Source organism: Ruegeria sp. YTSC106, from assembly GCF_059609765.1.
On sequence record NZ_JBXWMI010000010.1, the window covers coordinates 114,169 to 170,696 of the forward strand.

Here is a 56,528-nt window from a genome sequence, read left to right on the forward strand (position 1 = left end):
TCAAAATGTTCCTCGAAAAGCACGGCGATATCGCTCGGACTATGGCGGGCGACCGGGAGACCACTGCAAGTCTCCGGCCCATCAAGTGCAAACGTAGCAATGATCACATGGCCGCCAATTCTTACCCCTCTCTTCACGCTTTCCAGATAGGCCGCGCGTTGCGATGTATCCACGAGAAAGTGAAAAACCGCCCTATCATGCCAGACGTCATATCTGCGATCGGGGACCCAAGAAGTTATATCTGCGGAAATCCACGTGACTGTTTCAGCGGCGCGCCCCAACCGTTCCCGGGCCGTGTCCAACGCGACCTGCGATAGATCGAGAACTGTCACGTCATGGAGCCCCTTCGCAAGCAACGCTCCAGCAAGACGAGATGTACCTCCGCCAATGTCGATGACGGATGAAGGCTTAGACACTCTGATCAACTCGATGAGTTCAAGCGATATCTCTGGATCGTCCTCGTGCCAACTCAATTGGGTGTCAAACTTCTCGCCATAGACATCGTCCCAGTGCTCTCTTGTGTTAGCCGTCATGTCGTATCGTTTTCCCAAGTTGTCGCCCTGGAGATATCCTCATTTTGACCGCTCCGCGCTGCGTTTTCGACTGGAGCAAAAACCAACAAGGCAACGCCCCAGACAATTCGATGCTGGTCCGTTGAATGGCCGCATGAAGTCATCTCGGCGACAATGTAGTACACACATTCCAATTGTGAAATGTTTTAGGTGAAATTTGATTGTCGGTCAGATTTCCACTGGGCCGCGCAAGCAGCTCCAGAATTTAGCGCAAGTATAACTGCAGTGGCGCGGGCCGGAGATACCGAAGCGTTGGCAGTTTGTGTACTGCTTGCCTGGATTGCTCTGTTCTTTCAGAATAGCCGGAAGATTTTCTGAGCTTTGGGGCTTCAATCAGTCAACGAATTGCTTAAAGCGCCTTTAACCGACAATGGACTGATAACTTATGAGCAGAGCCACAGATCGTTGAAATATGATTTGGTTCTTGAGTGGCTCCTACTCCATTTCTCTTAGTTCATAGAATTTCCTACAGTCCTTGAAACGGTGAACAATCACATCATTGGTGAATAGCTGCCGCATCAACAGACTCAGTTTTTCATGATCGCGCCGATCGCATACATACCACCATCGCTTTTGACCAACATCAGTGTGACTTCGTCACCGGCGCTAATCTCACCCATCATCTGGGCATTCTCAAGAAGCTGCAAATCCATCGTCATCGCGGGCCACCCGATCTCGGGGATCGGATCATGGCTGACGTTAGCGGTTTCGTCGCCAATTGAGTTCACCATAGCTTTTGCGTGAATCGCCCCTTCCATCTGTTCGGAGGACACGGACATGTTGGAATGGTCCATGCCGTGGTTCGTTTGCGCGATGCTGGTTGTCGTCGACACGGCCAATAGGGCCACAATAGCAGTCAAAGTTCTCATCAGATGCTCCTGTTTCAAGGTTGTGGGTATTATTCTGCCGGAAGCGCAGGGGGCACTTCCTGGATCGTGTGGGAAATCTCTCGGTTCACGCGATTGAGCGCGAGCCGTTTCCAAATCACGAATATTGCGGGAATGACGAAAAGCGTAAGAAGCGTCGCTGTCACCATGCCCCCAATCATCGGCGCCGCGATACGCTGCATGATTTCAGAGCCTGTACCGGTGCCGTACATGATGGGTATCAGTGCTGCAAAGATCGTGGCTACAGTCATTACCTTCGGCCGAACCCGAAGAACGGCTCCTTCGAACACCGCGTCTTCGATATCGTTACGTGTAAGCTTTCGCTGTTCCGATTGCGCCAGCCCACGACGTTTCTCCCAAGCAAGATTGAGGTACAGCAACATGACAATCGCTGTTTCCACGGCAACTCCCGCCAGCGCGATGAAACCCACGAGCACAGCTATCGAAATATCGAAGTTAAGATACCACAGGAACCAAACCCCACCTGCCAATGCGACCGGAAGCGCCGCAAGAATTATCCCGACCTCAATCACCCGATTGAACGCCAGGAAAAGCATGAGCGTGATAATTAGCAGGGTTGCAGGAGCAACGATCGTCAGCCTGTCCTGCATTCTCTCTATGTACTCATACTGCCCTGACCAAGTCAGCGAATAACCTGGAGGCAGGTCGACCTTTTCTGCAACCACCTCTTGTGCTTCGGCCACATAGCCGCCCAGGTCGCGCCCCGCGATGTCGATGAACACAAACCCAGTTCGTCGCGCGTTCTCTGATCGTATCATTCCCGGCCCGTCAACTATTCGAATATCGGCGAGAGCGGACAGTGGCACATGAGCACCCGATGGTGTGACAACAGGCAGATTTTCGAGCCGTTCCGGGCTGTCTCGCAATGCTTGAGGGTACCGTAGGTTTATAGGAAACCTCTCCAGCCCCTCCACAGATTCCGACACTTGCATACCGCCAATTGCGGTCTGCACTACGTCCTGAACTTCTCGAACACTCATCATGTATCGGGAGGCGGCATCTCGTTTGACGTCGATTTCGATGAAACGCCCGCCAACAGGCCGCTCTGCGTATGCGGAAGCCGTTCCTTTAATATCGGCGACCGCACGTTCTACTTCGATCCCGATATCTGTAATGACCTCCAAGTCCGTGCCAGATATTTTGACACCGACAGGTGTACGGATACCCGTTGCAAGCATGTCGATGCGGTTCTTGATAGGTTGGATCCAAACATTTGTGACGCCCGGAATCTGAACGATACGATCAAGCTCATTCCGGATTTTCTCCATTGTCATGCCCGGTCGCCATTCTTTTTCCGGCTTGAGTTGGATAGTGGTCTCCACCATTGTCAGTGGTGCTGGATCGGTTGCAGTCTCCGCACGCCCAACTTTACCGTGAACAGTTTCGACTTCAGGCACGGTCGCGATCAGGCGGTTGGTCTGCTGCAGCACCTCACGGGCTTTTCCCGTCGAGATCCCGGGGTAGAAGCTCGGCATGTAGAGAAAATCGCCCTCGTTCAACTCGGGCATGAATTCAGAGCCAATTCTCTGGTAAGGGTACCACATGGACGCCACCAGAACGCCGGCCAACAGCGTTGTCGCCCAAGGCCAGGCAATTGCCGCGTCCAGAAATGGGCGATACACGAACACGACCAAACGATTTAGCGGATTTTTTCGCTCAGGTAGAATACGCCCCCTTACAAAGTAACCCATCAAAACCGGGACCAGCGTTATCGAAAGGATGGCCGCAGCTGCCATGGCGTAGGTCTTGGTATAAGCGAGTGGCGAGAAGAGCCTACCTTCCTGATTTTCCAACACGAAGACAGGCAAAAAACTAACCGTGATGATCGCCAGAGAATAAAAAAGGGCTGGTCCCACCTCAGAAGCGCACTCTTGCACAATCCGCCATCGGTTCTCTGCTGTGAGCTTTTCTTTTTCCAACCGCCTGTGCATCGCCTCGATCATCACAATCGATGCGTCGACCATCGCACCAATAGCGATGGCTATGCCGCCGAGCGACATGATGTTTGCGTTTACTCCTTGCGCCTTCATCAGAATAAATGCGGCAAAGATTCCCAGCGGGAGCGACAGAAGAATCACCAGGGATGACCGCAGATGAAGTAGAAAAGCCGCGCACACAAGAACAACGACGATGAATTCCTGCGTCAATTTCTTCTGGAGGTTATCGATAGCGCGCTCGATCACACCAGATCGGTCGTAGGTCGTTATGATTTCGACCCCTTCCGGCAGGTTTGAACGCAACTCTTCGATGCGCGCTTCCACCGCTTTGATGGTCGCCAACGCGTTCCCGCCCCATCGCAGGATGACCACTCCGCCAACCGCGTCTCCTTGCCCGTCGAGTTCTCCGACACCACGGCGCATTTCAGGCCCCAGGCGGATTTCAGCGACGTCTCCCAGCGTCAGAGCGGCGCCACGCTCGTTGACCATCAACGGCGCGCTTGCAAGGTCTGACAATTCGTCAATGTAGCCCGAGGACCTGACCATGAATTCGGCTTCACCCATCTCAATGACGCTGCCGCCCGTCTCGCGGTTGGCCGCCTGAATAGCCGTCCTCAGTTGCGCAAGTGTTATGTCATAGGCACGTAGTTTGTTTGGGTCGACGACGACCTGGTACTGTTTGACCATTCCGCCGATGGTTGCAACTTCTGAGACGCCTTCCACGGCTTGCAATTCATATTTCAGAAACCAATCCTGCAGAGTCCTGAGCTGCGCCAGATCATGATTTCCTGTTTCGTCAACCAGCGCATACTGATAAATCCACCCCACCCCAGTCGCATCAGGGCCAAGTTGTGGAGACACGCCTTCGGGCAAGCTGCCGGTAATCTGGCCCAAATATTCGAGCACACGCGACCGAGCCCAATAGAGGTCCGTTCCGTCTTCAAAGACGACATATACAAAGCTATCTCCAAAGAACGAGAACCCGCGAACGTCTTTTGCACTGGGTACGGCCAATAAGGCTGTCGCAAGTGGATATGTTATTTGGTTTTCGACAACTTGAGGTGCTTGCCCGGGATATGGCGTGCGAACAATTACCTGGACATCCGACAGATCCGGGATTGCATCAACCGGTGTCTCGCGAATGGCCCAAATACCCGCAACTCCCATCATGAATGCGAGGGCTAAGATGACGAACCTGTTGGCGAGAGAAGAACGAATGATGGCCGTGATCACTGCGTAACACTCCCATCAAGTGTGACCTCTAACAGAGTCATCGAAAAGTCAGGATTGCGGCGAAGGATCAAAGAAACACCAATCCCCACAGGCAAGTTCGAAACGTCGACCCCTTCCGCAACCGGGAAATCCATTGTCATACCCGGCATACCGATCTCGGTCATTGGACCGTGTGTTACATTCGCGGTACGCGCGTTTGGGTTGATACTGTTAATCCGACCAGAAACCTGAAGCGGCGGCGCGATAGGGGTTGCCCCAGCCAACACCATTGTAATCCCATCTTCGCGCGCGAAAGTCAGAGTCATTTCAGGACCAACTTCGAGCATGCTTGTGTCCAGTGTTGGGTCTAATGGGAAATCCATGGTCATTCCCGGCATGCCAATCTCAGTCATCGGCCCGTGTGTGATAGTCGCAGTTCCCGCCTCAACATTAACGAGGTTGATCGTGCCGGTGGCTACAATCGGTGGAGCAGAAGGCGTGTCGGTTTCTTCGGGTTCAACGGAATCGGTCGGCGTAGAGCCCTCTTCGCGAACTGCTACAATCGAGAACATTCCTCCTTCCCCCTCAGCCAGATCAAACTCAATTGGCATGTCGATCGGCACGGTTGTTAGACTTACTCCCACTACAGGCAAATCCATTGTCATGGCCGGCCAACCGAGCTCGGGGATCGGTCCGTGCTCAAGCGTCAATTTGCCGTCGGAAGTGACGGCGCGCGCGACACCGGCACCAGTTCCGGCTATACCATCGTCCGGCGCAAGCTCCATCAGGCTCAGAAGCCCATCCGCACCCCGCGCGATCACGAAAGCAACTGCGTCGCCTGCACTCAAACGGTCGAGTGAAACACCAGACTTCACCGGAAACTCCGAAGTCATTGCGGGCCAATCGAGGCTTTCGAGAACGTCGTGACGAACAGTTGCCATACGATTTTCAGCATCGAGTGAAATCAGGGTACCTGCCCCGCGTGCCGGTTCGGTATCCGTTGGCGCCATACGCGTGAAGCCGGCGCTCAAAGCACTTTCACTGTCGATTAGAAACTGTGCGGATGCGACAACTTCCTCGCCGGGTTCAAGCCCTTGTAGAACTTCTGTTCGTCCCCCCTCGCCGAAACTATCTCGAAGACCTGTGGTCACCAATCTCGGGCGAAAAGTACCCTCGCCTGTTTTCAAGATGACACGTTCCGCCGAACCGGTACGAATTAACGCCTCTGATGGAACGGTGAGAACATTCCGGCTTTCATCTGGTATAAGGCTGACACTGCCAAACATTCCTGGCCGCAGCACGCCATCGGAGTTATCGAAACTCAGCCTTACGGGAAGAGTTCGGGTTTGCGGATCAAGCTCAGGGTAAACATAGTCGATGTCGCCTTCGAAGATGCGACCGGGTAGGTGCTCGAATCTTGCTATCGCGCGCATATTCTCCGACAAACGCGCAATATCTCGTTCGAATACATCGACGATCAGCCATACTTCGGAAAGATCGGTGACCGAAAACGCAAGTGTACCAGGCTGCAGGTACATTCCATCGGCGGCATTCAGCGCTATGACAACACCGTTTTGAGGCGCTTCAATTTGCACATTTCGAACCAACTCACCGCCTGCCTCGATCTCTGCAACCTGACGTGCGGACATACCGTGGCTGATCAACTTATTGCGCGCCGCGTTCAAAATACGCGGGTCACCAGCTTCGACTGCGCGTACAAGATCGCCGGTCGCAGCTGCAATCAGCGGCGAAAAGAGTTCGAATAGAACTTGCCCCTTCTCAACGCGATCACCGACCGCGCGAACTTTCAGTTCCTCAATCCAACCTTCAACGCGCGTATGAACGTGGCTGGTTAAGTGTTCGTCAAAGCCGACGAAACCTACCGTCTCAATACGAGGCTCGATATCCGTCATGCGTGCAACCGCAGTTCGCACGCCAATTGCGTTGATTTCGGCGGAACTCAGGGTGACTTCTTCTGGGTCGCCAGAAGGTTCCTGCCCAGAATATACTGGGATCAAGTCCATACCCATCGGCGATTTTCCAGGTTCTGGCTGCCGAAAATTCGGGTCCATCGGTGCTACCCAATAGAGAACTTCTGGTTCGTTCGACTGCCCCTGATCGATTGGATTCAAGTATAGTCTTTCAAGAATGACACCTCCACCCAGGCCAAACGCCAAGGCAAGAACTGATAGTGCCGCATATCTTCCACGCATAGTAATCTCCTGACGGTCGCAGTGATTGCTCGAACCGAATCAACATGAAAACCCGCGCTTGCGGGCCTTTGGATGTTAGGAGATTTGGGGAGGACGATCGGGAGTCAGAGGCTCTTGGGAGATATGGGTGTCCGTAGCCATGTTATGGTTTTGCTGCCCAAAAGCTGCGGCCAATAACGAAAGACCAACATGGGCCGGATATTCACCAACGCAACAGATGCCCGAATTGCATTCTCCGTTATGATTCACGTGGTCATCCGCGTGGAATTGGCCGGTCGTAGGATGCAAACCGCTATGGTCGTGTTTGAAATCTGATAACTTAGCAAAGAGTGACAAACCGTAACGGTCATGGGTGTTACTGCTTTTCACGTCACTGCTCGCAACAGCAACGGTCCCGACGAACGTCATCGCCAAGCAGACGCATGTTAATAACGTCATTCGCAACACTGAGACAAACTCACAATCCATTCTGGGCACGTAGTGCGTTCGTGGCGTGTGTGCAAGCCAGGCGGTAAAAAAAAGCAGGTGATTTGAAGCGCTGCATTTTAAAAGGCAGATTTCCGCGAGTGCAAATCACAAACTGCCAAAACTGAAGGCAGTTTATAGACGAGCGCAGCTAAGACTGGCCGAGTTTTTTTAAGATCGGGCAGTCAGGGCGATGGTCACCGGCGCATTCATCAATAAGATGAGTCAGTGTTGCATGCATGGCCTTCAAGTCTGTAATCTTGGCATCTATCTCATTTAGGTTTTGTTTGGCGATTTCTTTCACGTCTGCGCTTGCGCGTTCTTTATCCTCGTATAGCGCCAGTAGCGAGCGACAATCCTCAATGGTGAAGCCCAAAGAACGGGCTCGCCCAATGAAGGCCAGCTTGTGCAGCTCCTTTTCGTCAAAATGGCGATATCCATTCAGGCTGCGCCTGGGTTTGATGAATCCGATATCCTCGTAATAGCGGATGGTTTTGGCAGGCAGACCCGAACGTTCTGCTACATCTCCGATATTCACAGTGGTTCTCCCATTCTATTCGGCAGGCGCTGATCGCAGCGTCTGCTCGGTGCTCTGCGAGATCTGATCTCGCCCAACTTTGATCGGCTTTACCCAGCGCAACCGCAGCGCGTTGGTCAGAACAAATACACTGGACAGAGCCATGGCACCTGCAGCCAGAACCGGCGACAGCAACGGGCCGCCAAACGGATAGAGCACCCCCGCGGCGACAGGTATGAGCAGCGTGTTGTAGCTGAAAGCCCAGAACAGGTTTTGGCGGATGTTACGCATCGTGCGCTGACTAATGTCGAAGGCGTTGACCACGCCTGTCAGGTCGCCTGACATAAGAACGACATCAGCCGCCTCGATGGCGATGTCAGTGCCTGTCCCGATCGCAATTCCTACGTCAGCCGCCGCCAGAGCGGGGGCATCATTGATGCCATCACCCACAAAGGCCAGTTTTCCACCATTTGAGCGCAGATCTTGCAACGCGGATACTTTACCCTCGGGCAGAACCTCGGCCACGACATGATCGATGCCAAGCTGCGCCGCGATGGATTTGGCAGTAGCGGTATTGTCGCCGGTAATCATCGCTACTTTCAGCCCCAGTCCGTGCAAAGCTTCAATTGCGTCTGGCGTGGTGGTCTTGATTGGGTCCGCCACGGCGATGACGGCTGCAATAAATCCGTCTACGGAGGCATAAAGTGGAGTCTTTCCGTTGATTGCGAGTTCAGCGCCCCGATCAGTCAACGCGCCCATTTCAACCCCTTCGCGACTCATCAGGCGGTCGGCCCCGATCAGGATTGTATGACCTTCGACTGAGGCGCTTACCCCGTAACCGGTGATCGACGTGAAGTCTTCTGGCTTCGGAAGCTCCAGACCACGGGTTTCAGCCGCGCGCACGATGGCCGTGGCGATCGGATGTTCGGATGTGACCTCAACGGCAGCAACAAGGCGCAGAACCTCCTCCTCGGTCATTCCTTCGGCCACAATCAGGTCGGTTAGCTCCGGACGCCCTTCGGTCAAAGTCCCCGTCTTGTCCACCGCAACAACGGTGGTTTCCTGCAGCATTTGCAAGGCGTCGCCCTTTCGGAACAGGACGCCCATCTCGGCCGCGCGGCCGGTGCCGACCATGATTGAGGTGGGTGTGGCCAACCCCATGGCGCAGGGGCAAGCAATGATCAGTACCGCAACCCCGGCTACCAACGCCAAGCTGAGCGCGGGATCGGGTCCGAACAACATCCAAACCAGCACAGTCACAACGGCCACAGCGATCACTACCGGCACGAACCACAGCGTGATGCGGTCGACCAGGCCTTGAATCGGAAGCTTGGCACCTTGTGCTTGTTCGACCATCTGAATGATCTGGGCCAACATAGTGTCTGCGCCGATCTTTTCGGCCCGGTACGTTAATGCGCCCGCGCCATTGACTGTTCCGCCGACCACAGTTGCACCTTCCGTCTTTTCGACGGGAACCGGCTCGCCGGTGATCATGCTTTCATCGACATATGACGCGCCGGTCATTACGGCACCATCCACCGCGATCTTCTCGCCAGGTCGAACGTGCACAATATCCCCAACAACGATCTGCTCGATCGGAAGCTCAATAGCCGATCCGTCGCGCTCAACACGCGCTGTTTTTGCCTGCAGACCGACCAGTTTTCGGATCGCTTCACCAGTTCGGCCCTTGGCGCGCGCCTCTAGGAACCGCCCAAGCAATATGAGAACCACGATCACCGCTGCGGCCTCGTAGTAGACGTTTGCGGTTCCGGCCGGAAGAATACCCGGCGCAAAGGTCGAGATCAGTGAGAACCCATATGCCGCCGAAGTACCCAGGGCCACCAGAGAGTTCATGTCCGGCGCGCCTTTGACCAAGGAAGGGAATCCCTTGGTATAGAACTGCAATCCTGGGCCAAAAAGAACGATCGTGGTCAGAAGGAATTGCAGGTAATAGCTGTTCTGGATACCGATCGTGCTCGCTATCAGGTGGTGCGTGCCCGGAATAACATGCGAGCCCATTTCAAGAATGAATACCGGCAAAGCGAGCAAAGCGGCAAAACTTGTTCGCCGGGCCAATTGGCGAATCTCTTCGGCTTTGCGGTCTTGTGGTTCGGTCTGCGTCGCGGATCGCAGGCTCGCCGGATAGCCAGCAGATGCCGCAAGCGCCGCGATGGCTTCGGGTGTTGTGACTCCCTCAACATAACGCACAGTTGCACTTTCGGTGGCCAGATTGACCGACGCGGACAAGACGCCATCATTTGCTTGCAATGCCCGTTCAACGCGCCCCACGCACGATGCGCAGGACATGTTCTGAATATCCAGCGTTACCTCTTCCGTCCGTGCCGGATATCCGGCGCTGTTTAACGCATCAGCAATGGCCGCTTTATCGGCTGGATCGCGGAAATCGACCTGAACGCTTTCGCTGGCGAGATTAACCGAAGCGGCATCTACCCCTGGCACATCTTTCAACGCGCGCTCGACGCGCCCTACGCAAGAAGCACAGCTCATACCCTGAACTTGAAACCGTACATGTGAAATTTCAGTCATATTGTCACCACTAATATTCTGCTGACGGGCAACATAAGGGTTCCAGCAAGTGGAAGGTCAAGGGATGCGGTTGACTATTTTCCTGCTAATCTTGGGGATCCAATAATCACGACTTGACCTTCCTGTGCTGGAATACTCTAGCCGGGACAACGGAATGCAGGAGCAAACACTCATGACGACCCTAAATACCCCAGAAATGAGCTGCGGGCATTGCAAGTCAGCTATTGAAAAAGCCGTTGCCACGGTGGATTCTTCTGCACAGTTGGACTTTGACATGGAAAACCGGACGGTACGTGTCTTAAGCACCAATCCACTTGATCGTATCCTTTCAGCTCTGAAATCCGAGGGATACGAAGCCACGGTCGCATGAAAATTGGGGGAGCACATGCTGTCGCCCCCGTTGGCTCTACCTTGCGTCCCTGACAGCCTCGATTAGTCGGGTCATTTCATCTTCCGCGATCAACCCCGGGGCAAGCGCATCACCAATCACAAATGAAGGGGTGCCACTGAATCCAAGCTGCCGGGCCAATTCCATGGACACCTGAATATGCGCGTCGACTTCCGGCGCCTCCATATCTGCGCGCAATTGATCCTCGTCTAGGCCAAGTTCCCGAACTACTTTCAGGACACTGGCCTCGTTGGCACGGCCGTTCAGAGCCATAAGCGCCCAATGAAACTCTTCATATTTTCCCTGGTTTCGTGCGGCAAGCGCAGCGCGTGCTGCGAAGACGGAACCTTCTCCGAGTACGGGCCATTCTCTATAGACAACTCGCACATCGGAATCACCTGCTATCACGCTTTTCACGACAGGTGCAGCGCGTTTGCAATATGGACAGTTATAGTCAAAGAACTCGACAACTGTTACATTACCTTCAGGATTTCCGATGACGGGTGCATTCGGATCCTGTTCAAGCAATTCACGCTGGTTTTCCAAGACGTTTCCAATTGCTTCGGCTTTTGCCTTATCTTCGCGCTGTTGAAGCAGTTCCACCGCCTGCATGATGACCTCCGGGTTTTCCAGAATGGCTTCGAGAGCCAGCCGCTTCACATCGGCTTCAGTCAACTCGTCAGCGCTCGCCATAGGAGCACCAATCGACATGGCGACGGCGATTAAGCCTGCAAATATTCGTTTCACATCAGTTTCCTTCCGTTTGTTCTGCCTCGGTGCGCTGCTCTTGCAGCTTGCGTTCCCGATTCGGCCAACTTTCCTTGATGAAGGCAAGGATGTCCCAGATTTCCTGATCCGACAGAGTGTCCCCGAAACCTGGCATACCGCTTTTGACGTCAGTGACACCCATCTGTTTTAGTGTTTGGTCCCCGCCAAGCTTTGTATAATCGAACAACAGCTTGTCGCTGTGATGCCAAGTGTGCCCTGTTCGGTCATGCGGGGGTGCCAGTAGTACGCCATCTGCACCGGGTGTTTGCCAATCCGGCTGACCCTCCAAATTTGCCCCGTGGCATGACGCGCAGTTTTCGGCGTACAAAACTGCACCACGTGCCGAATCCGCCGATGCACTGTTCTGCGCACGCCCACTAAGGCCCCAGCCAGCGACCGCGACAATGATCACTACAGCAGCCAGTGACACCCATTTCGCCGCGCTCTTGTTCATCACGCCACGCTCAGCCAGGTCTTCATACCAGCGGCCTGATGCGACAGCATGTGGCAATGAAACAGCCAGTCCCCCGGGTTATCCGCAACGAACGCAATCTCCCGCGTTTCTATCCGGTCAACCAGGATTGTGTCCCGCTGCGGCCCCAGGCTGCCGTTCGGCAGAACTTCCTGGAAGTGCGTCCCGTGCAAGTGCATCGCGTGCGGAAAGACGGTGTCGTTCTGCATCTGAATCCGGACTATGTCGCCACGCGAAACGGCAGCAAGCGGGTTTTCAGGTAACCCGGCGACACCGTTGAATGTCCAGATCTGCCCTTCCTGAACCAATTCATTGGTGCTCATGACTTGGCCGTTAAAAGTGCCTTGACGCAGCCCGCCCATCGCCCCGCCTTCCATCACCAATGGAACTGTCAAAGCGTCAGAAACATCTTCGAGAAAAGAAGCAGGGTTGGGTGGCAGGGCTGCGATCACACCGCGGTTAGCAGATGTGCCGCTTCCCGAAACCGGGATCTCAGCGATGACAAACGATTCATCGCGTTCGTGAAGAGTTATTTGAACGGCTTCGTTCGATTCCGCTGTGACATCAACAATTAAGTCTGCTCGCTGTGCAGGCCCGAAAATAAGGGTTTTAAAATCCTCTGGCTGCCTTACAGGCATGCCATCATAAGCGACCAGTTTCCCGTTTGCGCCACCTACTGAGACATACATGATCCGATCAGTTGCCACGTTGACCATTCGAAGTCGCAAACGTTGGTTCGTCAAAACTTCTGTCATGGGCGATATGTGCGCGTGAACGTAATTTCCCATTCGGCCTGCATGCGTCCAGTCATGCATCGCGCCAAAATCATCGACGATTTGGGCATCCTGACCCAACCTCCAGTCATCCAGCAGGATCGTAATGTCACGATCCGTGTCCGGCGGGTCCGTTTCGTCGACGATGAACGCGCCGTAAAGGCCCCTGGCCACTTGTTCCGTTGACTGGTTATGAGAGTGGTACCAGAAGGTTCCCGCATCCTTCAAAGGCAAATCATACTGAAACTCGCCGCTTGTTGGTACAGCCTCCTGTGTAAGACCCGGCACCCCATCCATGTTGTTTGGAACCCGCAGCCCATGCCAATGGATTGCTGTAGGCTGAGGCAATGAGTTCAGGAGTGTCCGGCGAACCGTTTCGCCCTGCCGGGCACGAATTTCGGGGCCCGGAACACCGCCATCATATCCCCATATCTCGGTTTCAGGATAGCTGTCGGGGGCAACACGTGCCAATCCTGAACGCGCCTCGATTATTCGGGGGGCGGTGGCCGCCCTCCCGAGAGCCGGCACCGCGAGCAGTGCCGACGTGCCTGCAACGAATTGCCTGCGATTGAGCTTCATGAAGGTTTCCTTCCAAAGAATACTTGATCTCTCACTAGATTATCCCCCGTCGTGCACATCCAGCAGATAGGTTGCCATCGCCTTCCGGTCATCGTCTGTCAGAAAACTGGTCCCATAGTTTACGACCTCACCCATGGCGCCACCGAACACATCGCCGTCAGGCATGATGCCGGTACGCAGGGCATAGGCCAAGCTGTCGACTGTCCAACCCCGCATTTGCAGGGTTTCAAAATCGATGGCCGGCGCCTTGTCACCGCCCGGCAGAGAGTCGCTTCCCTTGAAGTGTTCGGTGTCCGAATTTCTTGCGCCAGCCAGGTTCCTCCCTGTGTGGCAGGCCGCACAATGCGTGGCACCTTCGACCAGTAAACGGCCCCGGTTCCATACATCATCATTACCTGGCACAGGATCGGTCCGGGGCGGTTTAAGAAAAGCCGCTCGCCACAGCTTCAAGCCCCACCGCTGATTGAAGGGGAACGCCATTTCCTGCTCTTTTGACGGTTCCGCTACCGGTGGAACCGTTAGCCATGCAGCCCAGAGATCGGCGATGTCCTGATCCGTGAAGTTGGCGTAGAACGGATAAGGAAAGGCCGGGTAATAGGGTTGTCCATCGGGCGACACACCCTGACGTACGGCGCGGGCGAACTCCTCGATGGTCCAATCACCGATCCCGTGATTGGGGTCTGTGGTCAGATTCGGTGAATAGAGCGTGCCGAACGGCGTATCCAACTCCAACCCGCCGGCCAAGGGCGCGCGCCCTTTGGCAAAATCTGTGTGGCAAGCGATACAGCCACTTGCCCTTGCCAGATAAGCCCCACGGTTAACGTCACCCTGAATGTCGAGCGATTGCAACGGCTGGCCAATCGGCCAAGCCATCACGGCAACAAGTCCCGCTGACGCCGTTGCGGCGGCAGCAAGGCCCAATCGGAATATCGGTCTCATGACGCATTCCTATTCCGACCGAAATTGCGTGTGACAAGCTGAGCATGTCTGGCTCAGCATCATGAACACACCATCTGCCGGCATTTCAGAAAGTTGTGCCTGATCTGGACTGCCGTCCATCATCCCGGCACCCATCATAGAACCACCACCCATCATGGATTCGCCGCCCATCATGCTGGCACCCTGCCCTGTTCCTGCCACCATCAGCCCGTTCTCGGCCGCCAATTCCAATCCTTGGGAATAGGTGTGCAACTGTTCGGCAAGTTCTGAGAATTCATCCCAATCTGACCAAATCTCCGGTTTGGCCTCTGAGGGTTTGCCGCCAGAGCCGTCCGGGAATAGCCGGGTCATGCTATCGCCTGCATGGCGACCGATCTGTTCCGCCTCGCGCCGGACCACATCGGCGTCATAGGGGGTTTTGCCCTGCATCATTGGCGTAAGGGTTTTCATACTATTCTTCAGTGCGGACATGCCGTCCATGCGTTCCTTCACGATGCCCGTGGCACCGCCGTGCGCCAGCGCTGTCACAGCGATAATCGACGCCAATGCGGCGCCTGTTGTCAGTTTCAAAAAGGTCATTGTCTTATCCTGTATGTCTGATTCAATGCGCCCAATTGGGGCAAGGTTTGGTCAATCAGGACAGGATGCGCGGCGGAGGTGGGTCAAAGAAATAGACGGCCAACGCCCGGAAGTGGCCCGCTGCAAGGGTTTGACGATCCATCCTCGAGGCCAACTCGGGTGCTGCTGGCGGCACTACGGCCATCGCAACACCATTGCAAAATGAACCGCCGTGGCAATGGCCAGGATGACCATTTTCAACGTGCTCAGGATCCGGTGTTTCAATTACAAGCGGTGCGTGCATCGTGCCGTCGTTGCCGTGGGCGAATGCAGGTTCCGATACGACCAGAAATCCGGCGATAAAGATGCTTACCGCCAGAATCCAGTACCCGATTGCCCTGCCTGCCTTGCGTTTCACGGTTCAGTTTATCCCGTTCTCGCGCTGTAATTCCCTAACATACGAAACGATGCCTTTTACGTCCGCGCGGGTCAAGCCTTCGACCGGCGGCATGTTGCCGAACTGCCAATGGTGTGCCTGAACGCCGTTCTGCGCCGCACGATAGAAGGCTTCATCCGAATGGTGGCTGGGCTCGTATATTTTGTGCACCAGCGGAGGAGCCAACCCTTCCAGGCCAGTTGCATTCGCACCATGGCACGCAGCGCACTTCGCGTCGAACGCTACCTTGCCGACCGTTGCCAATTGGCCGAATTGCTCTGGCAATTTGACGTCTTCAATTGGATCGCCGGGGGATAGCGCTGATGTATCAGGAGGCGTCATAGAGTGACCTGATGGTTGTTGATTAAGATTGTAGACGAAGCCGGCAGCGCCTGCGATCACTACTCCGCCTATCAAGAGTGTAAGTTTATCCATCTCAGTTTTTCACATGATTTTCAGTTATCGGACTTTAGCTTCCGACTCAGAAAGTCGCCTTGACCAAGGTCAGATCAGTTTTACTTGCGTGCCCACGGTGGCCAGTTCGAACAGATCCGCGATCTGCTCGTTGTACAAGCCAATGCAGCCGTTTGAGGATCTTCTACCGATTTTGCGCGTGTCATTGGTGCCATGGATGCGGTAATATTGCCAGCTCAGGTAGAGCGCATGTGTCCCCAGAGGATTCTCAGGACCCGGGCCTACATAGTCGGGCCATGCGGGATTGCGCTCTTTCATTGCCGGCGTCGGTCGCCAAGATGGCCCTTCGACCTTGCGAATAACCGTGGTGTGGCCCAACCTTGTAAGGTCTTCCGTGAGCGGCACGCTTGTCGGATACATCCGATAGACACTTTCGTCTTCTGACCAATATTGTAACACTTTCGACTGTGTATCGGAGAGGATCACACCGTTCTTAAGCGTATCGAAGTGATCTTGCCATTTAGCAACACGGAAAGACGACACATTGCGGCGTGTACCTTCGGTTTCCGCGGACTGGGCCAAAACGGCCGGTGCGGGTAAAAACGTCGTCGCAGCAAACGCGGCCATTACTCTGCGTCGCGAAATTGCCCCTCTATCCTTGCTCTGTTTCATACCTGCCATCCCAACCGGTTGTTCTTGTATCTCGACTCAAATATTTCCTATGCCCGGTTCCTGCGCTGGAAGGTCAACACGCAAAAGGCTTTGTATCAGGGATATTTCGTCTGGCATGTCGTAACCGTTGGCGCAGGGATTTTGCCCCAAAGGCGGGCTCATATCATCAAATCATTGTGGCAAAACAATTTTCTTGGGCACGTTACTAAGCCGCTTCAAGCCGAACTTGGCTTTTATTGAATTAGCGGAGCACAAAAAAGCAACGCTAACAATCGCTTAGTTCTTGGTGAATTGATGTGATCACCTGCCGATGCGAAGGTATCAGCTACTGCAAATGACAATCACCGTGGGCTAAACACCATGTCCTCCAAGAAAGCTCTGCACGCACTGGCCGCACTTTTGTTTGTCAGCGCCTGTACAGAAACAACATCGCTTTCTGCAGAAAGCGAGCCCGGAACGATCTCCCGAGTTCCGGACACCGTTGCCCAAATCGCGGCCCCGGGTCAGGACCTGACCGCTGTGAAAATCATGCCCGATGACGGGTGCTATTGGTATCGCTACGTTGGGCCGGTCGAAACAACCTTCCTGCCACTCAGGACAATTGACGGGCGCCCGATCTGTACGCGCGCCTGACAAACGCCTGTCAACTGGTCGCGGTCAAAATCCGCTCGGGAGGATAGAGATGAGCCGTGGACCCTGCCCTGACACGATCATAGAGCCCGATGATATGCGGCATAGCCATCCTTACGCAGCCGGAACTTGCGCGACCTCCGATGGATCTTGGGTAAGGTGTTCCGTGAATTCGCAAGTATGTATCGCGACCACCTTCGTACAAATACAACGCCCTTGATCCCAATGGGTTTGTCGGTCCACCGGGCACACCATCCGCAGATTGAGCATATTCCTCAGGGTCGCGCTCAATCATTTCGGCGGTGGGAGTCCAGCGCGGCCATTTGGCCTTTCGCTTGATCGTGTAGACACCGGGCTCGTAGAGATTACCTCGGGCAATGGCTACGCCGTAACGCATTGCCGTGCCGCCGTCTTCGATGAAATACAGATATCGTGCCACAGCATCGACATGGATGTCACCCGGAACAAGTGCTCGATTGGTTTGCACGCGCTGAGGCAGGAAACGCGGGTGCAGCCCCCAAGGATTGGATGTTGCGGGATCAAAATTGATCGGCGTCACTTGCGCATCCCACTCTGACCATTGCGAGGCTGCCGCCGATGCCACTCCGAAAACTGGCTGAGAGAAAATGGCGAGCGATGTTGCAACAAAATGTCGTCTGGTCAGCATTGATAGCGCTCCTGTTGCTTGGTTTGGTTTCCGGACCCGTCAAATGAGTGAAAACAATCAGCTGCACAATCCGATATGTCCATTCAATTATTCGTTCAAATCAATTGGCGGCCTAAATATTAGCATTCAAGACACAGGCTGCATCGGTTCTTTGACTCATCATGCACCAAGCCCTGCGGCGATAAACCTTGCAAAAAGGGATACATTTCCTGAAGCACTCGCGGCTTCGAGCGCGCTCATATATTCGGCGCGGTCCTGCATTTGGATCACCATCCAAGGATACCCTCCCGAAGCCAGCAAAACGGTTGTTGAGCCCCTTGTGCGACCAATGATCTAGACCCGGAGCAATCTCCCGATTGGCAGCACCATATGAGCGGAGCTTGTCCGTGATGATCCGTTTTGGAATGAAGTCAGGACGCTTTATCAGGCGGCGCAACAATCGTTTTGCGGCCAGTTTATCCCGATTAGGTTGGAGTATTTCGTCCAGCACCATGCCATGCTGATCGACCGCGCGCCAAAGCCAAAACTTGCGACCTGAGATCTTCACAACAACTTCATCGAGGTGCCAGACATCGCTTGGATGGCCCTGCCGCCGTCGCATGCATCGAGCGACCACCGGCCCAAATTTGATGACCCAACGCCGGACAGTCTCATGAGACACATCGATCCCGCGCACCAACAGCACTTCTTCAACTTCGCGCAGGCTCAAATTAAAGCGACGATAAAGCCACACCGCATGGGCCATGATCTGAGGAGAAAATCGGTGACGGTTATAGTTCATGGATGATGAACTCATCGATGCGACCCACGTCCAAATCCAAACAAGAGCAACCGAACTACAGTTAGCGTGACAACACCCAAATAGGAGACTGTTCGACATAGATTGCTTTAACGGTGGTAGACACAAACCAAATTTCTGGATTTCCAATTTTCAAAAAAACAACATGTTAGCGTTGCTCGTGTATTCCAAAAAAATCGGGTTTGGGCAAATAGCGCTCCTGCGCATTAAAACAGCTTGACCTTCCATCGCGGGAGGGCGCTACCAGAGGTCTCCAATCTCAATTTTGGAGCTGAACGTGAAAGACAATCAGACCGACGACGCGCCGCAAGCGGCAACACCGGGTACCGGTGGCAATATCATGAAATGGGGCATGATGGCCTGTTGCATTGTCATGGTCCTGCCGATCGTTTTCTACTTCATGGCTGGCGGGACGGTTGGCGGACTCTCTGACTCTTTGGGCCTGTTCGCACCGCTGATCCTGTGCGTCGGGGCACATTTCTTATTGCACAAGGCGATGGGAAAATCCTGCCATTCGACCAAATCGGAAGCTGAACGGCCGAAGGCAACCGACGCCTCTGTAGGACTAAACGCTGTATCCCGACAATAATCTACCATCATGAAGTCTCGGTGCTCAAGGTTGGCCGCCGTGTCGTTGACCGCTCTTTCGCTAGTGGCCTGTGCACCACGTCCCAAGCTGTGCCCTCTACAACCGCCGCTCGAATATTCTCTGCCCCAAGGCTGCCAGGTTCAATGGGTGGGCCCGGATGGCGGGGCTTATTTCATCTGCGATGACGGCCGTGAGGGGTTTGTGAGCTGACTGCAGGGATGTGACATTCCGGCCCGTTGACCCTCCAGCGCTGGAATCTGGCAGGGACGGGTGCAAAACAACCGATGGCGACGCGTTATGTCGAGAATACTCCTGAATTTCCGGCTTTTGATCTGTGGTTTGGTCTTTGGACTCATTTCCGCCGGGCCAAGCTTTTCAGCCATATCCCAAGCGTATGAATCAGAACCCTTGGTTGCCCATTTAATTACCACACAGGACGGGATCGCGCCAGGCGTCGAGACGATCACTGCGGGGTTGCACCTGAAGTTGGGTGAAGACTGGAAAACCTACTGGAGATCACCGGGCGAAGTGGGAATTCCGCCCAAGATCACCTGGGATGGGTCGCGAAACGTCAGCGACGTGCAGTTCCACTGGCCTGCACCTATCCGGTTTCGCGCCTTCGGGATTGAGAACTTCGGATACAAGGACGAAGTGGTCTTTCCGCTGACCGTTACACTCGAGAACCCCGGAGCGCCAGTTGACCTGAAGGCCGCCGTGACAACGCTGGTCTGTTCCAACATCTGTGTGCCGGTCGAGTTTGCGCTGAACTTGTCGCTAACCCAGGGGGCGAGTCGAGATCAGAACTCGACACGGATTCTCAATGCCTTCATGTCGCGGGTGCCAACCGCTGGGAACACCAGCGGAATGGCGTCCGACGCCGCAACACTGGACGCCGAGTCCAAGACGCTGACGCTGAGTTTCACCAGCGACCTGCCTTTTGATGAACCCGACATCTTTCCCGACATGGGGCGCGACACCGCGTTTGGTGCTCCCGACATCCGGCTCGCTGGCGACCGGCGTCGGCTGTGGGTACAGTTCCCGGTCCTCGCTCTGGCGGAGGAACCCCCTGCCTTGTCCGTCACGGTGACTGACACTAACCGCGTGGCAGAGTTTTCGCCCCTTACCGACGCCCCCCCTGCCCCGCCGCCATATGAAATCGCCGCCGCCGAAATCTCGAGCAGCACGCTGGTCTGGATCATTCTGCTGGCGGTGGGCGGTGGACTGATCCTGAATGTCATGCCCTGCGTGCTGCCAGTGCTGTCGATCAAGCTGTCCTCGGCTGTAAAGGCGCATGACCGCTCCTCCGCGCAGATACGCGCCGGGTTCCTGGCTTCGGCAGCGGGAATCCTTGCTTTCATGTGGCTGCTTGCAGCGGTCACTATCGCGGCACGGTCGCTGGGTTATTCCGTCGGCTGGGGCATCCAGTTCCAAAACCCTCTGTTTCTTGCGGTGATGATTGTGGTGCTGGCGGTTTTCGCGACCAGCCTCGCGGGCCTGTTCGAGATTACGCTGCCGCAGTCACTGAACACCCGGTTGGCCCGTATCGACGAGGGCCGCGTGCCGCTGATCGGCGATTTCCTGACCGGAGCCTTCTCTGCGATTCTGGCGACGCCCTGCTCGGCCCCCTTCCTGGGCACAGCGGTGGCCTTTGCCTTGACCGGACAGCCGATGGACATCGTGGCAATTTTCACCGCGCTGGGGGTCGGGCTGGCCATTCCCTACCTGCTGGTTGCGGTGCACCCGAAACTCACTGCAGCACTGCCCAAACCGGGGCGCTGGATGGTAGGGTTGAAATGGGTCCTGTCGGCGACGCTGCTATCTACGATCGGCTGGCTGGTCTGGGTGATGGCCGGCGTCGCCGGAGACACCGCTGCTACCGCTACGGCACTGGCTACAACTGTTCTGGTCCTGGTGATCTGGACAGGCGCTACGCTGCCGCCGATTTTGCGCTGGACAGCCCTGTTGCTGCCTCTTGCCGCAGCACTGGCGATCCCAGTTGCGACTGCCAGCAAAGACCAGGCCGACCTACTTGAGCCGACCGGAGAGATCCCGTGGATTACCTTCAGCCGCCCCGAAATCGCCCGCCTTGTGTCACGCGGCGAAGTGGTTTTCATCGATGTCACAGCCGATTGGTGTCTGACCTGCAAGGCCAACAAAGCGCTGGTGCTGGAACGCGGCGAGGTTCTGGCAACACTGCAATCGGACAAAGCAATTCCGATGCAGGCCGACTGGACCCGCCCCGACGATGTGATCGCCCGGTTCCTTGAGGACAATGGCCGCTTTGGCATCCCTTTCAACATTGTTTACGGACCGTCAGCCCCTGAGGGCATCGCCCTGCCCGAGATACTTTCAACCGCTGCGGTGCTGGACGCGCTGGACAAGGCCGCGCCGATCAGACGGGCGGCCAACCAATAAGCTGCAAGCGATCAGGCCCCCAACTCTGCAAGCGACCGGGCGATCTCCGCCTTGCGTGGGTCGGTCTGCGACAGGTTTTCGGCAAGCTTCTGCGCCTTGCCATACGCATTACGTGCGTTCTCATTCTCGCCCAGGACAGCATAGGCGTTGCCCAGCCGCATCCAGCCGTCCAGATCGCTTGGGTTTTCCTTCATCCGATTCGCCAACCTTTCGACCATCGAGCGGATGAAGACCTGCCGATCTTCGTCGGACATCTCCTCGGCCGTCGCCACCTGATCGGCAGTTGGGCCGGGCATGGAAGGGGCAAAAGCCGCCAGATCCACCGGCGCCCGTCCGATCGACGGGGCGATGCGTTTAAGCTGGGCCACAAAACTCTCCATCCATGGCCGGAACTCCTCTTCGGCGTCGATCCGCGTCTTCAGTAGATCATAGGCCTTATCAGGCGATCCAGCCTGCTCCAGACCAACGGCTTTGTAGAATGTCGCTGCTGGGTTCGATGGGTCCAGTTCCAAGGCTCGTTCAAACGCCCGATCGGCCTTGGGCGTAACGACACCGTCATCGGCATAGACCAACGCCTCGCCATATTGCGACACCAGTGCTGAATTCGCATTGGGTCGGTCCAGCAACCCCTCGAACGCGTCTGCGGCATCTCCAAAGCGTCCCATACGCATATAGGTCTGAGCCAACAACACCCATCCCTCGGTTGGCCCGCCGGTTTCATCCGCCTCGAGCCGCGACTTCAGGCGCACGGCAAGGTCGGCGATTTCACGGGCTTCGGCCTGCTCCCCCTCGCGTTGGGCAAATGGCTGGCTGGGGATGTCGGGACTACCCAATTGCCAATAAAGTCCCGCTCCGAGCGCTGGAACAGCGAGCGCGGCAAGTAGAATCATTGAGCGCCCGGAATGGCCCATCATCGCTTTGTCGTCCGATTGCCGGTCAATCGCCTTCAGGCGACGTTCTATCTCGGTTCTGGCAGCCTTGGCCTCTTCGGTCGAGATAATCCCTCGTTCCAGGTCCTTCTCCACTTCACCGATCTGGTCGGAAAAGATGGCAGAGGCGCTTTCGCGTCTTGACAAGTCCGAGGTCTTGCGCCCCATACCGGAGAGGGCGAGCGTCAGAAACACCGCCACGGCCATGAATGAAAAGATAATCCAGATCATGCGTGCGGCTCCGTGAGTGAATGGTCTTCGGGATTCCGTTCTTCGCTCGCGCCGTGTTCCGCTTTTTGTATTCGCGAATTTCTGTATCGGCGGGCATTCTGGGTCAAAACCGCTGTAGTCGCGATGCCGCCCAGCCCCAGGATGACGATAGGCGCAACCCACAGAATGTAAGTTGATGGCTTCCATGGCGGGTTGAACAGAACATAGTCTCCATAACGCGCAACCAGAAAATCCATAACCTGCTGGTCCGTGTCTCCTGCCACCAGCCGTTCGCGCACAAGCAGGCGAAGGTCACGCGCAACACCAGCGTTGGAACTGTCGATGTCTTGGTTCTGGCACACCACACAGCGCACTTGTTTCGAAATCACTCGTGCTCGCTGCTCCAGAACCGGGTCTGCAAGTAACTCGTCAGGCTCAACCGCGAATGCTGGCTGCGATACCAGCGCCGCCAGAATGACTAAAGTGATCACAAAGCGACCTATCATGACGCCTGTCCTCCGCTCGCTCGCGCCTGATCCAGCGCGGTGCGCATCCTTGAAATTGCCTCGTCGCCCAGCACCGGGCCAACAAAACGGAATACGACCTTACCCGCACCATCAATCACAAAGGTCTCAGGCACGCCGGAAATCCCCCATTCAATCCCGGCACGACCGTCTAGGTCGGAACCGATGCGCTCATAAGGGTTGCCCAGATCGTCAAGCCATTTCCGTGCGTCCTTCGGCTTGTCCTTGTAGTTGATACCCATCAGGCGAATGCCCTCATCGCGCACCATGCGCGTCAGCACTGCATGTTCGGCCCGGCAGGGCACGCACCAGGACGCAAACACGTTGACCACGATCGGAGCCGATCCGTCATTTTTCACCAGATCGGTGCTGGACAGCCCATCGGTATCCAGCCCATCAACCGGCGGCAGGTCGAACCCAGGCACTGGCTGCGAGATCAAAACTGACGGGATTTCGTTCGGGTCGCGATCGGGGTTCAGTCCCCATAGCAGGAAGGCGCCCAGGATGCCGGCAATCGTAATTGGAAACAGTGCAAATAGACGTTTCATTGCCCTACTCCGCCGCTACCGGAATGGAGCCCGGCCCGGTCCGTTTCCGTGGTGCACCGACGCGTAGACGCCGATCAGTGAGAGACAAGACCCCACCCAATGCCAACAAACCTGAACCGATCCAGATCCAGACCACCAATGGCTCATACAAGATACGTAGGGTCCATTTGCTCTGTTCCGATTCCGCCGCCGGTTCCGATATTGAGGCGTAAAGGTCCCCTGCCAACGTGGTGCGAATTGCCGACTCCGTCGTGCTGGTGCCCGCGACGAGATAGGCCCTGCGCTCGGGCTTAAGCGTGGTGACATAAGCGCCATTGCGAAACACCGTCAGGGTGGCCATGCGAGACACGTAGTTTGGTCCGCGAAGCTGCTCTACACCGTCAAAACGCACGTCGAACCCGGCAATCTCGAAATGTGTTCCGGGTTCGGCAAAGGTCACAACCTCAGACTTCCACGCGCTGGACCCGATGAATCCGATCATGCAGACCGCCAGCCCCGCATGGGCTACGACCATGCCGTAATGCGAACGCGGTAAGTTGCGAGCACGACGCAGGGACTCGGCCAGCGGTGCCTCACCCAGCTTAATTCGGCTGGCCCATTCTGTCAGCACAGCACCCAGCAGCCAAACCGCAAGGCCGATGGACAGAACCGCAAGGGCAGGTCCGCCGGTATCCAAATACCACACAACCAACGCCGCAAGCAGGCTAAGTCCAGCTACCCACTTCAGACGGTGCAGCACACCGCGCAAATCCGCCCGCTTCCACGACAATAGCGGCCCAATCCCCATCACAACGACCAAAACCAGCATGATCGGAACGAAACTGGCATTGAAATAGGGTGGTCCAACCGAAATCTTTTCGCCTGTAACGGCTTCAAGCAACAACGGGTAAAGCGTGCCGAATAAAACAGTCGCCGTTGCGGTTGCCAGCAGCAGATTGTTAATAAGCAAACCTGCCTCGCGGCTGATCGGGGCGAAAAGACCGCCGCCCTCCATTTCAGGCGCGCGAATGGCGAAAAGTGTCAGAGAACCACCGATCGCGACGGCCAGCAGCCCCAAGATGTAAATGCCGCGTTCGGGATCGACCGAAAACGCGTGGACCGATGTAAGCAAGCCTGAACGGACAATAAATGTCCCCAATAAGGACAACGAGAAGGTCAGCACGGCCAGCAGGATCGTCCAGCTTTTGAAACTGCCGCGCTTTTCGGTCACGACGGCCGAATGGAACAGTGCTGTGCCAGCCAGCCAAGGCATAAACGAGACATTTTCGACCGGATCCCAAAACCACCAGCCGCCCCAACCCAGCTCGTAATAGGCCCACCAGCTGCCCAGCACGATACCCAGTGTCAGGAACACCCAGGCCGCCAGTGTCCAAGGCCGCACCCACCGCGCCCATGCAGGATCGACCCGCCCCTCAATCAGGGCTGCCACGGCGAAGGAAAAGACGATCGAGAAGCCGACGTAACCCAGGTATAAAAACGGCGGATGCATAGCCAGACCCACATCCTGCAACAGTGGATTCAGATCCTGACCGTCCAGCGGCGCTGGAAACACCCGGTCGAACGGGTTTGACGTGAACAGCATAAAGGACAAAAAACCCGCGCTGATCCACGCTTGCACCGCCAAGGTGCGCGCTTTGAGTTTCAGTGGGATGTTCCGAGCCAACAGAGATACGCCCAGCCCGAAAACCACCAGTATCAGAATCCACAACAGCAGCGAACCTTCGTGGCTGCCCCAGGTTGCCGCCACCTTGAAAAGCATCGGTTTCAGCGAATGAGAATTGCTGGCCACATTTAGCACGGTGAAATCGCTGACCACGAACGACCACATCAAGGCGCCGAAGGCGATGGCGACCAGCGCGGTAAGCATGATTGAGGTCGCAGTTGCCGATCGCATCCATATGACATTATTCCGTGCTGCTCCAATCAAGGGCAATACGCTTTGCACCAAAGACACGGCCAATGCGAGTGCCAGGGCAAACTGCCCAATTTCCGGTATCATTCCAAAGCCTCCGGGTTTCCGGTTTTGCGGCCTTGTCCGACAATCCAGCGCTGGAGGGTCAAGCGCAGTATTGCCGCACCCACCCGGACGATCGCGATTTTGTTCGGCGGTCTTGACCTTCCAGCGCTGGAGACCCCCAGCATCCGACCACACAGATGGACGTACCGAACAAGCTGCTTTCAATGTGCGGGATTAGAAAACGAACGAAAATGAGGGCATCATGACACGGAACAACCCCGAGATTTTGTGCGGGTGGCAGCACATCCAGGCCGTAATACTGGCCGGGGGGCTGAGCCTGGCCTCCACCGCCATGGCCCACACGGATACGCCACCGGCTGACAACGTGGCAATGAACCCGCAAGCCTCCGGCAACATGTCCGCAATGATGCGCCCCGATGCGATGCCGCCCACGGGTGTCGTCGGCGGCATGCACCCGCCCGAGGGTGTTTTGATGCCGGTGTTCTCGTACATGAACATGGAGATGGACGGTAACCGCACCGGAACGCGGTCGCTGCCTACTTCGGGCGTGCTGGCGCAGTATCCGATCGCGCCGCTCAGCATGAGCATGAACATGGCGATGGTCGGTCTGATGTACGGTGTTACCGACGACATCTCGGTGATGGCGATGCTGCCCTATGCCCACAAGACGATGAAGCACCAGACCCGCTTGGGCCAGACATTCAAGACCAGGGCACAGGGGTTCGGTGATCTTAAGATCATCGGTGGATATGACATCTACAAATCCGACGGGCAGGTGCTGGAACTGTCTCTTGGCCTAAGTCTTCCGACGGGCTCGATAGATGAGACCGACACCACGCCGGCCGGGCCGGACCAGCTGCTGCCCTATCCCATGCAACTGGGGTCTGGCACCTACGACCTGCTGCCGGGCGTCACCTACACGAGCCAGAACGCGGATTGGTCGTGGGGCGGTCAGTTGGGTGCCATGATCCGGATGGGTGAGAACGATGCGGGTTATACCTTGGGCAATGTCTATTCGGCAACGGTCTGGGCTGCACGGCGCTGGAATGACCGGTTCAGCTCCTCGTTGCGATTGGTCGGCGACATCGTCGAAAATATTGACGGCGTTGACGGGCGCCTGAATCCAGACATGGTGCCCACCGCCGACCCGACTCTGCGCGGCGGCCAGTTTCTCAGCATCGGCATCGGAGTGAATTACCTTGTGCCGAGGTCGGGGGCTTTGGCGGGCACACGCCTGGGCATCGAGGGCGTGATCCCAGTGTATCAAGATTTGGATGGACCTCAGCTTGAACGCGAATACGCGGTCTCATTCGAGATCCGCAAGGCGTTCTGACCGTTCAGCCCTAAACCGACTGTAACCGGATAATCAGCGCCGCCGCGGCGGTCAGAACAACCACTGACACCGCAATCAGTAGCAGAGCTAAAATCACAGGTCCGCCCCGCCCGGGTACGCGGCGTGCCAGTTGGGCCGGAAATCCCGTACCATGGGTGATTTGGCTTTGCACGATTGATAGGTACAGCGGCAGCGCACCGACCAGCGTGGCGTACAGATAAACGCCCGAGATGTTCTCGAAATACGCGGAGCGCACCAGCGTTGGCCCAACCACCCGCAACGCCACTGCGCGGTCACCACCAAAAGATCCGAACCAATCGGCCGATAACGCGTAAATCAGCGCATGCAGCACGATGAACAGGACAGCCCGAAGTTGCAAATCGATCAACAGATACCGGACCGGGATGGCCCCCTTGCCCCGCGCCCTTACCCCGACGGCAAAAAGAAAAAAGCTGAGATAGTTCACAGCGAACACGACAGGCAGCCCGTTCGTCACCACCTGGCGCAGAAACCGGCCCAACGCGGAACCGCCGTTCAGAAGGTGCGTCGCAAAGCCCGGCGTACGCAGAACGAAGGCCAGCAACAATGGGGCCAACGCAAGACAGCTAACAATCAGTGTGTTCCGTGCAAACCGCCAAAACGGCATGTCGATCGCAAAATATCTCTCCATTGCCTACACCTTGCCAGCCATACCCTAATCCACACTCTATCATGGCGTTCCGACCAGCATTTAACTGCACATTGCACGAAGGTCCATTCATGGATTGATGGTTGGAAATCAGTGGTGTTAGGCGTCTCAAGAATTCGAAAAATTATGTACCTGATTTTGTTGCAGTCGCTATCTCACTATTGAGGATATCCGACAAGGGGTGTCGATTACTGCCGCGAAAAGGGTCCTTTTCGCCCCACCATAATGGGACCGGTCGTTCGTTGCGAGCGCTCTAGACAATCGAGGTCGCAAACAAACCTGCCACTAAAACTGCAGTTGACGATGTCTGCTATGACCTTCCACATCCCGCAGAAAGCGCGACCTTCCCGGATATGAGTTTCGAACCTCAGCGCGCTTGGAAAAGTGTTTAAACGGTCGGGCAGTCGGACACGCCGCTCTGACTGCACCCAGTCACCATCCTGGCTAGAGCTTTTCCCAGCTTCCTCAGCCCTTTGATCTTTTCACGAACAGAAGCCAAATGCCCGATGGTCAAGCCATGCACCTCTCCGCAGTAAAATCTGTGAATCCCGGAGACAAATTGGACCACAGAAACGGTCGGATAATCCGGTCATAGCGGAGTAAAATTCCGCCACTTTACGCCCGAGGCAACGAGCGACGGGCGGGGAGATGTATTCTGTGGGACTTAACAATCGGGTGCGCCGTGCGTGCCATGTTGAGGGTATGAGCAGGCAGGAGGCTGCGCGGATCTTTGGGATTGACCGCAAGACGGTATCGAAGACTTTGCAGCACTCGGTGCCGCCGGTGTATCGGCGCAGCAAAACACCATCACGTCCGAAGTTGGATGCCTTTTCCGGGATCATCGACCAGATCCTTGAAGATGACAAAAGCAAGCTGAAGAAGCAGCGCCATATCGCCAAACGCATTAATGCCCGGCTGCGTGATGAGCATGGGTTCACTGGCGGGATTACCATTGTCACCGATTATGTCCGGGAGAAGAAACGCCGCACCAAAGAGGTCTTCGTGCCGCTGAGCCACGCACCGGGGCATGGGCGGGTGGATTTTGGCGAGACGCTTGTTGTGATCTGCGGGATCGAATGCAAGTTGCACTACTTTGTGATGGCACTGCCGCACTCTGATGCGATCTTTATCAAGGCCTATTGACCCTATGAACAAGCGAGATTGGACTGCGGGATGCATCTCTGTCACTGATCGGCAGGTCGAAGAGGTCTATGCGATGGTACGAGACGGAACGCCCGTCCACATTTATGCCTAACTGCCTATCGATCAGGCCAGAGTTTATCAGTTTCCCAAAAGCCGACTTTGTGCCGTCGTCTAGACCGCGCTGCTATCGTGCTCCTGTATCTGCTTGTGAGCTCGAACTAAGCAGATCCGAATGAATGCTTGGAGCGGCGTTTATCAACGGGATTTGACTATACGCATGACTTCAAGACTAAGTCGGAAACATTCCGCCGCGCATCACCAGCGTCCAGCCAGTTGGAGTGCTTGGGTCTTGCATACGGATAAATGATATTCCTGTCTTATTCCACTTCTTCATCTTATCGGTCAAATTGTCGAGAACATAATCGCCGTTACTTGTGCGAATGACCAAGACCGCGTGCGAGTTCCTTTTTCGGTCGAAACCGGTAGCTAGTAGTAATATTGATGGGGCGACCCCATGGCGGATTAATTCACGTTTTTTGGCCAAAGCGAAGTCTTCGCAATCACCGCCCCGACCGGTAGGTAAAGCCCACTCTTCGTCCCGTCCGTACTGTTTTCGGTCTGATATCTCACGAAAAGATCGATTTACCAATAAGTTCACTTTTGAGGCTAACTTTAGTATCTCATTTGCTTCATTGACTGTTGCGGTCCGCGATCGGTCACAGGCCCATTGGTAGCGTTGACATAGTCCAACGGCACCTTTCGGAGCCGGCACTGCTTTGACCGAGTGCAGCAAGCTTGACGCACCGGCAGGCGCAGGAGAAAATAACGACATTCCAGCAGCTACCGTTACGCAAAGCGCAACTTTTGCTGTTGTCAAAAACACCCATTGAGTAATGTTTCCAGTCATTTTGTTTTCCTTGGGTTGAGCGCTTTTTCAACGGTCGGAAATTTGCGACCGTCTAATTGGAAAACTAAGGCGCAGCGAACGTTTGCGAGACCAACACATGGCAAGAAATTGGGGCTTTTCGTGGATAGGGTGTAGGCCAATTAGAGGTAAGAAAGTGGCAACAGTAGTGAATTTTAATCTTCCGCAGCTCTCAAGTACAAAGAAACCGTGAGCAAGTTTAATTGGGAATTCGGTTGCCCCAGTGTTGGCTAGCATGCCTCACAGGCAACAGACTTCCCAGTCACTGCGGCGCGCGCCTCACTCACGGCCGATCTTTAACAGTTCTTACCGCTCAGAGATTATCCGCGTCGATTTCAGAATGGCTTTGACTTGCGCTCCGTGAAATCACTGAACACACCGAGGGTTTCCTCGCTGACATGATGTTCGATACCCTCGGCATCATGCTCGGCAACCTCCGGTGAAACGCCCAAGGCAACCAGGAAATCCACAACGATCCGATGACGTTTCCGGCACGCCTCAGCCAATTGGCGTCCCGTTTCCGTAAGACGGAGCGAGCGGTAAGGTTCATGCTCGATCAACCCTTCGCGTTTTAGCCGGGCCAGGTTCTTTGAAACAGTGGGTTGGGTCACACCAAGGCGTTCGGCAATTTCCACCGGTCGCGCTGCGCCCCTCTCGTGGATCAGTTCAGCAATAAGCTCCACATAATCCTCAACCATTTCGCTTTGATGTGCCGTGCGAACCGCTTCGAATCCACTGGCCTGACTGTCAATCTTGCGGTCGGCGTCCTGTGGAGTGCTGTCGGTCATTTGGCTCACGATTACGTCATTGGGCTGCCTTTACTTGTATGCATTGCATCGCGCGGCTTGACAACGGTCTGCCGGTCACGAATAAGTTAGACAGGGCTAATAATTGTAGAAGCGGCTATGAAGAATCTAATTGCATCCACGTTCCTCGGTTTTCTGCCTGTCATGGCAGGCGCCACAGCAATCGAAGAGGCACCGTGGGCACCGCGGGCAGCTGCATACCGATTGACATTGTTCATGGGAAACCTGAGCCCGGTTCCGTGGGACAAGATCGAACAAAGCTGGATGTCGCCGCCCCTTGGCAGTGATCTGCAGATTGATGCGATTTCGCGCGTTTCCGACGTCGAGGCACAAGCGATCAGCCGCGCACTGGAATCCGAAAGCCGCCAAGCACTGTTCGAGGCCAGCACTGCAGCCGTCGCAAGTGGAATCCTGCGGCATCTGGATGCGGCCAAGGCGGCGCTTGGCCAGCCCGAAGCCGCATTGGAGGTGTCTCAGGCTGCCGCCCTGTTTCGCGCTTTTGAGGACGGCATCAAGGCTGCCGATGCACAAGCCGCGCGTGATCTGGGGCGGGCCTGGCTGGTTCTGAACTCTTCCCTTGGTAGCGCGGGCGTATTGGGTAACGGTGCGCGGAATGTTGATGCCGATAGATTTGCCGAGGCGCACAGTGTTGTAGCTGGCTATATCCGGGCAAATTACCTTCCATCGGAGTTTGCAGAGCGAAACACGCTAACGCCAATCCCCGAAACAGTGGTTCGCAGCGGAACGCCAGTCACGCTTCCGGCCACCCTTCCGCCCGGATCAAACATCGCTGATCAGCGCCAACTGCCCCGGTTGGTGCTGCAATTCGAAGAAGCTGGCGAGGACGAAGCCAACTTGCCGCTGGTGGCTTTTGGCGACATGCTGTTCGACAGCCCTGAGATTTTTGGCGGCCCCGCGCGCGAGCTGGGGATTGCCTGTTCCACCTGCCACAACCGGTCGGATGTGAATCGCGATTTCTTCATTCCCGGCCTGTCCTCTCATGCCGGCGGCATGGATGTGGACGGATCATTCTTCAATCCGATGTTCAATGACCGAACGGACGATCATCTGGACACGCCGTCGATGCGCGGTATCCGGTTCACGGCACCTTATGGCCGGGACGGGCGCGAACCCAGCCTGCGCCGGTTCATCCGAAATGTGATCGTGACAGAATTTGCCGGAAAGGAACCGACACCCTTCCAATTGGATGCGCTGGAGGCTTACGTCAAACAGTTCGACTTTTTGCCCAACCCTAAGATTGACCGGGCAGGCAGGTTGACCGATCTGGCATCCGATGCGGCCAAACGCGGAGAGGTATTGTTCAACACCGAGTTTGCCGGTCTGGACGACAAGTCCTGCGCATCATGTCATACGCCGAACCGCCAATTCCGCGACGGGGTGACCTATGATATCGGCAGCGCCGAGCCTCCGTTCCCGGGCGGTACACCAACCGCGTTCGAAACACCGACGCTGCGCAACGTCAATTTCACCGCGCCTTACATGCACGACGGATCATTGCCAACGCTGGCCAGCGTAGTGGATTGGTTCAACGACACCAAGGAACTAGGGTTGGATGAGGCTCAACGCGCCGATCTGACCGCTTACGTCGAGGCTGTGGGCGATGGCGAAGAGCCGTATCAGGTGTTCGATGGTCGTGACAGCGTATTCCGCCTGTCGTGGGAAGAGCTAACTACCTTCGCAAGCACGTTGGACACCCTGTTGCCGATGCAGGATTCCGAAAACATCGCGCTGCTTATCGACACGGTCGCCCCCGATCTGGCGGCGGATGCCAGTGTCATGGTCAATCAGAGTTCCAAGCCGGAAATCTATGAGTTCTCCAACATTCTGCGAGCGGTCGGCGATGCCAGCGCCAGCGGTAACTGGGGCGAGGCAAACCGCCAATGGGAATTGTTCAAGGTTATGCAGGTCGAAATCGACGAGAGGATGTTCTGATGGTGTCGCGTCGCAACTTTCTGGCCGCTACCGCCACCATGATCGCCATGCCCGCGTTGGCGGCGGCCAATCAGGGTCTGAAACTGGCTTTCATCCCACAGGAGAACCCTGAGAAGCTGCTGGGGGATATCAAGGTCATCACCAAATGGTTGACGGATCAGATGGGCGTCCCGGTCACCGGGTTTGTCACTTTCGACCATGCCGCTGCCGTCGAGGCCCTGCGCAATGGCGATGCCGACATCTCTTTCATGGGGGCGCTGCCATTTGTCCTGGCCGAGGATCAGATCGGCGCCGTGCCGCTACTGTCTGAGGTCTATCGCGGACAGCCCAGCTATTCTGGCCGCGTCTTCGTGCGTCGCGACAGCGGGATCGAAACCTTGGCCGACCTTGAGGGGCGCGACATTGCCTTTTCCGATCCGGTGTCGGAATCCGGCTACATTTATCCGCTCGATCTGTTCGTGCGTGCCGGGCTGTTTACCGGCACGGGTGATGCGGACAGCTTTTTCGGTCAGAAATTTTTTGCAGGCGGTTATCAGCAGGCGATGCAGGCCATGGCCAATGGGCTGGTCGATGCGGCAGGAGCCACTCAATACGCTGATCTCTACTTGACCCCGGATCAGCAGGCCGAGGTCAAAGTGCTGGCTGAATCCGAACAGATCCCCAGCCATGCGGTCATCGCCCGCCCTGACCTTGACGCAGGATTGCAGGCGAAATTCGTGGACACCATGCTGCGTCTCAACGAGGCTGAGAACCGGTATCTGTTGGCCTATCTCTTTGGCCCGGATGGTTATGTTCTTGCCGACCCGACCGTGTATGACGGCGTGCGCGAGACCGCGCGGCGCTATGGGTTTCTGAAATGACCGCCGTCATCGCACTCGACGCGGTGTCGCACTGCTTCGGCGGTGCAGCGGCGTTGACCAACCTGTCGCTTTCCGTGCAACCGGGTGAAAGCGTTGCGTTGCTCGGGCCATCTGGTGCGGGGAAGTCCACGATGCTGGCGCTGCTGGATGGTCGGCTGCGCGGTTGGCAGGGCCAGGCCAGTGTGCTGGGCAATCAGCTGTCAGCAACAAGGTCTCCGGCGCGTGAGATCCGTGCCGACATTGGTTTCATATTCCAGGAATTCGCGCTGGTCGACAGGCTGAGCGTCTATCAGAACGTAATGAACGGGCGGTTGGGCCGGATGAAAAGCTGGCCTGCGCTTTGGGGCCGCTTTAGCGAGCAGGACCATATATGCGTCACCCGGGCGCTTCAGGATACTGGCCTGTCCGATCTGGCGCATCGACGTGCAGATCGGTTGTCGGGAGGTCAAAGGCAGCGCGTGGCGATTGCCCGCTGTCTGGCGCAAGACCCCGAACTGATCCTGGCGGATGAACCGGTCAGCAATCTGGACCCCGCCCATGCCGAGCGCATCCTGGGCCTGATCACCGGCGCAGCGCGCAGTCGCGGGATCGGCGTCATGTTCAGCTCGCACCAGCCTGATTTATCGCGCCGGTTTGCTGACCGCATTCTGGGCCTTCGTGACGGTGAGATCCTGTTCGACAAACGGTCTGGTCAGGTGACAAGCGAAGATATCGACGGGCTGTATCACGGTATCAGCGCCGCAGCAGGGTTGCGTGTGGTCAGCTGATGGGCCGATCTGTCATTTGGGGTGCTTTGGCGGTTGCTATCCTTTGGTCTCTGACCAGTGCCGATATGGGGCTTGAAAAGCTACCCGGTGCAGGATCGCGCCTGGCTGAGTTTCTGGGGCGCATGATCCCACCCGACCTCTCGATCTGGCCCGAGGTGCTGAGAGGTCTGGCAGAAACACTGCGGATCGCCATCCTGGGCACTCTCTTTGCCGTGATCCTGTCCACCGGGCTGGCCGTTCTGGCCGCCGAAACGCTGGTGCCTCCGGCCATCTGGCGTCCGGTGCGTGGCTTGCTTGCAGTGATCCGTTCGATACCGCTTATCCTTGTTGCGATGCTGATGGTTGGTGCGGTGGGGCTTGGGCCCTTGCCCGGCATACTGGCCATCACCTTTCACGCCACAGGCATGTTGGCCAAGTTCTATTCCGAGGCCATCGACAATGTCGCCGCCGCGCCAGTGGCCGCGCTGGAAAGCGCGGGTGCCAGCCGAACGCAGCAACTACGTTGGGCGATCTGGCCGCAAATGGCACCGGTGATCATGCGTGACACCGTGTTCCGGTTCGAGCTGAACCTGCGTGAAAGCCTGATCCTCGGCATCGTCGGTGCGGGTGGCATCGGCCTCTATGTCCAGACTTACGTGCGTTCGTTTCAATATGACAAAGCCGCAACCGTCACGTTGGCCATCGTTGGACTGGTGCTACTATCCGAGGCCCTGAACACCGCCTTGCAAAAGCGGTTTAGCTAGCGTTCCCGACTTAAGCGACGGTTCGGTTTTCTCTGATGTCCAGTTAACTTGCACAAATCCAACCTGACGGCACCAGTCAAAAGGCAGTTCAAACACACTGAAAATAGGCGAAAAACACGGAGAACGGTAACCCGGAAACAAGATTTGCAGCATGATTCCGCTACCATTAAGCCGATCTAAAGTACAAGCCTGATTATTTTAGAGACTGGTGCTACTGATACTCAGAGAACTAGGGACCTTTTTCCAAACGAACGGAGTATACGATGGTCAATTGTATCGCGAAGCGGGCTTTTTGTTATGCCGGTCAGTTCGTATTAAGTCTTGTGACCATTGCTGGAATTGCGATTGCCGTTCCGTCGTCGACTTTTGCAAATACCCTTCTACACGAAATCAAAGCGGTCCCCGCCCCGACAGGGGCCAGGGAACTTTGCCAAAGCTATCCGTGGGCCTGCGACCGATCCACCACTACCAGTGTCTTGGACACCGCCACCCAACTCAGGTTAGCGGCTGAAGTTAATCGCGAGATAAATCGGAAAGTACGCGTGGTTTCAGATCAAAACCAATACGGTCGCAAAGAAGTCTGGACGTTACCAACGGCTCGCGGCGGTGATTGCGAGGATTTCGCACTTCTGAAGAAAAAGGAACTAATTCGCATTGGTCTTGCCCCATCCAGACTGTCAATCGCAACCGCACTAGATAGGCGGCGGAACTCGCACGCCGTTTTGATCATCCGAACAAAGAGTGGGGACTATGTGCTCGACAATCTGACAAATCAGATGAAACCATGGCAAGACACCGGATATTCGTTTCTTCGTATGCAAGATCCCAACACGCCGTCTGGTTGGACAAGGGTCATGAGGGGCGGTGTCTTTCCACCTTAGACCCTCTCACAGAAACATTTTTGCCTATTGCTGCTACGTCAACAATTTCGGAGTTGGCGCGACGGTCAAAAACCGTTGACCCACACCGCGACTGGAATCTGTTGGTCTCCGCATTCCGGAGGCAAGTGGGTATTGCTGTGACCCTGGCGATCATGTGGCATCGTGTCTTTCTCCGTGCGAATGTGTTGCCGCAATTCGGGCTATCAATTTCCCGGACCGGAGGGCCCGAACGCGCGCATTCATCCAATGTCGGATCACAAAACGGTATAGCCAGCCTTGCACACGACCGAATTCCTGCGCGTGATCGGAATAAAAGGCATCGGGCGTATCAAAGACGCCGAAATCCTGCACGATGCCGGCTTTTTGAATGTAAGTGTCGTCACCTTTCCAATCGACCAGGGGCGCACTCAGGCATTCGGTACCCGCCCCATAGCCACACAAGCTTTCGGTCCTGGCAAAGGTCTGCTGCAGTACGCGCAGAAATATCTCGTCCAGAATGAACCCTTCGAGGTTCAACCATGACTCGTCGGCCTCAACTTCGATCCAGGAATGCACGATTTCTTGTGGAACCAGTGGGTAGACAAGCTCAGGCACGATACCACGCTGCAGTTGCTTGTGGATTGTAAAACCGTGCAAGCGGCATCGGATACCCACCCCGCGCAAAAGCGCCATCAATAGCGTACCCTTGGTGTTGCATTGCCCATACCCATCGGCCAGTACATCCGAGGCGGGGATGTCATCGGCGTGGTTGTAGCCGAAAGCGATCTCATTTCGCACGAAGTCATAAATCGCGCCGATGCGATCTGTTTGCGGTAGGTCGCGCCAGCGACGATTGGCGATGAGCGCGGCAATGGGCCCAACTTCAAAATCCAGTAGCGGCGTGGCCGTAAGAAGCGGATCGTTGGCAGCCATAATATCTCTCCACGAATCGTTTGAGAGATGTTTAATTGCTCCAGTCACTGTAGGTTCAAGAAGTCTTTCTTACGGTCTCGAGTTCGTCTTTCGACGTCAGGCGTCGATTTCTTCGTGGTTGGTCAGGCATTCGGAATGATCGCGTAATACTTCGAGAACACGGCATTCAGATGTGTTGCCGCCGCTGCATTCGTGCACCATGCGTTGAAGTTCGGTACGCAGTGCTTCGAGGCGGGCCATTCTTTGCTCGACCTGTTTGAGTTGCCGACGCGCGATGGAGTCTGCCTCTGCGCAAGAGCAATCCGGATTGTCACTCAGATCAAGGAGTTCACGGATCGCCTCCAGCGGAAATCCCAACTGGCGCGCATGTCGAATAAAGGACAGGCGGTCGACTTCGGCATCGCCATAGCGCCGCTGCCCCCCTTCTGTTCGGCCAGGCTCCGGCATCAACCCGATCTGCTCGTAGTAGCGAACCGTCTGGACCTTTGTTCCAGTTTTTTTTCCAAGGGTACCGATTGTAAGCACATGTGTCTCCATTCAAAGATACAGTGACTGTAGTTTTGAATGCGGCGACCGACAAGTGAAACGGCATAAATTCGCCGAACCCGTGACACCCCGCCGCAGATACCAAAACTGCCTTGAACCTCTAGCAGCTAGAGCATGTACATGCGCATCCAGATATAAGAATCAAAGCAGGCAATTCGCGTTGAAACTGACAAAGTTCCAAAAATTCCTATGGGCTGTAGCAGGAGTCGCCACGGCCTCGTTTGTCTATCTGATGCTTTGGTCAGATTACAGCGCCAGCCAAAACCAAACCAGCGCCGCAGCTTTTAGCGCCAGGTTCGACTTGACCGATCATTCGGGCGTCACACGATCCGAAAACGACTATGCCGGGCGTTGGATGCTGGTGTTTTTTGGCTTCACAAACTGCCCGGATGTCTGCCCGACGACCCTGTCCGAGGTCGCGGCCGTCATGGACGGTCTGGGAAACAAAGCGGAAGAGGTCCAACCTATCTTCATCTCCATCGACCCCGAGCGGGATACGCCTTCGGTCCTGGCCGAATATGTGCCGCTCTTTGATGCAGGCATTGTTGGCCTGACCGGCACGCCTGAGCAAATCGAGCAAACCTTCGAGTCTTTTCCGATCTTTTACGAACGGGTCGAGGAGGCCTCGGCACCCGATGGGTACACAATGGGGCACACGTCGCATCTGTTCCTGTTCGACACACAGGCAGATTTTGCCGAGTCCTGGTCTTACGGCACGCCCGCCGAAGACATTCTGGCGGATCTAAAACAGAGAATCTGACGACAATGACCCGATTGACCAAAGAAACCGCTCTCGGACTGGCCTGGATGCTGGCGCTGTTGTCATCGCTTGCCGTTTTGTTCATCGGCGAGGTGCTGGGACAAACGCCTTGCCTGCTCTGCTGGTTCCAGCGCGCCTTCATGTTCCCATTGGCCATCATTCTTGGGCTCGGCCTGTGGTGGCAAGACTGGCGCGTCGGTCGATACGGGGTCGCGCTGGCGATTGGCGGCGCGGGCGTGGCCTTGTGGCACATGGGCCTTTACGTCGGTCTGATCCCTGAAAAAATACAGCCCTGCACCGCAACGGGACCCTCCTGTACGGATGCGAACCAATTGGTCTTTGGCATCCCAATCCCGCTGATGGCGCTCGTTGCGTTTGCACTTATCGGCGTGCTGTCCGCCCTTTCACTCAAGGAGATACAAGAATGAACAGACGTGGTTTGATCCTGTCCGTTCTCGCGCTCGGAGCTGTCGGTTTCGGCGGCGGTGCGTGGTACGTGAACCGTTCAAAATCAGCAGGCGTTGCCGATCCGGTTGCGCCTGGCATCGCTGAAACGCTCATCCGACCCTATTCTCCGGTCCTTGGCCCGGAAGACGCACCCGTCACCATTGTCGAGTTTTTCGATCCGGCCTGCGAAGCTTGTCGCGCATTTCATCCGATCGTGAAAGACATCATGGCACAACACGGCGACGCCGTGCGCGTCGTTATTCGTTACACCCCGTTCCATGGCGAAGCGTCAGAAGAAGCGATCCGCGTACTGGAAACCGCGCGGATGCAGGACGTTTTCGAGCCGGTGATGGAAGCCGTACTGAGAGAACAACCCAGATGGGCCGCGCATGGCGCACCCGAACCGGGTTTGATCCTGCAGATTGCAGCATCGGCGGGTCTTGATGTCGAGGCGGCAAAGACGCAGATGCGCGCGCCTCAGACAACGGGGCTACTTAATCAGGAACGTGCGGACGTTGCGGCTGTTGGCATACAGCAAACTCCCACTTTCTTCGTCAATGGCAAGCCACTCGATCCATTTGGTGAGGCCGAGTTGAGGCGTCTGGTCGCGGCAGAAGTAGCAGCGGCGCAAAGTTAATCACGCATGTGAGCAAAATCATGAAATTCCAACCAAAGAAGACCGCACTGGCAAGTGCCTTTGCCGCTTTTGCCCTGAGCATCGGTCTTTCAGCGCCCGTTCTGGCAGGGGCCGACGAAATTGTTGTTGAAGACGCCTGGTCTCGCGCATCGATCGGAACCAACCGCCCGGGTGCGGCCTATATGACGATCCGCAACACCGGCGACGAGGCAGTCACGGTGACCGGCATCCGCACAGACCTAGCAGAGATGCCGGAAATTCATCAGACTTCGACCAATGAACAAGGGGTCAGCTCTATGGCGCCAGCCGGGAATATCGAGATCGCCCCAGGTGCCTCGGTGGCACTGGAGCCCGGCGGATTGCACGCCATGCTGATGCGGCTCCAACGGCCGATGACCAAAGGCGAGAGCTTTGCATTGACACTGATCTTTGCCGATGGCGAAGAGATGTCGGTCGAAGTGCCGATTTATGGAATAGCGGCGCGAGGGCCAGAAAACTGATGCAGCGCAGACGTCTGTTGCAGATGGGTGCGGCTGGTATTGGCGTGCTGGGTCTTACGCTTGTTGCGGGTTGGTGGCAGGTAGACGGCCCCGGTGCACCCGACCCTGATCCGCTGCGGCCGCTTTCCTTGTCGGCCATGGATTTCCGTATGACCGACCACGAAGGCAACACGGTAAACACGCGAACGCTTACCGGTCGCGCAAGCATGGTGTTTTTCGGCTTTACCTATTGCCCTGACGTCTGCCCGACCACGCTGTCTGATATCTCGGACTGGCTTGACGGGATGGGGGATGATGCCGAGCAGCTGAACGTCGTGTTCATCACCGTCGATCCCGCACGCGACACCATCGACGCCATGGCCGATTACGTCAGCTATTTCCACCCTGCCATTCGCGGATGGGTCGGTCTACCTGAACAAATCGCCAAAGCCGCCGAAGACTTCCGAGCGACATACGAGAAGGTCCCGACAAATGATGGTGATTACACGATGAACCACACCGCCAGCGTTTTCCTTTTCGGCACTGACGGCCAGTTCGCCAGCACCATCGACTACCACGAGAAAAGGGATTTCGCGGTCCCCAAAATTCGCCGCGCAATGAAAAGAGGAACGGAAGAAACGTCATGAAAGCAAAACATTTGGCAGCTGCTGCCGTTGGTGTTTCGTTGGCAGTCGCTGCGGTCTTTGCTCTTACTCCAAAAGAACCTGCGACGCGGGCTCCTGTAGCAGCAAGTTTTCAGCCCCCGGAATACCCCGAGCTACCGCAAATTGACGCGACGCCTACGATGGACGTGGCGGCCGGCCGTCTCGAGTCCTGGCCAGATATGAAACCACCTGTTGTCCCCGCAGTCGCATCAGCTGATGACCCCTTGCCGGCCATTGATCCACCTTTGAAAACCTGGTCACGCGAGATTGAGTCCGGTGAAACCCTTGATGCAGTTCTTGCCGAGGCCGGACTTGATGCGACTGACCGCGCCGAGATCGCACTGGCGCTGGGAGCAGAATTTGACTTGCGTCGTCTGCGCCCGGGTCATTCGATCGCGCTTACCCAAACGCCCGATGGCCGCCCGCTGCGCATAACACTTGCGGTTGATGACGGTGTCCGCGTCGAGGCAGTCTTTGGCCAATCTCTGGCCACACGGGTTGTGACCCCTGAGCCTGACACCGTAACGATTGCCGGAAAGACGATCATCGAAAGTTCGATTGCAGCAGCACTGGATGATGCAAACCTGCCTGCGCGATTTGCGGTGGATCTGGCACAGATGCTGAGCGGTACGGTCGATTTCAGGCGCGAGCTCAGCGGCGGCGAAACGCTTCGCCTGCTCTGGCGCGAAAACCGTTTGGATGACCAGAGGATCGGCCAGCCGGACCTTGCCTTTGCGGCGCTGGAGATGGGTGAGACGCTCTACGAAGTGGTCTGGCCGGATGACAGCAGCGGACGCGCCACAATCTATGTTGATGGCGAGTTGCTTCGTGTGTTTGCACAACCTGTCGAAGGTGCACGTCTGAGCTCGGTGTTTGGCCGGCGCAAACATCCGATCTACGGCAACGTGCGGATGCATACCGGCGTCGATTTCGCCGCCGCGCGCGGCACCCCTGTGCACGCAACAGCGCCTGGACGGGTGTCCTATGTCGGGTGGCGCGGGGGATATGGCCGCGTGGTGGAAATCGCGCACGGGTCGGACACGGTCACACGCTACACTCATCTCAGCTCGGTCACCGATGACCTGTCAAAAGGTCAACGCATAAAGGCTGGCGAAGTGATCGGACGCGTGGGATCGTCTGGAACTGCGACCGGGCCCAACATGCATTATGAGGTGCTGGTCGACGGACGACCAACCGATCCGCTTGCAGATGACCGCCTCGCTGAAATCACAGGTGACAAATCTGCGGACACTGCCGCTCTGGAACGGCTGACCGTCGCACGAGCCCAGCTTGAGGAGCATCTTTCGGAACGGGTTACGGACAGGCTCTGATCCATTCGACGTCCCGCTCGGCAACACACCTCAAGTAACTTACCTTGCTATGTGTTGATGACGGCCCCGATCTTAATTCAGAACACGAAAACCGAGGAAACGAGGATTAGATATGATTGCAATTGCGGGCGCCTTGGGTGGTGCAATTTGGGGCGGCTTACTGGCCAAACGGAGAAACGGAAACCGTGTTGACATACTTCAATACGCAACAGGATACGGAATCGCATTTGGCCTGCTTGCTTTTATCGCTTCGGTTGCCATTTTGCGTCTGGTTTCCTAATGCAACTCTTGCTGATGCGGCGGGAAGGAACGTCCCTTCACGAAAACGCTTCGAAGTGTAATGGCCTTTGCGATTCACATCGTTGCCAGTATCTGGTGAAGCCCTATTTTGTTGAAGTCTTTTGAGAGTTCACGCCTCTGTCAGGCAAGAATGTAGATGGGCGTTCCGTCGGGCACCATTGCGTAGACCTCTTCGATCTGGCGGTCTGTGACAGAGATGCACCCGGCGGTCCAGTCTCGCTTACCCATCGGATCAACGCCTCGTCGCGGGCCACCATGAATGAAGATGTCACCTCCTGGCGACTTACCCTGCGCCTCAGCGAAAGCGCGGTCTGCTTCATTCGGGTATGAGATACCAATGGACAAATGGAAAAGGCTGTCCGGATTTCGCCGGTCGATGACATAAGCGCCTTCAGGTGTTCGCCCGTCGCCTTCGAACTGCTTGTGTCCATTTGGCGCGAAGCCAAGGTCGACCGGATAGGTGCGCAACACTCCTTCTGCTCCATCCAGAACCAGCAATCGCTCCGACTTGTACAGGCGAAGCCGTGTGACTTCTGGCCCTGTGTAGGAGCGGAACTTGTTCGCGCATCCCGACAGGAAAGCGGTCACGCCGCCCAAAAGGAAAAATCGTCTTGGAAATTTGCCAACCATCACTGCTCTATGCCTCTTTTTAGAGGTCTCCTATGTGGATCTGATACCACGAGGTCAGAATCCGATCAATGTCCATGCGCCACAGCGCGCTCCGCCAGAGGTTCGCTGACCCTTTGTCCTCCACGCGGCCCAGCCTTGTCTTCCTCTGCTCTCAGCAGGCGTAGTGCATTGGCCACAACCAGCAGTGAAACACCGACATCTGCTGCGATGGCACCCCACATTGAAGCCATACCTACACTCGTGAGGCCCACGAACACAGCCTTCGTCGCAAGCGAGAAACCGATGTTCTGACGGATGATCGACATGGTCCGGCGCGAATGTCCGATGAGCCACGGCACCTTGCCGATATCATCCGTCATCAGCGCGATATCCGCCGTTTCGATCGCCGCGTCCGAGCCGACCGCCCCCATGGCGATGGCATAATGCGACCGCGCCATGGCCGGCGCGTCGTTCACGCCGTCGCCGATCATGGCCACAATCTCGTGACGCTCGGCCAGTTCCTCGATTGCCGTCACCTTGTCGTCGGGCAACAGTTCGGCGCGCACCTCGTCGATGCCAACCTCGGCGGCCACAGCCCGCGCTGTGCGCTCGTTGTCGCCTGTCAGCATGACAATCGTTTTCACGCCCTGCGCGTGCAGCTTTGCCACAACATGTTTGGCGTCAGGCCGAATACGATCGCGCACTTCTAGAACACCCGTGACCCCGGTCTCGTCACCGACAACCACAAGCGTACTGCCCGCGCCTTCGATCTGGTTACGCAGACCGGTCGGGATGGCATCACCAAATCCCTTCTCGGTGGCAAAACGATCCGAGCCCAGCCAGACCGAGCGGCCCCCGGCACGGCCTTCCAGACCCCGGCCCGGCACTGTGCGGGTATCTTCCGCGGCAGAAGCCGTAATGTCCTCGGCCTCGGCCCGTGTCAGGATGGCACGCGCCAGCGGGTGCGAGGATCGCACTTCAAGGCTGGCGGCACTTGCCAGCAACTCGTGCTTGGACGTGCCGCCCAACGGGTGGACAAGCGCCACCTCCGGCTCGCCCATGGTGATCGTTCCGGTCTTGTCCATGGCCAGCGCCGTGGTGCGGCCTGGGGCCTCGATGTAGGCACCGCCCTTGATCAGCACTCCGGCCCGCGCCGATGCGGTCAGTGCCGCGACGATGGAAACCGGCGTTGAGATCACCAGCGCGCAGGGGCAGGCAATGACCAGAAGAACCAGCGCGTTATAGATCCAGAATCCCCAAGGTGCACCAAAGGCAAGCGGCGGAATAAGAGCGATGGCAACCGCGACGATCATCACGATCGGCGTATAGATACGGGCGAATTTGGTCACCCATTGTTCAACCGGCGCACGCCGGGCATGGGCATCACCGACCATGCGGATGATCTTGGCCAGAACAGTGTCCGACGCCGCCTTTGAGGCGCGCACCATAAGGGTCCCTTCGCCGTTGATAGTACCGGCATAGACTTCGTCGCCCTGTTCCTTGGGCATCAGGGCGCTTTCACCGGTGATCGGTGCCTGATCGACGGCGCCAGCACCGTCTATGACCTCTCCGTCCAGCGGAATGCGGTCGCCCCCGCGCACGATGAAACTGTCGCCGACAACCACTTCGGCCGCCGGAACCACCTCTTCCCGACCGTCCGGTCGCAGCACCAGCGCCGTCGGTGGTGCAAGATCAAGCAGCGCCGAGACAGCATTACGCGCGCGCCCGACACTCCAGCTTTCCAGATAGAGAGAGAGCGAAAAGAAGAAGGCAACGGTTGCGGCCTCGAAAAACTCGCCCAAACCGATTGCGCCGCAGACGGCAACAACCATCAGCAGGTTCATGTCAGGCGAAAGCCGCCGTGCCGAGGACCAGGCCTTGGGGGCCACCAGCCAGACGCCAAACAGGATTGCAACGGCGAACAACGCCGCCTCAGGCAAGGGCATCTGCACGTCGCCATGTCCTGAAAACAAACCGAGCGCACCACCCATTCCGGTTTCGACCAGATGCCACAGGAAACCAGCCGCCCAGAACCCACCACTGAGCATGGTGAAACGTCGCTGCCGCGCGATATGCGCCGCCTGATCTTCGGCGGCATTCTCATCGTCCCAGGGCTTGGCACTCATCCCGGTGCTGGCGACCAACTGCTTGATCTCGTCATCAGAGATTTTTTCCGCAGTTTCAAGTAACGTCATCCGTCCGTTGATCACATCAAACGCGATATGGTCTGTTCCACCGACCTTCGGTCCGACGACCCTGTTCAGGATCGCCACCTCTTCGGCGCAGTCGAGACCCGAGACCTGAAAGCTTCGGCCATTGACGGGAGCTGGCACGGACGGCGCCACATCTGCGCTGGCTCCGCCACCACAGCAATGTTGGCCTTGTTTGGCATCATGATCACGATTGCGATCGTGGCAATGGCTGTCGGACGGCATGAAAATACCTCAAGATTTTCCGTGGTCAGAAACAGATAGTCCCTACAGCAACTAGAGCTTCAAGGCCCAATTTTCGATAATTTCCAAAATGTGTGCTGTCTTGCAGAACATGCGATGTCATTGCAGCTTGCGGGCCATCAACGCCGGTGCGACCTTTCCGGCAACGAATCGAAACAATGGTCGGAAAAGCCTACATGCAGAAGAAGATCTTAGCTGTCGTTGCAGCGCTGTCCGTCACCGCTGGGTGTTCATCGCAGTTTGATGCGGAAAACCAGATTGGAAACCTGCCGGATTCCGTAGTGGCCCTTGCTGCCCCGGGGCAGAATTTGGCGACTGCACGCCTCGATCCGCAAGACAATTGTTATTGGTACGCGTATAGCGGGGCGGTCGAGACGACCCTGGTACCGTTACGCGCCACAAATGGCGGCCCGATCTGTGTTGCACGCGAAGCGTGACAATCGGGCGGCCGCCAACTCATTTTCGGGGGCCATTACGTTTGCGCGGTAACGCTGTCCTCGGCTGAGTATAGATATGCGGTCGAGCCGACTTTGACGGTTGGATAAAGATCGTTGATATGCGCCATGATCATGCGGACGCAGCCTGAACTGGCGCGTCCGCCAATGCTTCTGGGTTGCGGCGTGCCATGGATCCTCAAATAAGTATCTCGGTCGCCAACGAACAGGTAAAGCGCTCGGGATCCCAATGCATTGTTCGGCCCCGGCTCCATCCCGTTCCTGAATTCCGCATATTCCGGATTGCGCTCGATCATGGACGCTGTTGGGGTCCAATGTGGCCATTCAACCTTGCGCCGGATCGTATATGTCCCCGGCTCGTAGAGATTTCCACGCGCAATGGCGACGCCATAACGCATCGCCGTGCCGCCCTCTTCGATATGATAGAGATACCGCGCCACCGCATCGACATGAATATCACCAGGCACCAGGCCATCGTTCGCAGTGACCCGCCGCGGCAGAAAACGTTTGTGCACACCCCAAGGGTTTGTTGTGGCGGCATCATATCCAGATGGTGTAACCTGGGCGTCCCAGGCGGACTTTTGCGAACCCGTTGGCCAGGTCTTAGCCAACAGCGGGCTGGATACCGACGCTGAAAACAGCGCGGTGGTTTTTTGTATGAAATGGCGTCTCGTCAGCATGGTCCTGGTCCAATTCTTCAATCATGTCTGCCGGTTCAACGGTCCAGCGATCAAAGGATATCCATAATGCCTCTAGCAGCTAGAGCTTCAAGTGGTTTCCGGTAACGTTTTGGACATCAGCACCATTTTTGAGCTAGCTTGTGACCTTTGTGCCGGCGTCACGGTGACCCTGGAAGATGTGCGCTGACCTCGTTGACAGAATTGAGTGTTTTTTCATTAGGTCGTGCTGGCGCCACCAGGAACTTATGCTGCAGGGTAACTGGCAAACACCTCTGTGGTTCCATCCTTGTGGATCAGGAAGACGTCAAAGGCTTCGCGTTCGCTTGCTGGCCCCATGCCCGGCGAGCCGAAAGGCATACCCGGAACCGACAGTCCAACAGCATCCGGGCGTTCGTCCACCAGGCGTCGAATGTCATCGGGTGGGACATGCCCTTCGATCATGTAACCCTCTATGCGACCCGTGTGGCATGACATCATGCCCTCCGGAATTCCGTTGGCGGATTTGTAAGCGTTCAAGGCCTCCCATGCGCTGTTTTCCACGGTTACTTCAAAACCTTCCGCTTGCATGATTTTGATCCACGAGCCGCAGCACCCGCAATTCGGATCCTTCAGGACATGGATTGACGAACTGGATTTGGCGAAGGCAGGAAGCGCCGCAGCCGCCGCAAACGTTGCTACTCCGTACACCACGGCTCGGCGGCTCAGATTATTCATAGTCATATTTCCCTCCTAGGAAAGGTTACCCTGACCCGCTACGAAAGCGCGCCTGCTAGGTTGTCGCTAAAGTCTTAACACTGACGACAGGCATCTTGCCTCACTGAAAATCGACACATTCGTCACCCATGGATTCCATCTGATGTTGCTTTCTTGGTGATGTCAGAATTTGCCGCAATGATCTTGGTCAATTTATATAACGAACGAGATACCTTGGTCTAAATATTGCCACCGCATCCGGTGTTCAATGTTCGCCTCAGTAATTTTCGGTTTCGCAGACGACATCAACGCCGAAGGTGATTCAACGGCATTGCCAAGTTGTTCAGGCTGAGTGATCCAGCTATGTCGCGCTCATGAACATGCCAACGATTATCCCGCGCCTGAAGGGCTTTCGCTTTCCTCGTGAGATCATTGCTTACGCGGTTTGGGCTTACCATCGCTTTGCGTTGAGCACCGCTGACGTCGAGGATCTGTTGGCTGCGCGGGGCGTGATCGTCAGCCGGGAAACAGTTCGGTTGTGCGTCAATCGCTTTGGTCGACATTTTGCAGATTGCATCAGGCGGGATCGTCCACAGCCAAACGACAAGTGGCACGTGGACGAAGTCGTGATCATTATCCGAGGCAAGAAGCACTGGTTGTGGCGCGCGATCGCCGCAAACGTGGACACGCTCGACATTCTCGTGCAAACTCGCCGAAACGCCAAAGCTGCAAAGCGGTTTTTCAAAGGGTTGGTTGCCAAATTCGGCGAACCCAGAGTCGTCATCACAGACAAACTGCGCAGCTATATCAAACCAATCAAAGTACTGGCACCGGACGCTGACCATCGTGCCCACAAAGGTCTCAATAACGCGATCGAAGTGTCCCACCGACCGACCCGCAAAAGAGAGAAGCTATTCGGCAAGTTTAAGTCTCATCTACAGGCTCAGAGATTTCTGTCTGCCCATGACCAAATCAACCTGATCTTCCGTCCCCGCCGATATCAACTCACCGCAAAATCATACCGCCAAGCTCGCTCGGACGCATTCAACCTCTGGGACGATTACACCGCGGAAATGGCGGCCTGAACCTACCATTACCAATACCACACAAGCCCACGTCAACAACTTGGCAATACCTATCATTGGCATTGCTGCACCGTTGTGAACGTTGGCTTCAGCACGATTAGATATTGAGTCAAAGAAATCTCCTCACCCTAGCCGCATAGTCCTCAAACTCAGAACCGTACTGTTTCTTCAGCCACGGCTCCTCTGCGAAGGGTGCGGCTATCAAAACAAGGATTGCTGCTAGTCCTACAATGAGCACCGAAGGTGAAGATGTAAGGATCATCCAACCACCGACAATGGCAATATCGGCCACGTATTGAGGGTTGCGTGAGTAGCGATACATGCCAGCGGTCCTCAGCGTGCCTTTCGCGCCGCCGGTTTGCGGCACCCCGAAATGGGCAACTTCGGACCAGACGACAATATTGCCTATCACGATGAGGGGTATCCCAATCCCGAAACGCAGCCATCCTGGAACTGCCAGATCGCCCCACCCCCAGACGCCAAGTAAAATGAGGATGCCGAATAAGGAGAAGGTCGGCACCCAAACCAGAACGGGTGTGAAAGCTGTGTAGCGCTTAGGTGGCCAGATGCGACGCTCTGGAACGGCGATTGACCAAAGGATCGAAGCCAGTGTCGCTGCTGCAAGCCCCAGACCGAGAAAGAGAAGCGTCGATTCCATCATGGTCCGGCCTCTTCATGCCCATAGAGTCGCGCGCCATTGTGCGCATTCTTAAGATCTTCCAATTCAAGCGTGGAATGCCGGATGCCGAACTCCTCGGCTAGGCGCGCCTTTACGGCAGCTTTGATCCCTTCACCGGATGCGCCATCAGCGGTCACGACATGGCAATCCAGCGCCGCTTCATTCTCCTGCATCTGCCAAAGATGAACGTGGTGAACGTCATGGACTCCGTCGACGTCCCTGATTGCAGCGACAACCGCGCCATTGTCGACGTCGGGCGGGCTACCGAGCATCAGGATGCGGATAGGGCGGCCGATTTCAGTCAGAGCGAGATAGAGGATGTAAAGCGCGATACCGATCGTGATCGCAGGATCGACCCACCACATGTCATAGAGCAGGATGAGGGAGCCGCCGATAATCACAGCAACAGAGGCCAATGCGTCCGACAGGTTGTGCAGGAAGAGAGCGCGGATGTTCACGCTGCTTTTTTGCATCGAGTAGGTTAGCACGGCGGTCAATGTGTCGACGACCAGCGCCACTGAGCCCAGGATCACCACGGTCCAACCGGCCACCTCGGTCGGTTCGATGAGCCGCATCCCGCCTTCGTAAATCAGATAAACGCCGACGAGGATGAGGGTGGTGTAATTGATCAATGCAGCGACGACTTCGATCCGGCCATAGCCGAAGGTCATGCGTTCGTCGGCGGGGCGTCTGGCGATCTTTCGCGCAGCAAAGGCGATCACTAAGGATGCCATGTCCGAGAAATTGTGCAGCGCATCCGCAATAAGCGCGAGGCTGCCGGACAGGATCCCACCGACGATCTGCGCAACCGTCAGAAGTGCGTTAGCCCAGATCGCAATGGAAACACGGCGATCTCCGGACGCCGGGTCAATATGCGCGTGACCCTGATCATGAGGCATGACGTGATTCCTCGTGCTTATGATTAGGCAATGCCACGCTAGGAAGCTGCGGCACGCTACCTGATCTGATCCGGCGCACGCGGGCGTTCATCCAATGGCGGATGATATGGCGGTACAACAGGCCCTTTACGAAGCTGAACGACTGCTGATGTTTTGCGTAAAAGTCGTCGGGCGTCGCGAAGGTCCCGAAATCCTGAACAATGCCTGTCTCTTGGATGTAGGTGTCGCCACCCGTCCACTCCACAGGTGGAGCCTGCAGGCAATCTGTCCCTGCCCCGTATCCGGCCCAACTGGACCGAGCGTGTATATTTGGGCGTTATGAAGAACAATAGCGGAACGCCGTCCGGCTTGACGAGTACCTGATCTTTACACAGTTTGCCCTTTCGTTTGGAGGGTATTGTATTGGAACGAGAATTTCTGGCTGTCTGGAGTCTGTCTTACACTGATCTTGAGATTGTAAACGGCTATCGACACGCAATGCGGATTGGGCTTGCTGCCCAATTGGCGCATTTTCGGCACTTCGGGTATTTTCCGGTGCAGTTGAAGGATGTGCCATCCTCGGCAATGGACTATCTCGCTGAGCAACTCGGTGAAGATCTCGCGCATGTCCCGAATTACGACATTGCCAGTGACACAGCTCGCCGCCACCGATTGGAAATTCTACGCTTTCTCGGCATTCGCCGCGCCAATGACCGGGATCGCGCCAAACTGCAGGCAGCACTTGCATCGCAGGTTTCGACTTCGGTTACTTCCATAGAAGATCTTGTTCAATTTGGCTATGAATGGGCCTTGGGCCAATCGGTGTTCATCCCATCCCGAAAGATCATGGAGCGGTTGGTACGCTCCGCGCAGCATAGCTTTCAGGAAGACCTGCTGGCACGTGTTTGCAACCGGTTGTCATCTCAGACCATTTCGGCACTGGACGCCAGCTTGTCCGACCCGCGTGATGACCATGGCTTTCAACGTCTGAAAGATGATGTTGGTGCGGCAACACTGGACAATGTGCTCGATGCAGCTGACCGGCTCGCCTTTATTCAAGGTCTCAATCTGCCTTTCGATGTGGTCGATAGAGTTGATCCAGCTTGGGCGAGGGTATTGACCCGCCGGGTTGAGGGCGAAACATCTTCGGAGATGCGGCGGCACAGCCGGGAAAAGCGCCTTGGTTTACTGGCCATCTATCTGATGTCGCGCAGATCGCAATTGGTCGATGGTCTTGTCGATCTACTGATTGATGTCGTCCATCGCATCGGTACACGCTCCAAACGCAAAGTGATCAGCGGAATTGCTGCCGACATCGAAAAGGTTCACGGCAAGGAACGGTTACTGGTGGATATCGCGACGGCGGCGATGATGGCTCCGAACGGGAAGGTTGCGGACGTGATTTTCCCAATCGCAGGCGCGGCCAAGCTGAAGGCGATCATTGATGAGCATCGCGCAAAAGGAACGCTGGATGTGCGTATTCAAACGGTAATGCGGGGATCCTACGCCAGTCACTATCGCCGGATGCTGCCGTCCTTATTGTCCGTTCTGCGGTTCCGTTCAAACAACGAAATCTGGCGTCCTATCCTGGACGCCTTGGCACTGATCATCCGCCTGAACGAAGAAGGACGGCGCTATGCCCCGGCTTCGCTGGCACCCGATGGGTCAGTTCCGCGCAAATGGCGGGAAACCGTGATCGACAGGCGTGGGCGTCTGAATGTCATTTCTTATGAACTCTGTGTCCTGACCCAGCTGCGGGATCGTATCAGGGCTAAAGAGATCTGGGTCGAGGGAGCTGATCGTTATCGCAACCCAGACGATGATCTGCCGAAGGATTTTCCAGAGAAGCGCGAGAGTTATTATGCCGGTCTGAAGCTTACCCAGGATGCGCGGGAATTTTCCCGATCTGTTCGAGAGCAGTTGGAGCATGAGTTGATTCAACTGAACACCTCACTGCCCAACAATGACAAGGTGCGCCTGCGCTGGTCTGGCGACAACCGAATCTGCATTACGCCCTTTGCCCCGACACCAGAGCCAAAGGGATTGATAGGTCTTAAATCAGAGATTGGGCGACGGTGGCCCATGACTGGCCTGTTGGACACGCTGAAAGAGACAGCGCTGGACACAGGCTTTCTGGGAACATTCGAAACCTCGGCCAGTCGGGAAGCATTGCCACGTGACATCCGGGATCAACGTCTGCTCCTTTGCTTGTATGGATTGGGAACCAATGCCGGTTTGAAACGTGTGGCTGCTGGCACGCCGGAAATCAGCTATGATGAGCTGCTGCATATCCGTCGCCGCTATATCGATCCCGCTTCAATTCGGGCAGCGGCGGCCAAGGTCGCAGATGCCACTTTGGCGGTTCGGAATCCCTCAGTTTGGGGCAATGCAGGAACCGCCTGCGCAGCTGATTCCACCAAGTTCGGAGCCTGGGACCGCAACCTGATGACCGAATGGCATGCCCGTTATGGCGGGCGCGGTGTCATGATCTATTGGCATGTCGAGAGGCAGGCCACCTGCATCTATTCACAACTGAAGCGCTGCTCATCATCCGAAGTGGCCGCTATGATTGAAGGGGTTCTGCGTCATTGTACCGACATGGAGATCCAGCGCCAGTATGTTGATAGCCACGGCCAGAGCGCCATCGGCTTCGCCTTCTGTCATCTTCTTGGATTCGAACTGGCCCCGCGCCTGAGGGCTATCGCCCGACAGAAACTGGCCTTACCGAGTTCTGGAATGCGTGGACAGTTGCCCAACTTGCTACCAATCCTGTCCGGCACTGTTGACTGGGCCGAGATCGAAAGACAGTACGACGAAATGGTCAAATATGCTTCGGCCATGCAGCACGGCACAGCTGATCCGGAAACCATCTTGCGCCGGTTTGCACGTGCTGATGTGATGCACCCAACCTACAAGGCGCTTGCTGAACTGGGTCGGGCCATCAAGACCATCTTCCTGTGCCGCTATCTCCGATCCGAGGGTTTCCGCCGCGAGATTCATGAAGGTCTGAATGTGGTCGAGAACTGGAACAGTGCCAACGGTTTCGTGTTCTTTGGTAAAGGCGGAGAGATTTCCAGCAACCGGATTGCCGATCAGGAAGTCTCGGCCCATGCCTTGCATCTGCTCCAAGCATCCCTTGTCTATGTAAACACGCGTATGGTGCAATCCGTGTTGTCAGAACCGGGATGGGCAACCCGCTTGTCCGAGCGGGATTACCACGGCCTGACGCCACTGATCTATTCCCATATCAATCCGTATGGCCGGTTCGATGTCGATTTGGAAAAGAGGATCGACTTCGGAGCAAGGGCGGCCTGATCTGTGCGTCACAAAAGGGTACACCCGCAGGAGACAGGCCGCTGTGACAGCCCAATATGTCACAAATAGGTGGCTATGCGCCCATTGTTACAGTATCAGGGTGCAAACCACCCTAATGTGACAGTTTCCCATGCCCAAGATCGGTTACGCCCGTGTCAGCTCATCAAGTCAGGATCTGGATATTCAGAAAGCCCAGCTAGAAGCCTCGGGCTGTGAGGTCATCCGCTCGGAAACGGTTTCCGGCGCGTCTCGTGATGATCGTTCTGAGCTGGCAACGGTGATGGAGTTCCTGCGCGATGGGGACGAGTTGGTGGTGCATCGTTTGGACCGCCTTGGCCGATCCACTCGTGATGTATTGAATCTGGTGCATGAACTGGACGCCAAAGGTGCATCGCTGCGCGTGCTTGAACCCGAAGTTACCACGACCGGAGATATGGGCCGCATGGTCATTACCGTTCTCGGCATGGTGGCGGATATGGAGCTCAAGTTCATCCGCGACAGGCAGCGCGCCGGGATCGAGGCCGCTAAGGGCAAGGGCGTCTACAAGGGGCGGCGGAAATCGGTTGATGATGAGGAAATCCGGCGATTGGCTAACGAGGGCACCGCAAAAGCCCAGATCGCGCGTGAACTAGGGATTTCAAGAATGACCGTATACCGGGCGCTTGCTGATACAGACGTCTGAACCAGCCCTTCGTGTTTCGCGCGGCGGAAGTCTTCGGAGCGAAGATACCCGCCAAGGAAGATGGATTTGACGCAAGAGTTATACGATGCGGCAAACGAGATTTCGGAAGGGGTCAACTTGAGCGACAAAACCGTGTTCCTTCAGGGTGATTCAACAAACCTTTCTTTTCCCGACAACCATTTCGATGGTGCGGTTCCAGTTCACGTCGCTATGAACGTCCCGGAAAAGGCTACGGTCTATGCCGAGGCGCGACGTTTTCTCAAACCCGGCGCAAGGTTTTGAATTTATGACATTTTGCAGGGAGAAGGCGGTGAGTTTTGTATCCGGCACCTTAGGCTTCAGAACCTTCGATCAGTCATCTCGCGACATCCGAGGAAATGTCCACGCATCTATTGGCCGCTGGTTTCAAAATTCTGAGTGAAGCGGACTCAACTTTGGAAAGTCACAGCTGGCTCAAGGAAAGAGCCGAAGCACCGAAGCCTGACAAACGACTTCTGGTGACGATCCAGCTATTGTTCGGAGCCGTTCGTGGGGAAATGACAAAGAACCAACTCCGGGGCTTCATGAATGCCGGATGCTAACCTGCTCCTTAATTTGTGAAGCCTAATCAACCGTTTCCGCATTGTCCGTTTCTCAGAAACTGAAAAACCTGCTGGTGAATATCCTGCGTGGATGGCACCTGCATAGCAAGACATTGATCCACGTGGTCATTGCGTCCACGCTTCAATGGCGTAGTCTCTTTTCACCCGAATTGGCGTAGTTGTCCCATGATAGACAATCATCAAAGCCTGCCCCAAGAGTCCGCCGATAGAATAACAAAACCCTTCGCTCGCTTCCTAGAGATCCAAGCGGCCGCGAGTGGGCTCCTGTTCCTGGCTGTTCTGCTGGCTTTGGCGCTGGCAAACTCGCCTTGGCAAGAAGGCTTCCTGGGCTTCTGGAAGACCCCAATTGGCCTGACATTCGGTTCGTTCGATTTCACCCGCTCGCTGCGACACTGGATCAACGACGGGCTGATGACCCTCTTCTTTTTCGTGCTTTCTCTGGAGCTCAAGCGCGAGATCGTACTGGGCGAATTGCAAAACCCGCGACAGGCCGCCCTGCCATTCGCGGGCGCTTTGGGCGGCATGGTGGTGCCGGTCGCGCTCTATCATTTGTTGATGTCCGGGCAGCCCGGGGCGCACGGCTGGGGAACCGTGATGGCAACCGATACGGCGTTCGTGATTGGGTGCCTGGCGCTTTTCGGAAGGCGGATCCCGTCCACCTTGCGTCTGTTCCTTCTTTCTCTGGCCATTTTTGACGATATTGGCGCAATTCTCGTAGTCGCCTTCGGTTACGGGGAAGCGTTGAACTGGTCGGCGCTCGGTTTGGGTCTGCTGGGAATTGGTATCGTCGCAGGCGCCTCGCGCGTCGGGATCAGAAGTGTCCCGGTTTTTTTTCTTCTCGGTGCGGCAGTCTGGCTATGCATCGACGCCTCCGGCGTTCACGCGACCAGCGCAGGGGTCATTCTGGGCCTTATGACGCCGACGCGCATATGGGTAAGCGATGCCCGGCTGCATGCAATCCTTGGGCGCCTACGCGCCGTTCCGGCCGGCGATCGGCAGCAGGGAGATACCGCAACCCGCCATAACCTGCGCCAAGCAAGCAGAGCGGTCACGGAGGCACTCTCGCCAGTCGAACGGCTCGAGACAATGCTGCACCCTTGGGTCGGCTTTGCAATCATGCCGATCTTCGCGCTGGCAAATGCCGGCATCACGGTTCAGGGTGCCGATTTCGAACAACCGGTCTCCTTGGCGATAATTGTCGGCCTGGTGTTAGGAAAACCGATCGGCGTCTTCGGGTTCAGCTGGCTAGCTGTCCGATCAGGCCTGGCAGTGTTAGCGCCGGGCTTGTCGGGGCCGTTAATTCTGGCCGGCTCGTTTCTAACTGGTATCGGTTTCACGATGTCGCTGTTCATAGCGGGCTTGGCCTTCGATCCGGCGACGCTGAATGCCGCAAAGCTTGGAATTCTCTCAGGATCAGCTATTGCCGCAACGGCCGGGATCCTCATGCTGCTCCTGCTGACAATTCATGCAGCGCGCGCAAAATGCGCTACAAGCACCGCAGAACAAGACCGGATACCCTAGAATGGGAAGAATACCGGGATCACCCCGACCACGGCTGCGCCGACGATAAGATTCATCGGAACGCCGATCCTGAGGAAGTCGGAAAACCTGTAGTTCCCTGCGCCATATACCAATGTGTTGGTCTGATAGCCGACCGGAGTGGCGAAACTTGCACTTGCGCCAAACATCACAGCGACGACGAACGGCTTTGCGTCGACACCGAGTTGTTCCGCAACACCGATCGCGAGAGGTGTAACGACGACGGCAACGGCGTTGTTGGTAACCGCCTCGGTGAGCGCCGAAGACAGTATGTAGATCGCAGCGAGCGTAACAATTAGGGGCAACTCTACGAGAGTCGGCACCAATGTCTCCACGATCAGGTTGACAGCTCCTGCATTCTGCATACCGCTTCCGACGATTAGCATGGAAAAGATCAGCACAAGGACGCTGGCGTCGATGGACGCCCAGGCTTCGCCGCTGTCGATGCACCGGAGCACGAGGATGGCAGCGACCGCGACAAGGGCAAGCACGCTGATCTCGGCGAACCCGGCTGCGGCGAGCGCCACAACCGCGAAAAGCGCGAACAGAGCTAGCGGCGCTTTCCCGCGGCGGAAGGCGCGGCCCCCGGCATCCGTGATCGCGGCAAGATCGCCCGCCTCGGTCATTCGGGCAAAGCCTTCAGGTGTTCCTTCCAAAAGCAGCTTATCGGCGGGGCGCAAAAGCGCCGTCGACAGGTCGGGTCCAAGCACTTCCCCATGTCGATGGGCGCCAAGAACACGCATGCCGTATCGGTGCCCCATGGCAAGCTGGGCAATGCGCACTCCGCGGCTTCGGCGTGAAAGCGTCACGATAGCTTCGGCGACGATCAGCTCCGAGGTGTTTTCGGCCGCTGGCCCCTGGCGCAACCCGACTTCGATCCCTTCAAGTTTCCTGAGGGTGAGCAGTTCTGATGTCGCAACCTTGGCAATGATCCTGTCGCCCGGTTCGAGTATGTGTTCACTCAATCCCTCTCTCTTGACTCCAGACCGCGCACGGATGCCGACGATTTCAACACCTCTTCGG

At 56.3% G+C, this 56,528-nt stretch carries 54 protein-coding genes and 3 pseudogenes (2 of these 57 only partly in view); 24 read left to right on the plus strand and 33 right to left on the minus strand.

The annotated features are described in order from the left end of the window. From AC2FEB_RS14830 to AC2FEB_RS14855, 6 genes are all read right to left on the minus strand, one after another. On the minus strand, positions 1–551 hold the 5' portion of the coding sequence (locus AC2FEB_RS14830; protein ID WP_496852732.1) for a class I SAM-dependent methyltransferase. Its footprint begins 88 nt before the window's first position; the window shows 551 of its 639 coding nt (coding positions 1–551); it begins with the start codon at positions 549–551; its stop codon lies off the left edge, out of view. Positions 552–1,099: 548 nt separating this feature from the next. Continuing rightward, complete coding sequence (locus tag AC2FEB_RS14835; RefSeq protein ID WP_496852733.1) at positions 1,100–1,441, minus strand: copper-binding protein; 342 nt, start codon at positions 1,439–1,441, stop codon at positions 1,100–1,102. A 29-nt stretch (positions 1,442–1,470) separates the two neighbouring features. Then, positions 1,471–4,650: an efflux RND transporter permease subunit gene (locus AC2FEB_RS14840; RefSeq protein WP_496852734.1), complete on the minus strand. Its 3,180-nt coding sequence runs from the start codon at positions 4,648–4,650 to the stop codon at positions 1,471–1,473. Continuing rightward, positions 4,647–6,842, minus strand: coding sequence for an efflux RND transporter periplasmic adaptor subunit (locus AC2FEB_RS14845; RefSeq protein ID WP_496852735.1), 2,196 nt, complete (start codon positions 6,840–6,842; stop codon positions 4,647–4,649). Before AC2FEB_RS14845 ends, AC2FEB_RS14840 begins: the two co-directional genes overlap by 4 nt. Positions 6,843–7,458: 616 nt before the next feature. After that, positions 7,459–7,845 (minus strand): Cu(I)-responsive transcriptional regulator, encoded by a 387-nt coding sequence (cueR, locus tag AC2FEB_RS14850; RefSeq protein WP_108862307.1) that lies wholly within the window; start codon positions 7,843–7,845, stop codon positions 7,459–7,461. A 15-nt stretch (positions 7,846–7,860) separates the two neighbouring features. Further along, positions 7,861–10,371 carry a heavy metal translocating P-type ATPase gene (locus AC2FEB_RS14855; RefSeq protein WP_496852736.1) on the minus strand — a complete coding sequence of 837 codons (2,511 nt, stop codon included), beginning with the start codon at positions 10,369–10,371 and terminating at the stop codon, positions 7,861–7,863. A 172-nt stretch (positions 10,372–10,543) separates the two neighbouring features. On the opposite strand from AC2FEB_RS14855, the gene AC2FEB_RS14860 reads away from it, so the two are divergent. Continuing rightward, positions 10,544–10,741: a heavy-metal-associated domain-containing protein gene (locus tag AC2FEB_RS14860; RefSeq protein ID WP_496884195.1), complete on the plus strand. Its 198-nt coding sequence runs from the start codon at positions 10,544–10,546 to the stop codon at positions 10,739–10,741. A gap of 36 nt (positions 10,742–10,777) precedes the next feature. On the opposite strand, the gene AC2FEB_RS14865 is transcribed toward AC2FEB_RS14860, so the two are convergent. From AC2FEB_RS14865 to AC2FEB_RS14900, 8 genes are all read right to left on the minus strand, one after another. Further along, complete coding sequence (locus tag AC2FEB_RS14865; RefSeq protein ID WP_496852738.1) at positions 10,778–11,506, minus strand: DsbA family protein; 729 nt, start codon at positions 11,504–11,506, stop codon at positions 10,778–10,780. A gap of 1 nt (position 11,507) precedes the next feature. Continuing rightward, the gene (locus AC2FEB_RS14870; RefSeq protein ID WP_496852739.1) at positions 11,508–11,981 is read right to left on the minus strand and encodes a c-type cytochrome; all 474 of its coding nucleotides are present in this window, start codon (positions 11,979–11,981) and stop codon (positions 11,508–11,510) included. Then, on the minus strand, positions 11,981–13,351 hold the full coding sequence (locus AC2FEB_RS14875) for a multicopper oxidase family protein (RefSeq protein WP_496884196.1): 1,371 nt from the start codon (positions 13,349–13,351) through the stop codon (positions 11,981–11,983). The genes AC2FEB_RS14870 and AC2FEB_RS14875 overlap by 1 nt, the downstream gene beginning before the upstream one ends. Before the next feature lie 39 nt (positions 13,352–13,390). Then, complete coding sequence (locus tag AC2FEB_RS14880) at positions 13,391–14,290, minus strand: c-type cytochrome (RefSeq protein ID WP_496852741.1); 900 nt, start codon at positions 14,288–14,290, stop codon at positions 13,391–13,393. Between the two features lie 9 nt (positions 14,291–14,299). Then, the gene (locus tag AC2FEB_RS14885; protein WP_496852742.1) at positions 14,300–14,869 is read right to left on the minus strand and encodes a c-type cytochrome; all 570 of its coding nucleotides are present in this window, start codon (positions 14,867–14,869) and stop codon (positions 14,300–14,302) included. Between the two features lie 55 nt (positions 14,870–14,924). Continuing rightward, entirely contained in the window at positions 14,925–15,266 is a 342-nt protein-coding gene (locus tag AC2FEB_RS14890) for a hypothetical protein (protein WP_496852743.1), read from the minus strand. Between the two features lie 3 nt (positions 15,267–15,269). Beyond that, a complete protein-coding gene (locus AC2FEB_RS14895) occupies positions 15,270–15,719 on the minus strand; it encodes a c-type cytochrome (RefSeq protein ID WP_496852744.1) in 450 nt (149 codons plus the stop codon). A 69-nt stretch (positions 15,720–15,788) separates the two neighbouring features. Next, positions 15,789–16,379: a L,D-transpeptidase gene (locus AC2FEB_RS14900; RefSeq protein ID WP_496852745.1), complete on the minus strand. Its 591-nt coding sequence runs from the start codon at positions 16,377–16,379 to the stop codon at positions 15,789–15,791. Positions 16,380–16,730: 351 nt separating this feature from the next. On the opposite strand from AC2FEB_RS14900, the gene AC2FEB_RS14905 reads away from it, so the two are divergent. Beyond that, complete coding sequence (locus tag AC2FEB_RS14905) at positions 16,731–17,003, plus strand: hypothetical protein (RefSeq protein ID WP_496852746.1); 273 nt, start codon at positions 16,731–16,733, stop codon at positions 17,001–17,003. Between the two features lie 10 nt (positions 17,004–17,013). On the opposite strand, the gene AC2FEB_RS14910 is transcribed toward AC2FEB_RS14905, so the two are convergent. Both AC2FEB_RS14910 and AC2FEB_RS14915 read right to left on the minus strand, forming a co-directional pair. Beyond that, the gene (locus tag AC2FEB_RS14910) at positions 17,014–17,667 is read right to left on the minus strand and encodes a L,D-transpeptidase (protein ID WP_496852747.1); all 654 of its coding nucleotides are present in this window, start codon (positions 17,665–17,667) and stop codon (positions 17,014–17,016) included. A gap of 301 nt (positions 17,668–17,968) precedes the next feature. Further along, positions 17,969–18,463: pseudogene (locus AC2FEB_RS14915) on the minus strand (IS6 family transposase); the annotation flags it as partial. Positions 18,464–18,743: 280 nt separating this feature from the next. On the opposite strand from AC2FEB_RS14915, the gene AC2FEB_RS14920 reads away from it, so the two are divergent. Both AC2FEB_RS14920 and AC2FEB_RS14925 read left to right on the plus strand, forming a co-directional pair. Beyond that, positions 18,744–19,055: a DUF2933 domain-containing protein gene (locus AC2FEB_RS14920; protein WP_496852748.1), complete on the plus strand. Its 312-nt coding sequence runs from the start codon at positions 18,744–18,746 to the stop codon at positions 19,053–19,055. Positions 19,056–19,463: 408 nt separating this feature from the next. Then, complete coding sequence (locus AC2FEB_RS14925) at positions 19,464–21,470, plus strand: protein-disulfide reductase DsbD family protein (protein WP_496852749.1); 2,007 nt, start codon at positions 19,464–19,466, stop codon at positions 21,468–21,470. An 11-nt stretch (positions 21,471–21,481) separates the two neighbouring features. Here the strand turns inward: AC2FEB_RS14925 and ccmI are convergent, their stop codons facing one another. Genes ccmI through AC2FEB_RS14945 form a run of 4 tightly spaced genes read right to left on the minus strand, consistent with a single transcriptional unit; the run spans position 21,482 to position 25,680 of the window. After that, positions 21,482–22,630 carry a c-type cytochrome biogenesis protein CcmI gene (ccmI, locus tag AC2FEB_RS14930; protein ID WP_496852750.1) on the minus strand — a complete coding sequence of 383 codons (1,149 nt, stop codon included), beginning with the start codon at positions 22,628–22,630 and terminating at the stop codon, positions 21,482–21,484. Further along, entirely contained in the window at positions 22,627–23,115 is a 489-nt protein-coding gene (locus AC2FEB_RS14935) for a cytochrome c-type biogenesis protein (RefSeq protein ID WP_496852751.1), read from the minus strand. The genes ccmI and AC2FEB_RS14935 overlap by 4 nt, the downstream gene beginning before the upstream one ends. After that, positions 23,112–23,681, minus strand: a complete 570-nt coding sequence (locus AC2FEB_RS14940) for a DsbE family thiol:disulfide interchange protein (protein ID WP_496852752.1) — start codon at positions 23,679–23,681, stop codon at positions 23,112–23,114. The genes AC2FEB_RS14935 and AC2FEB_RS14940 overlap by 4 nt, the downstream gene beginning before the upstream one ends. A 4-nt stretch (positions 23,682–23,685) precedes the next feature. Then, on the minus strand, positions 23,686–25,680 hold the full coding sequence (locus AC2FEB_RS14945) for a heme lyase CcmF/NrfE family subunit (protein ID WP_496852753.1): 1,995 nt from the start codon (positions 25,678–25,680) through the stop codon (positions 23,686–23,688). Between the two features lie 220 nt (positions 25,681–25,900). On the opposite strand from AC2FEB_RS14945, the gene AC2FEB_RS14950 reads away from it, so the two are divergent. After that, positions 25,901–26,992, plus strand: coding sequence for a transporter (locus tag AC2FEB_RS14950; protein WP_496852754.1), 1,092 nt, complete (start codon positions 25,901–25,903; stop codon positions 26,990–26,992). 10 nt (positions 26,993–27,002) lie between these two features. Here the strand turns inward: AC2FEB_RS14950 and AC2FEB_RS14955 are convergent, their stop codons facing one another. Continuing rightward, a complete protein-coding gene (locus AC2FEB_RS14955) occupies positions 27,003–27,662 on the minus strand; it encodes a hypothetical protein (protein ID WP_496852755.1) in 660 nt (219 codons plus the stop codon). 720 nt (positions 27,663–28,382) lie between these two features. Here AC2FEB_RS14955 and AC2FEB_RS14960 point away from each other — a divergent pair. After that, on the plus strand, positions 28,383–28,823 hold the full coding sequence (locus tag AC2FEB_RS14960) for a hypothetical protein (RefSeq protein WP_496852779.1): 441 nt from the start codon (positions 28,383–28,385) through the stop codon (positions 28,821–28,823). Then, a pseudogene (locus AC2FEB_RS14965) lies at positions 28,819–28,935 on the plus strand (L,D-transpeptidase family protein); the annotation flags it as partial. The gene AC2FEB_RS14960 and the pseudogene AC2FEB_RS14965, both read left to right, overlap by 5 nt. Positions 28,936–29,112: 177 nt before the next feature. Here AC2FEB_RS14965 and AC2FEB_RS14970 read toward each other — a convergent pair. Together AC2FEB_RS14970 and mntR are read right to left on the minus strand one after the other, a co-directional pair. Next, a complete protein-coding gene (locus AC2FEB_RS14970; protein WP_496852756.1) occupies positions 29,113–29,730 on the minus strand; it encodes a transglutaminase-like cysteine peptidase in 618 nt (205 codons plus the stop codon). 353 nt (positions 29,731–30,083) lie between these two features. Continuing rightward, positions 30,084–30,536, minus strand: a complete 453-nt coding sequence (mntR, locus tag AC2FEB_RS14975; protein ID WP_496852780.1) for a manganese-binding transcriptional regulator MntR — start codon at positions 30,534–30,536, stop codon at positions 30,084–30,086. Between the two features lie 117 nt (positions 30,537–30,653). On the opposite strand from mntR, the gene AC2FEB_RS14980 reads away from it, so the two are divergent. The 5 genes from AC2FEB_RS14980 (at position 30,654) to AC2FEB_RS15000 (ending at position 35,758) form a co-directional block, all read left to right on the plus strand. Next, the gene (locus tag AC2FEB_RS14980; RefSeq protein WP_496852757.1) at positions 30,654–32,507 is read left to right on the plus strand and encodes a cytochrome c peroxidase; all 1,854 of its coding nucleotides are present in this window, start codon (positions 30,654–30,656) and stop codon (positions 32,505–32,507) included. Then, complete coding sequence (locus tag AC2FEB_RS14985; protein WP_496852758.1) at positions 32,507–33,367, plus strand: phosphate/phosphite/phosphonate ABC transporter substrate-binding protein; 861 nt, start codon at positions 32,507–32,509, stop codon at positions 33,365–33,367. The genes AC2FEB_RS14980 and AC2FEB_RS14985 overlap by 1 nt, the downstream gene beginning before the upstream one ends. Then, positions 33,364–34,134, plus strand: a complete 771-nt coding sequence (locus AC2FEB_RS14990) for a phosphonate ABC transporter ATP-binding protein (RefSeq protein ID WP_496852759.1) — start codon at positions 33,364–33,366, stop codon at positions 34,132–34,134. Before AC2FEB_RS14985 ends, AC2FEB_RS14990 begins: the two co-directional genes overlap by 4 nt. Beyond that, on the plus strand, positions 34,134–34,877 hold the full coding sequence (gene phnE / locus AC2FEB_RS14995) for a phosphonate ABC transporter, permease protein PhnE (RefSeq protein ID WP_496852760.1): 744 nt from the start codon (positions 34,134–34,136) through the stop codon (positions 34,875–34,877). Before AC2FEB_RS14990 ends, phnE begins: the two co-directional genes overlap by 1 nt. A gap of 263 nt (positions 34,878–35,140) precedes the next feature. Next, the gene (locus tag AC2FEB_RS15000) at positions 35,141–35,758 is read left to right on the plus strand and encodes a transglutaminase-like cysteine peptidase (protein ID WP_496852761.1); all 618 of its coding nucleotides are present in this window, start codon (positions 35,141–35,143) and stop codon (positions 35,756–35,758) included. 150 nt (positions 35,759–35,908) lie between these two features. Here the strand turns inward: AC2FEB_RS15000 and AC2FEB_RS15005 are convergent, their stop codons facing one another. After that, a complete protein-coding gene (locus AC2FEB_RS15005; RefSeq protein ID WP_496852762.1) occupies positions 35,909–36,670 on the minus strand; it encodes a transglutaminase-like domain-containing protein in 762 nt (253 codons plus the stop codon). 96 nt (positions 36,671–36,766) lie between these two features. Beyond that, positions 36,767–37,195, minus strand: coding sequence for a MerR family transcriptional regulator (locus AC2FEB_RS15010; RefSeq protein ID WP_496852763.1), 429 nt, complete (start codon positions 37,193–37,195; stop codon positions 36,767–36,769). Between the two features lie 181 nt (positions 37,196–37,376). Here AC2FEB_RS15010 and AC2FEB_RS15015 point away from each other — a divergent pair, with 181 nt between their 5' ends. Genes AC2FEB_RS15015 through AC2FEB_RS15040 form a run of 6 tightly spaced genes read left to right on the plus strand, consistent with a single transcriptional unit; the run spans position 37,377 to position 41,535 of the window. Further along, the gene (locus AC2FEB_RS15015; protein WP_496852764.1) at positions 37,377–37,976 is read left to right on the plus strand and encodes an SCO family protein; all 600 of its coding nucleotides are present in this window, start codon (positions 37,377–37,379) and stop codon (positions 37,974–37,976) included. A gap of 5 nt (positions 37,977–37,981) precedes the next feature. Next, entirely contained in the window at positions 37,982–38,404 is a 423-nt protein-coding gene (locus tag AC2FEB_RS15020; protein WP_496852765.1) for a disulfide bond formation protein B, read from the plus strand. Continuing rightward, positions 38,401–39,060, plus strand: a complete 660-nt coding sequence (locus AC2FEB_RS15025; protein WP_496852766.1) for a DsbA family protein — start codon at positions 38,401–38,403, stop codon at positions 39,058–39,060. The genes AC2FEB_RS15020 and AC2FEB_RS15025 overlap by 4 nt, the downstream gene beginning before the upstream one ends. A gap of 20 nt (positions 39,061–39,080) precedes the next feature. Further along, complete coding sequence (locus AC2FEB_RS15030; protein WP_496852767.1) at positions 39,081–39,560, plus strand: copper chaperone PCu(A)C; 480 nt, start codon at positions 39,081–39,083, stop codon at positions 39,558–39,560. Next, positions 39,560–40,186, plus strand: a complete 627-nt coding sequence (locus tag AC2FEB_RS15035; protein ID WP_496852768.1) for an SCO family protein — start codon at positions 39,560–39,562, stop codon at positions 40,184–40,186. The genes AC2FEB_RS15030 and AC2FEB_RS15035 overlap by 1 nt, the downstream gene beginning before the upstream one ends. Beyond that, entirely contained in the window at positions 40,183–41,535 is a 1,353-nt protein-coding gene (locus AC2FEB_RS15040) for a peptidoglycan DD-metalloendopeptidase family protein (protein WP_496852769.1), read from the plus strand. The genes AC2FEB_RS15035 and AC2FEB_RS15040 overlap by 4 nt, the downstream gene beginning before the upstream one ends. Positions 41,536–41,955: 420 nt before the next feature. Here the strand turns inward: AC2FEB_RS15040 and AC2FEB_RS15045 are convergent, their stop codons facing one another. After that, positions 41,956–42,465: a L,D-transpeptidase family protein gene (locus AC2FEB_RS15045; protein ID WP_496727244.1), complete on the minus strand. Its 510-nt coding sequence runs from the start codon at positions 42,463–42,465 to the stop codon at positions 41,956–41,958. A gap of 65 nt (positions 42,466–42,530) precedes the next feature. Next, positions 42,531–44,879 (minus strand): heavy metal translocating P-type ATPase, encoded by a 2,349-nt coding sequence (locus AC2FEB_RS15050; RefSeq protein WP_496727243.1) that lies wholly within the window; start codon positions 44,877–44,879, stop codon positions 42,531–42,533. A gap of 194 nt (positions 44,880–45,073) precedes the next feature. On the opposite strand from AC2FEB_RS15050, the gene AC2FEB_RS15055 reads away from it, so the two are divergent. Next, a complete protein-coding gene (locus tag AC2FEB_RS15055; RefSeq protein ID WP_496727242.1) occupies positions 45,074–45,334 on the plus strand; it encodes a hypothetical protein in 261 nt (86 codons plus the stop codon). A gap of 35 nt (positions 45,335–45,369) precedes the next feature. Here AC2FEB_RS15055 and AC2FEB_RS15060 read toward each other — a convergent pair whose 3' ends face one another. Together AC2FEB_RS15060 and AC2FEB_RS15065 are read right to left on the minus strand one after the other, a co-directional pair. Then, positions 45,370–46,032: a L,D-transpeptidase gene (locus AC2FEB_RS15060; RefSeq protein WP_496727241.1), complete on the minus strand. Its 663-nt coding sequence runs from the start codon at positions 46,030–46,032 to the stop codon at positions 45,370–45,372. 243 nt (positions 46,033–46,275) lie between these two features. Further along, positions 46,276–46,752, minus strand: a complete 477-nt coding sequence (locus tag AC2FEB_RS15065) for a DUF411 domain-containing protein (protein WP_496727239.1) — start codon at positions 46,750–46,752, stop codon at positions 46,276–46,278. Between the two features lie 347 nt (positions 46,753–47,099). Here AC2FEB_RS15065 and AC2FEB_RS15070 point away from each other — a divergent pair, with 347 nt between their 5' ends. Beyond that, complete coding sequence (locus tag AC2FEB_RS15070) at positions 47,100–47,810, plus strand: IS6 family transposase (protein ID WP_496852770.1); 711 nt, start codon at positions 47,100–47,102, stop codon at positions 47,808–47,810. Between the two features lie 109 nt (positions 47,811–47,919). Here the strand turns inward: AC2FEB_RS15070 and AC2FEB_RS15075 are convergent, their stop codons facing one another. From AC2FEB_RS15075 to AC2FEB_RS15085, 3 genes and pseudogenes are all read right to left on the minus strand, one after another. Beyond that, the gene (locus tag AC2FEB_RS15075) at positions 47,920–48,471 is read right to left on the minus strand and encodes a methyltransferase family protein (RefSeq protein ID WP_496727252.1); all 552 of its coding nucleotides are present in this window, start codon (positions 48,469–48,471) and stop codon (positions 47,920–47,922) included. Then, positions 48,468–49,388 carry a cation diffusion facilitator family transporter gene (locus AC2FEB_RS15080; protein WP_496727251.1) on the minus strand — a complete coding sequence of 307 codons (921 nt, stop codon included), beginning with the start codon at positions 49,386–49,388 and terminating at the stop codon, positions 48,468–48,470. The genes AC2FEB_RS15075 and AC2FEB_RS15080 overlap by 4 nt, the downstream gene beginning before the upstream one ends. Beyond that, positions 49,378–49,680 (minus strand): annotated as a pseudogene (locus AC2FEB_RS15085) (transglutaminase); the annotation flags it as partial. The gene AC2FEB_RS15080 and the pseudogene AC2FEB_RS15085, both read right to left, overlap by 11 nt. Positions 49,681–49,790: 110 nt before the next feature. Here AC2FEB_RS15085 and AC2FEB_RS15090 point away from each other — a divergent pair. The 4 genes from AC2FEB_RS15090 (at position 49,791) to nhaA (ending at position 55,487) form a co-directional block, all read left to right on the plus strand. After that, on the plus strand, positions 49,791–52,682 hold the full coding sequence (locus AC2FEB_RS15090) for a Tn3 family transposase (protein ID WP_300073667.1): 2,892 nt from the start codon (positions 49,791–49,793) through the stop codon (positions 52,680–52,682). Positions 52,683–52,812: 130 nt separating this feature from the next. Continuing rightward, a complete protein-coding gene (locus tag AC2FEB_RS15095) occupies positions 52,813–53,364 on the plus strand; it encodes a recombinase family protein (protein ID WP_113788279.1) in 552 nt (183 codons plus the stop codon). Between the two features lie 66 nt (positions 53,365–53,430). Further along, the gene (locus AC2FEB_RS15100) at positions 53,431–53,646 is read left to right on the plus strand and encodes a class I SAM-dependent methyltransferase (protein WP_158541248.1); all 216 of its coding nucleotides are present in this window, start codon (positions 53,431–53,433) and stop codon (positions 53,644–53,646) included. Positions 53,647–54,131: 485 nt separating this feature from the next. Beyond that, the gene (gene nhaA / locus AC2FEB_RS15105) at positions 54,132–55,487 is read left to right on the plus strand and encodes a Na+/H+ antiporter NhaA (RefSeq protein WP_300073678.1); all 1,356 of its coding nucleotides are present in this window, start codon (positions 54,132–54,134) and stop codon (positions 55,485–55,487) included. On the opposite strand, the gene AC2FEB_RS15110 is transcribed toward nhaA, so the two are convergent. Then, positions 55,484–56,528, minus strand: partial view of an SLC13 family permease gene (locus AC2FEB_RS15110; RefSeq protein WP_113788275.1) — the 3' portion only. It continues 755 nt past the right edge of the window; the window shows 1,045 of its 1,800 coding nt (coding positions 756–1,800); its start codon lies off the right edge, out of view; its stop codon occupies positions 55,484–55,486. The genes nhaA and AC2FEB_RS15110 overlap by 4 nt on opposite strands.

Excerpts from the sequence above, each read along its gene's own strand:
- AC2FEB_RS14835 (WP_496852733.1), bottom strand. The coding sequence starts at position 1,441 with ATGAGAACTTTGACTGCTATTGTGGCCCTATTGGCCGTGTCGACGACA.
- AC2FEB_RS14845 (WP_496852735.1), bottom strand. The coding sequence starts at position 6,842 with ATGCGTGGAAGATATGCGGCACTATCAGTTCTTGCCTTGGCGTTTGGC.
- AC2FEB_RS14855 (WP_496852736.1), bottom strand. The coding sequence starts at position 10,371 with ATGACTGAAATTTCACATGTACGGTTTCAAGTTCAGGGTATGAGCTGT.
- AC2FEB_RS14860 (WP_496884195.1), top strand. The coding sequence starts at position 10,544 with ATGACGACCCTAAATACCCCAGAAATGAGCTGCGGGCATTGCAAGTCA.
- AC2FEB_RS14870 (WP_496852739.1), bottom strand. The coding sequence starts at position 11,981 with ATGAACAAGAGCGCGGCGAAATGGGTGTCACTGGCTGCTGTAGTGATC.
- AC2FEB_RS14875 (WP_496884196.1), bottom strand. The coding sequence starts at position 13,351 with ATGAAGCTCAATCGCAGGCAATTCGTTGCAGGCACGTCGGCACTGCTC.
- AC2FEB_RS14880 (WP_496852741.1), bottom strand. The coding sequence starts at position 14,290 with ATGAGACCGATATTCCGATTGGGCCTTGCTGCCGCCGCAACGGCGTCA.
- AC2FEB_RS14885 (WP_496852742.1), bottom strand. The coding sequence starts at position 14,869 with ATGACCTTTTTGAAACTGACAACAGGCGCCGCATTGGCGTCGATTATC.
- AC2FEB_RS14895 (WP_496852744.1), bottom strand. The coding sequence starts at position 15,719 with ATGGATAAACTTACACTCTTGATAGGCGGAGTAGTGATCGCAGGCGCT.
- AC2FEB_RS14900 (WP_496852745.1), bottom strand. The coding sequence starts at position 16,379 with ATGGCAGGTATGAAACAGAGCAAGGATAGAGGGGCAATTTCGCGACGC.
- AC2FEB_RS14905 (WP_496852746.1), top strand. The coding sequence starts at position 16,731 with ATGTCCTCCAAGAAAGCTCTGCACGCACTGGCCGCACTTTTGTTTGTC.
- AC2FEB_RS14910 (WP_496852747.1), bottom strand. The coding sequence starts at position 17,667 with ATGCTGACCAGACGACATTTTGTTGCAACATCGCTCGCCATTTTCTCT.
- ccmI (WP_496852750.1), bottom strand. The coding sequence starts at position 22,630 with ATGATCTGGATTATCTTTTCATTCATGGCCGTGGCGGTGTTTCTGACG.
- AC2FEB_RS14935 (WP_496852751.1), bottom strand. The coding sequence starts at position 23,115 with ATGATAGGTCGCTTTGTGATCACTTTAGTCATTCTGGCGGCGCTGGTA.
- AC2FEB_RS14940 (WP_496852752.1), bottom strand. The coding sequence starts at position 23,681 with ATGAAACGTCTATTTGCACTGTTTCCAATTACGATTGCCGGCATCCTG.
- AC2FEB_RS14945 (WP_496852753.1), bottom strand. The coding sequence starts at position 25,680 with ATGATACCGGAAATTGGGCAGTTTGCCCTGGCACTCGCATTGGCCGTG.
- AC2FEB_RS14950 (WP_496852754.1), top strand. The coding sequence starts at position 25,901 with ATGACACGGAACAACCCCGAGATTTTGTGCGGGTGGCAGCACATCCAG.
- AC2FEB_RS14955 (WP_496852755.1), bottom strand. The coding sequence starts at position 27,662 with ATGGAGAGATATTTTGCGATCGACATGCCGTTTTGGCGGTTTGCACGG.
- AC2FEB_RS14960 (WP_496852779.1), top strand. The coding sequence starts at position 28,383 with ATGAGCAGGCAGGAGGCTGCGCGGATCTTTGGGATTGACCGCAAGACG.
- AC2FEB_RS14970 (WP_496852756.1), bottom strand. The coding sequence starts at position 29,730 with ATGACTGGAAACATTACTCAATGGGTGTTTTTGACAACAGCAAAAGTT.
- mntR (WP_496852780.1), bottom strand. The coding sequence starts at position 30,536 with ATGACCGACAGCACTCCACAGGACGCCGACCGCAAGATTGACAGTCAG.
- AC2FEB_RS14980 (WP_496852757.1), top strand. The coding sequence starts at position 30,654 with ATGAAGAATCTAATTGCATCCACGTTCCTCGGTTTTCTGCCTGTCATG.
- AC2FEB_RS14985 (WP_496852758.1), top strand. The coding sequence starts at position 32,507 with ATGGTGTCGCGTCGCAACTTTCTGGCCGCTACCGCCACCATGATCGCC.
- AC2FEB_RS14990 (WP_496852759.1), top strand. The coding sequence starts at position 33,364 with ATGACCGCCGTCATCGCACTCGACGCGGTGTCGCACTGCTTCGGCGGT.
- phnE (WP_496852760.1), top strand. The coding sequence starts at position 34,134 with ATGGGCCGATCTGTCATTTGGGGTGCTTTGGCGGTTGCTATCCTTTGG.
- AC2FEB_RS15000 (WP_496852761.1), top strand. The coding sequence starts at position 35,141 with ATGGTCAATTGTATCGCGAAGCGGGCTTTTTGTTATGCCGGTCAGTTC.
- AC2FEB_RS15005 (WP_496852762.1), bottom strand. The coding sequence starts at position 36,670 with ATGGCTGCCAACGATCCGCTTCTTACGGCCACGCCGCTACTGGATTTT.
- AC2FEB_RS15020 (WP_496852765.1), top strand. The coding sequence starts at position 37,982 with ATGACCCGATTGACCAAAGAAACCGCTCTCGGACTGGCCTGGATGCTG.
- AC2FEB_RS15025 (WP_496852766.1), top strand. The coding sequence starts at position 38,401 with ATGAACAGACGTGGTTTGATCCTGTCCGTTCTCGCGCTCGGAGCTGTC.
- AC2FEB_RS15030 (WP_496852767.1), top strand. The coding sequence starts at position 39,081 with ATGAAATTCCAACCAAAGAAGACCGCACTGGCAAGTGCCTTTGCCGCT.
- AC2FEB_RS15035 (WP_496852768.1), top strand. The coding sequence starts at position 39,560 with ATGCAGCGCAGACGTCTGTTGCAGATGGGTGCGGCTGGTATTGGCGTG.
- AC2FEB_RS15040 (WP_496852769.1), top strand. The coding sequence starts at position 40,183 with ATGAAAGCAAAACATTTGGCAGCTGCTGCCGTTGGTGTTTCGTTGGCA.
- AC2FEB_RS15045 (WP_496727244.1), bottom strand. The coding sequence starts at position 42,465 with ATGGTTGGCAAATTTCCAAGACGATTTTTCCTTTTGGGCGGCGTGACC.
- AC2FEB_RS15050 (WP_496727243.1), bottom strand. The coding sequence starts at position 44,879 with ATGCCGTCCGACAGCCATTGCCACGATCGCAATCGTGATCATGATGCC.
- AC2FEB_RS15055 (WP_496727242.1), top strand. The coding sequence starts at position 45,074 with ATGCAGAAGAAGATCTTAGCTGTCGTTGCAGCGCTGTCCGTCACCGCT.
- AC2FEB_RS15060 (WP_496727241.1), bottom strand. The coding sequence starts at position 46,032 with ATGCTGACGAGACGCCATTTCATACAAAAAACCACCGCGCTGTTTTCA.
- AC2FEB_RS15065 (WP_496727239.1), bottom strand. The coding sequence starts at position 46,752 with ATGACTATGAATAATCTGAGCCGCCGAGCCGTGGTGTACGGAGTAGCA.
- AC2FEB_RS15070 (WP_496852770.1), top strand. The coding sequence starts at position 47,100 with ATGAACATGCCAACGATTATCCCGCGCCTGAAGGGCTTTCGCTTTCCT.
- AC2FEB_RS15075 (WP_496727252.1), bottom strand. The coding sequence starts at position 48,471 with ATGATGGAATCGACGCTTCTCTTTCTCGGTCTGGGGCTTGCAGCAGCG.
- AC2FEB_RS15080 (WP_496727251.1), bottom strand. The coding sequence starts at position 49,388 with ATGCCTCATGATCAGGGTCACGCGCATATTGACCCGGCGTCCGGAGAT.
- AC2FEB_RS15095 (WP_113788279.1), top strand. The coding sequence starts at position 52,813 with ATGCCCAAGATCGGTTACGCCCGTGTCAGCTCATCAAGTCAGGATCTG.
- nhaA (WP_300073678.1), top strand. The coding sequence starts at position 54,132 with ATGATAGACAATCATCAAAGCCTGCCCCAAGAGTCCGCCGATAGAATA.